36 protein-coding genes are annotated in these 46,247 nt (G+C 73.4%); 19 read left to right on the top strand and 17 right to left on the bottom strand.

Annotation, left to right across the window (positions count from 1 at the left end; translation table 11 throughout):
• Nucleotides 1–71: 71 nt before the first annotated feature.
• A complete protein-coding gene (locus ACWDCZ_RS23565) occupies nt 72–2,522 on the bottom strand; it encodes a DNA gyrase/topoisomerase IV subunit A (protein WP_074005662.1) in 2,451 nt (816 codons plus the stop codon).
• 297 nt (nt 2,523–2,819) lie between these two features.
• On the opposite strand from ACWDCZ_RS23565, the gene ACWDCZ_RS23560 reads away from it, so the two are divergent.
• The 3 genes from ACWDCZ_RS23560 to ACWDCZ_RS23550 all read left to right on the top strand — a co-directional run bounded on the left by ACWDCZ_RS23560 (nt 2,820) and on the right by ACWDCZ_RS23550 (nt 7,064).
• Nucleotides 2,820–4,169, top strand: a complete 1,350-nt coding sequence (locus tag ACWDCZ_RS23560; protein WP_074005661.1) for a M16 family metallopeptidase — start codon at nt 2,820–2,822, stop codon at nt 4,167–4,169.
• A gap of 20 nt (nt 4,170–4,189) precedes the next feature.
• Nucleotides 4,190–5,554, top strand: coding sequence for a M16 family metallopeptidase (locus ACWDCZ_RS23555; RefSeq protein ID WP_074005706.1), 1,365 nt, complete (start codon nt 4,190–4,192; stop codon nt 5,552–5,554).
• A 316-nt stretch (nt 5,555–5,870) separates the two neighbouring features.
• Entirely contained in the window at nt 5,871–7,064 is a 1,194-nt protein-coding gene (locus ACWDCZ_RS23550) for an RtcB family protein (protein WP_117489766.1), read from the top strand.
• Nucleotides 7,065–7,152: 88 nt separating this feature from the next.
• Here the strand turns inward: ACWDCZ_RS23550 and ACWDCZ_RS23545 are convergent, their stop codons facing one another.
• Nucleotides 7,153–7,434 (bottom strand): HPr family phosphocarrier protein, encoded by a 282-nt coding sequence (locus tag ACWDCZ_RS23545; protein WP_049653316.1) that lies wholly within the window; start codon nt 7,432–7,434, stop codon nt 7,153–7,155.
• Nucleotides 7,435–7,661: 227 nt separating this feature from the next.
• Between ACWDCZ_RS23545 and ACWDCZ_RS23540 the strand changes: the two genes are divergently transcribed.
• From ACWDCZ_RS23540 to ACWDCZ_RS23525, 4 genes are all read left to right on the top strand, one after another.
• A complete protein-coding gene (locus ACWDCZ_RS23540) occupies nt 7,662–10,478 on the top strand; it encodes a bifunctional acetate--CoA ligase family protein/GNAT family N-acetyltransferase (RefSeq protein ID WP_234348448.1) in 2,817 nt (938 codons plus the stop codon).
• Nucleotides 10,479–10,569: 91 nt separating this feature from the next.
• Nucleotides 10,570–11,169 (top strand): DUF5998 family protein, encoded by a 600-nt coding sequence (locus ACWDCZ_RS23535; RefSeq protein ID WP_049653318.1) that lies wholly within the window; start codon nt 10,570–10,572, stop codon nt 11,167–11,169.
• Nucleotides 11,170–11,213: 44 nt separating this feature from the next.
• Nucleotides 11,214–12,401, top strand: a complete 1,188-nt coding sequence (locus tag ACWDCZ_RS23530; protein ID WP_449816890.1) for an alkaline phosphatase family protein — start codon at nt 11,214–11,216, stop codon at nt 12,399–12,401.
• A 61-nt stretch (nt 12,402–12,462) separates the two neighbouring features.
• The gene (locus ACWDCZ_RS23525; RefSeq protein WP_074005657.1) at nt 12,463–13,119 is read left to right on the top strand and encodes a thymidine kinase; all 657 of its coding nucleotides are present in this window, start codon (nt 12,463–12,465) and stop codon (nt 13,117–13,119) included.
• Between the two features lie 11 nt (nt 13,120–13,130).
• Here ACWDCZ_RS23525 and ACWDCZ_RS23520 read toward each other — a convergent pair whose 3' ends face one another.
• The gene (locus tag ACWDCZ_RS23520) at nt 13,131–13,874 is read right to left on the bottom strand and encodes a VOC family protein (RefSeq protein WP_310593192.1); all 744 of its coding nucleotides are present in this window, start codon (nt 13,872–13,874) and stop codon (nt 13,131–13,133) included.
• Nucleotides 13,875–14,125: 251 nt separating this feature from the next.
• Between ACWDCZ_RS23520 and ACWDCZ_RS23515 the strand changes: the two genes are divergently transcribed.
• Nucleotides 14,126–15,004 (top strand): sulfurtransferase, encoded by an 879-nt coding sequence (locus ACWDCZ_RS23515; RefSeq protein WP_449816889.1) that lies wholly within the window; start codon nt 14,126–14,128, stop codon nt 15,002–15,004.
• A 55-nt stretch (nt 15,005–15,059) separates the two neighbouring features.
• On the opposite strand, the gene sepH is transcribed toward ACWDCZ_RS23515, so the two are convergent.
• Entirely contained in the window at nt 15,060–16,142 is a 1,083-nt protein-coding gene (sepH, locus tag ACWDCZ_RS23510; protein WP_074005654.1) for a septation protein SepH, read from the bottom strand.
• A gap of 517 nt (nt 16,143–16,659) precedes the next feature.
• Here sepH and ACWDCZ_RS23505 point away from each other — a divergent pair.
• The gene (locus tag ACWDCZ_RS23505) at nt 16,660–17,541 is read left to right on the top strand and encodes a hypothetical protein (protein ID WP_449816888.1); all 882 of its coding nucleotides are present in this window, start codon (nt 16,660–16,662) and stop codon (nt 17,539–17,541) included.
• Here ACWDCZ_RS23505 and ACWDCZ_RS23500 read toward each other — a convergent pair.
• Nucleotides 17,538–18,860, bottom strand: coding sequence for a D-arabinono-1,4-lactone oxidase (locus tag ACWDCZ_RS23500; protein WP_449816887.1), 1,323 nt, complete (start codon nt 18,858–18,860; stop codon nt 17,538–17,540). The two genes, ACWDCZ_RS23505 and ACWDCZ_RS23500, sit on opposite strands and share 4 nt — an antisense overlap.
• 103 nt (nt 18,861–18,963) lie before the next feature.
• Nucleotides 18,964–20,232 carry an MFS transporter gene (locus ACWDCZ_RS23495; RefSeq protein ID WP_449816886.1) on the bottom strand — a complete coding sequence of 423 codons (1,269 nt, stop codon included), beginning with the start codon at nt 20,230–20,232 and terminating at the stop codon, nt 18,964–18,966.
• Between the two features lie 131 nt (nt 20,233–20,363).
• Between ACWDCZ_RS23495 and ACWDCZ_RS23490 the strand changes: the two genes are divergently transcribed.
• Both ACWDCZ_RS23490 and ACWDCZ_RS23485 read left to right on the top strand, forming a co-directional pair.
• Nucleotides 20,364–21,521 carry a ferrochelatase gene (locus ACWDCZ_RS23490; protein ID WP_449816885.1) on the top strand — a complete coding sequence of 386 codons (1,158 nt, stop codon included), beginning with the start codon at nt 20,364–20,366 and terminating at the stop codon, nt 21,519–21,521.
• A gap of 87 nt (nt 21,522–21,608) precedes the next feature.
• Nucleotides 21,609–22,427, top strand: a complete 819-nt coding sequence (locus tag ACWDCZ_RS23485; protein ID WP_449816884.1) for an inositol monophosphatase family protein — start codon at nt 21,609–21,611, stop codon at nt 22,425–22,427.
• Between the two features lie 189 nt (nt 22,428–22,616).
• Here the strand turns inward: ACWDCZ_RS23485 and ACWDCZ_RS23480 are convergent, their stop codons facing one another.
• Nucleotides 22,617–22,802 (bottom strand): hypothetical protein, encoded by a 186-nt coding sequence (locus tag ACWDCZ_RS23480; RefSeq protein ID WP_030057688.1) that lies wholly within the window; start codon nt 22,800–22,802, stop codon nt 22,617–22,619.
• 444 nt (nt 22,803–23,246) lie between these two features.
• On the opposite strand from ACWDCZ_RS23480, the gene ACWDCZ_RS23475 reads away from it, so the two are divergent.
• Nucleotides 23,247–23,900, top strand: a complete 654-nt coding sequence (locus tag ACWDCZ_RS23475) for a response regulator transcription factor (RefSeq protein ID WP_049657097.1) — start codon at nt 23,247–23,249, stop codon at nt 23,898–23,900.
• Between the two features lie 73 nt (nt 23,901–23,973).
• Nucleotides 23,974–25,272, top strand: a complete 1,299-nt coding sequence (locus ACWDCZ_RS23470; RefSeq protein WP_053112333.1) for a sensor histidine kinase — start codon at nt 23,974–23,976, stop codon at nt 25,270–25,272.
• 188 nt (nt 25,273–25,460) lie between these two features.
• Here the strand turns inward: ACWDCZ_RS23470 and ACWDCZ_RS23465 are convergent, their stop codons facing one another.
• Nucleotides 25,461–26,447, bottom strand: coding sequence for a glycoside hydrolase family 16 protein (locus tag ACWDCZ_RS23465; RefSeq protein ID WP_449816883.1), 987 nt, complete (start codon nt 26,445–26,447; stop codon nt 25,461–25,463).
• 440 nt (nt 26,448–26,887) lie between these two features.
• Here ACWDCZ_RS23465 and ACWDCZ_RS23460 point away from each other — a divergent pair, with 440 nt between their 5' ends.
• Nucleotides 26,888–28,066 carry a glycosyltransferase family 2 protein gene (locus tag ACWDCZ_RS23460; protein ID WP_449816882.1) on the top strand — a complete coding sequence of 393 codons (1,179 nt, stop codon included), beginning with the start codon at nt 26,888–26,890 and terminating at the stop codon, nt 28,064–28,066.
• Between the two features lie 14 nt (nt 28,067–28,080).
• Nucleotides 28,081–28,281 carry a hypothetical protein gene (locus ACWDCZ_RS23455; RefSeq protein ID WP_074002423.1) on the top strand — a complete coding sequence of 67 codons (201 nt, stop codon included), beginning with the start codon at nt 28,081–28,083 and terminating at the stop codon, nt 28,279–28,281.
• 86 nt (nt 28,282–28,367) lie between these two features.
• On the opposite strand, the gene ACWDCZ_RS23450 is transcribed toward ACWDCZ_RS23455, so the two are convergent.
• From ACWDCZ_RS23450 to abc-f, 3 genes are all read right to left on the bottom strand, one after another.
• Entirely contained in the window at nt 28,368–28,931 is a 564-nt protein-coding gene (locus ACWDCZ_RS23450; RefSeq protein ID WP_049649287.1) for a CGNR zinc finger domain-containing protein, read from the bottom strand.
• Entirely contained in the window at nt 28,928–30,634 is a 1,707-nt protein-coding gene (locus ACWDCZ_RS23445) for an ABC-F family ATP-binding cassette domain-containing protein (RefSeq protein ID WP_449816892.1), read from the bottom strand. The genes ACWDCZ_RS23450 and ACWDCZ_RS23445 overlap by 4 nt, the downstream gene beginning before the upstream one ends.
• A gap of 85 nt (nt 30,635–30,719) precedes the next feature.
• Complete coding sequence (gene abc-f / locus ACWDCZ_RS23440) at nt 30,720–32,354, bottom strand: ribosomal protection-like ABC-F family protein (protein ID WP_449816891.1); 1,635 nt, start codon at nt 32,352–32,354, stop codon at nt 30,720–30,722.
• Nucleotides 32,355–33,010: 656 nt separating this feature from the next.
• Here abc-f and ACWDCZ_RS23435 point away from each other — a divergent pair.
• Entirely contained in the window at nt 33,011–34,627 is a 1,617-nt protein-coding gene (locus ACWDCZ_RS23435; RefSeq protein ID WP_449816881.1) for a tannase/feruloyl esterase family alpha/beta hydrolase, read from the top strand.
• Nucleotides 34,628–34,818: 191 nt separating this feature from the next.
• Here ACWDCZ_RS23435 and ACWDCZ_RS23430 read toward each other — a convergent pair whose 3' ends face one another.
• Nucleotides 34,819–35,247 carry an SRPBCC family protein gene (locus ACWDCZ_RS23430; RefSeq protein ID WP_049649284.1) on the bottom strand — a complete coding sequence of 143 codons (429 nt, stop codon included), beginning with the start codon at nt 35,245–35,247 and terminating at the stop codon, nt 34,819–34,821.
• 142 nt (nt 35,248–35,389) lie between these two features.
• Nucleotides 35,390–35,746, bottom strand: a complete 357-nt coding sequence (locus ACWDCZ_RS23425; protein ID WP_375875536.1) for a hypothetical protein — start codon at nt 35,744–35,746, stop codon at nt 35,390–35,392.
• Between the two features lie 251 nt (nt 35,747–35,997).
• On the opposite strand from ACWDCZ_RS23425, the gene ACWDCZ_RS23420 reads away from it, so the two are divergent.
• The 3 genes from ACWDCZ_RS23420 (at nt 35,998) to ACWDCZ_RS23410 (ending at nt 40,028) form a co-directional block, all read left to right on the top strand.
• Complete coding sequence (locus tag ACWDCZ_RS23420) at nt 35,998–36,192, top strand: hypothetical protein (RefSeq protein WP_449816880.1); 195 nt, start codon at nt 35,998–36,000, stop codon at nt 36,190–36,192.
• Nucleotides 36,193–36,341: 149 nt separating this feature from the next.
• On the top strand, nt 36,342–38,978 hold the full coding sequence (locus ACWDCZ_RS23415; RefSeq protein WP_449816879.1) for a tetratricopeptide repeat protein: 2,637 nt from the start codon (nt 36,342–36,344) through the stop codon (nt 38,976–38,978).
• A 51-nt stretch (nt 38,979–39,029) separates the two neighbouring features.
• Complete coding sequence (locus ACWDCZ_RS23410; protein WP_449816878.1) at nt 39,030–40,028, top strand: Gfo/Idh/MocA family protein; 999 nt, start codon at nt 39,030–39,032, stop codon at nt 40,026–40,028.
• Nucleotides 40,029–40,045: 17 nt separating this feature from the next.
• On the opposite strand, the gene ACWDCZ_RS23405 is transcribed toward ACWDCZ_RS23410, so the two are convergent.
• From ACWDCZ_RS23405 to ACWDCZ_RS23390, 4 genes are all read right to left on the bottom strand, one after another.
• On the bottom strand, nt 40,046–40,987 hold the full coding sequence (locus ACWDCZ_RS23405) for an ATP-binding cassette domain-containing protein (protein ID WP_074002429.1): 942 nt from the start codon (nt 40,985–40,987) through the stop codon (nt 40,046–40,048).
• A 71-nt stretch (nt 40,988–41,058) separates the two neighbouring features.
• Entirely contained in the window at nt 41,059–42,312 is a 1,254-nt protein-coding gene (locus ACWDCZ_RS23400) for a cytochrome P450 (RefSeq protein WP_049649278.1), read from the bottom strand.
• A gap of 56 nt (nt 42,313–42,368) precedes the next feature.
• Nucleotides 42,369–43,187, bottom strand: a complete 819-nt coding sequence (locus ACWDCZ_RS23395; RefSeq protein WP_049649277.1) for an ABC transporter permease — start codon at nt 43,185–43,187, stop codon at nt 42,369–42,371.
• Nucleotides 43,181–46,247: non-ribosomal peptide synthetase (locus ACWDCZ_RS23390; protein WP_449816877.1), on the bottom strand; the 3,067-nt coding region annotated here is incomplete at its 5' end. The genes ACWDCZ_RS23395 and ACWDCZ_RS23390, both read right to left, overlap by 7 nt.

Here is a 46,247-nt window from a genome sequence, read left to right as displayed (position 1 = left end):
GGCCGGGCGGCAACTCATCTCGGGTGGGGCCCCGCCGTTTTTCGTGTGCCCCTCCGCTCGGGCGGGAGCCGCTACGCCGGGCCGGCGACCACCGCGATCGGGGTGGTGACCGGGGTGCCGGAGCCGTCGCGGCGCGGGTCGCGCTCGGGCAGGTCGACCGGGGCGCCCTTGGCGGTGGCGGCGCGGGCCGGGGCGGCGCCGGCCCAGGCGAAGGCCAGGGCGTCCTCACCGCGCAGGAAGCGCTGGCAGCGCACGCCGCCGGTGGCGCGGCCCTTGCGCGGGTACTGCTCGAACGGGGTGACCTTCCAGCTGGTCTGCTCGCCGTCGGAGAGCGTGCCCGTGGCCGTGGCCACCGAGACCACCACCGCGTCCGCCGCCGGGTCCACCGCCGTGAAGGACAGCACCCGCGTGCCGTCCGACAGCTTGATGCCCGCCATGCCGCCCGCCGGGCGGCCCTGCGGACGCACCTGGCCGGCCGGGTAGCGCAGCAGTTGGGCGTCGGAGGCGATGAAGACCAGGTCCTCCTCGCCGGTGCGCAGTTCGACCGCGCCCACCAGCTCGTCACCCTCCTTGAGGGCGATCACCTCGAACTCGTCCTTGTTCGCCGGCCACTCCGGCACCACCCGCTTCACCACGCCCTGCAGCGTGCCCAGCGCCAGCCCCGGCGAGGACTCGTCCAGGGTGGTCAGCGCCAGCGCCCGCTCCCCGTCCTCCAGCCGCAGGAACTCGCCCACCGCGGCCCCGCCCGCCAGCGTCGGCGACGGTGTCGGCGGCAGCGCCGGAAGGTCGATCACCGGCAGCCGCAGCACCCGGCCCGCGGACGTGACCACGCCGACGTCCGCCCGGGCCGTCGCGTGCACCGCCGAGACGATCACGTCGTGCTTCGCCCGCTTCTCCGACTCCTCGAACGGCTCGCCGTCCGCCGTCCGCGCCAGCAGGCCCGTCGACGACAGCAGCACCCGGCACGGGTCGTCCGCGACCTCCAGCGGCACGGCCAGCGCGGCCGAGGGCACCGCCCCCGCCTCCAGCAGCACCGTGCGCCGCTCGGTGCCGAACTGCTTGGACACCGCGCCCAGTTCGGACGACACCACGCTGCGCAGCTTGGTGTCCGACTCCAGGATCTCGGTCAGGTCCGCGATCTCGGAGGTCAGCTTCTCCTTCTCCTGCTCCAGCTCGACCCGGTCGAAGCGGGTCAGCCGCCGCAGCGGGGTGTCCAGGATGTACGCGGTCTGCGTCTCCGACAGCGAGAAGTGCTCCATCAGGCGTTCCTTCGCCTGCTGGGCGTTGTCACTCGACCGGATGATCGCGATGACCTCGTCGATGTCGAGCAGCGCCACCAGCAGGCCCTCGACCAGGTGCAGCCGCTCCTCGCGCTTGCGGCGGCGGAAGTCGCTGCGCCGGCGCACCACGGTGAAGCGGTGGTCGACGTAGACCTCCAGCAGCTCCTTGAGCCCCAGCGTCAGCGGCTGCCCGTCCACCAGCGCCACGTTGTTGATGCCGAAGGTCTCCTCCAGCGGCGTCAGCTTGTACAGCTGCTCCAGCAGCGCCTCCGGCACGAAGCCGTTCTTCACCTCGATGACCAGCCGCAGCCCGTGCTCGCGGTCGGTCAGGTCCTTGACGTCCGCGATGCCCTGGAGCTTCTTCGCGTTGACCAGGTCCTTGATCTTCGAGATGACCTTCTCCGGGCCGACGTTGTACGGCAGCTCGGTGACCACGATGCCCTTGCGGCGGGCCGTCACCGCCTCCACCGTCGTCGTCGCCCGGATCTTGAACGTGCCGCGGCCCGACTCGTACGCGTCCCGGATGCCCGACAGGCCCACGATCCGCCCGCCGGTCGGCAGGTCCGGACCGGGCACGAACCGCATCAGCGTGTCCAGGTCCGCGTTCGGGTGCTTGATCAGGTGCCGGGCCGCGGCCACCACCTCGGACAGGTTGTGCGGCGGCATGTTCGTCGCCATGCCGACCGCGATGCCCGTCGCGCCGTTCACCAGCAGGTTGGGGAACGCGGCCGGCAGCGCCAGCGGCTCCTGCTCGCTGCCGTCGTAGTTGGGGCCGAAGTCGACGGTGTCCTCGTGGATCGACTCCACCATCGCCATCGAGGCGGCCGTCAGCCGCGACTCGGTGTAGCGCATCGCGGCCGGCGGGTCGTCGTTGCCCAGCGAACCGAAGTTGCCGTGCCCGTCGATCAGCGGCAGCCGCATCGAGAACGGCTGCGCCATGCGCACCACCGAGTCGTAGATCGACTGGTCGCCGTGCGGGTGCAGCCGGCCCATCACCTCGCCCACCACGCGGGCGCACTTCACGTGCGCGCGCTCCGGGCGCAGGCCCATCTCGTTGGCCTGGTACAGGATCCGGCGGTGCACCGGCTTCAGGCCGTCCCGCGCGTCGGGCAGTGCACGCGAGTAGATCACCGAGTAGGCGTACTCCAGGAAGGAGCCCTGCATCTCGTCCACGACGTCGACGTCGAGGATCCGCTCCTCGAAGTCTCCGGGCGGCGGGGTCTGCGAACTGCGGCGGGCCATCGCGGCGGGGCTCCCTTACGTGTCGCTGGCTGTGTCTCGGTCGGTCGCCGAACGCCGGGGGGCGGTCGTCGCTCGTCTCCGCACCGTCCCGCCGCCGGACCCGTCAACCGGGTGCCGTCGACAGGGCGCGGCGCCCCCATTGTGGACCCTCGGGCCGACACTCCCGGTCAGCGGCCCTCTTCCGCCCCTGGCGAACGGCCCCGTCCGCGCGGACACGAACACGGCTCCCGCACGTTGCACCACAATGGGGGACGCCACACGAACCCCCGACATCGACGACGGGAAGGACCCGAGCGCATGGCCAACCCGGCCCCCGCCTCCAGCCGAGGCATCGCCATCACCGAGCACCGCCTGGCCAACGGCCTGCGCGTAGTCCTCTCCGAGGACCACCTGACCCCGGTCGCCGCCGTCTGCCTCTGGTACGACGTGGGCTCCCGGCACGAGGTCAAGGGCCGCACCGGCCTCGCCCACCTCTTCGAGCACCTGATGTTCCAGGGCTCGGCCAACGTCACCAACAACGGGCACTTCGAGCTTGTCCAGGGCGCCGGCGGCTCGCTCAACGGCACCACCAGCTTCGAGCGCACCAACTACTTCGAGACCATGCCCGCCCACCAGCTGGAGCTCGCGCTCTGGCTGGAGGCCGACCGGATGGGCTCGCTGCTCGCCGCGCTCGACGAGACGTCCATGGAGAACCAGCGCGACGTCGTCAAGAACGAGCGCCGCCAGCGCTACGACAACGTCCCGTACGGCACCGCCTTCGAGAAGCTCACCGCGCTCTCCTTCCCCGACGGCCACCCGTACCACCACACCCCGATCGGCTCCATGGCCGACCTCGACGCGGCCACCCTGGAGGACGCCCGCACGTTCTTCCGGACGTACTACGCGCCCAACAACGCGGTCCTCTCGATCGTCGGCGACATCGACCCCGAGCAGACCGTCGCCTGGGTCGAGAAGTACTTCGGCTCCATCCCCGCGCACGACGGCAAGCAGCCCCCGCGCTCGGGCGAGCTCCCCGAGACGATCGGCCGCGAGATCCGCGAGGACGTCCACGAGGACGTCCCCTCCCGCGCCCTGATGGCCGCCTACCGCCTCCCGCACGACGGCACCCGCGAGGCCGACGCCGCCGACCTCGCCCTCACCATCCTCGGCAGCGGCGAGTCCAGCCGCCTCTACAACCGGCTGGTCCGCCGCGACCGCACCGCCGTCGCCGCCGGCTTCGGCCTGCTGCGGCTGGCCGGCGCCCCCAGCCTCGGCTGGCTCGACGTCAAGACCTCCGGCGACGCCACCATCGAGCAGATCGGCACCGCCGTCGACGAGGAGCTCGCCCGCTTCGCCGCCGAGGGCCCCACCGCCGAGGAGCTCGAACGCGCCCAGGCCCAGATCGAGCGCGAGTGGCTCGACCGGCTCACCACCGTCGCCGGCCGGGCCGACGAACTGTGCCGCTACGCCGTCCTGTTCGGCGACCCGGAGCTGCTCAACGACGCCCTCCCCAAGGTCCTCGACGTCACCGCCGAGGAGGTCCAGGCCATCGCCAAGGCCCGGCTCCACCCCGACAACCGGGCCGTCCTCGCCTACGAGCCGACCGCCGCCGCCGAGACCGACGCCGACTCCGACGCCGCTTCCGAAGAGGAGGGTGCCGCCGTATGAGCACCGACTACGTCCCCGCCATGACCTTCCACCCGCAGCCCCGGCCGGGCACGCCCAGCCCCTGGGACTTCCCCGCCCCCGAGCGGGCCGCCCTCGGCAACGGCATCACCGTCCTGCACTGCCACCGGCCCGGCCAGCAGCTGGTCGCCGTCGAGGTCCTGCTCGACGTCCCGCTCGCCGCCGAGCCCGAGGGCCTCGACGGCGTCGCCGGCATCCTCGCCCGCGCCTTCAGCGAGGGCACCGACACCCTCAGCGCCGAGGAGTACGCCGCCGAGCTGGAGCGCGCCGGCGCCACCCTCGACACGCACGCCGACCACCCGTGCATCCGGATCTCCCTGGAGGTCCCCGCCTCCCGGCTCCAGCGCGGCCTGTCCCTGCTCGCCGACGCCCTGCGCGCCCCGGCCCTGCCCGAGGCGGAGATCGAGCGGCTGGTCGCCAACCGCCTGGACGAGATCGTCCACGAGCAGGCCAACCCCGCCCGGCGCGCCGCCAAGGCCCTGTACGCCGAGCTCTTCGACGCCGCCGACCGGCTCTCCCGGCCCCGCGCCGGCACCGCCGACACCGTCAAGTCGATCGACCGCGCCGCCGTCAAGGCCTTCTACGACGGCCACGTGCGCCCCGCGACCAGCACCGTCGTGGTGGTCGGCGACCTCACCGGCGTCGACCTGCCCGCGCTGCTGGAGAGCACCCTCGGCACCTGGACCGGAACGGCCGCCGAGCCGTCCGTCCACGCCCCGGTCACCGGCGACGACCACGGCCGCGTCGTCATCGTGGACCGCCCCGGCTCCGTCCAGACCCAGCTGCTCATCGGCCGGATCGGACCCGACCGCCACGACCCGGTCTGGGCCGCCCAGACCCTCGGCACCTACTGCCTCGGCGGCACCCTCACCTCCCGCCTGGACCGCGTCCTGCGCGAGGAGAAGGGCTACACCTACGGCGTGCGCGCCTTCGCCCAGCCGCTGCGCTCGGCCGCGGACGGCAGCGGGCGCGCCATGCTCGCCATCAGCGGCTCGGTGGACACCGCCTCCACCGCCCCCGCGCTGGCCGACACCTGGGTCATCCTGCGCACCCTCGCCGCCGAGGGCCTCACCGACGCCGAGCGCGACGAGGCCGTGCAGTTCCTGGTCGGCGTCGCCCCGCTGAAGTACGAGACCGCGGGCTCGGTCGCCGGCACCCTGGCCGACCAGGTCGAGCAGTACCTGCCGGACGACTACCAGGCCGAGGTCTACCGGCAGCTCGCCGAACTGCCCACCGCCGCCGCCACCGAGGCGGTCGTCGCGGCCTTCCCGCCGGACCGCCTGGTCACCGTCCTGGTCGGCGACGCCGCCGTGATCGCCGACGACGTGCGGGCGCTCGGCATCGGCGAGGTCACCGTCGTCAGCTGACGCCTGATCCGCTGCCGTCCGGCCCGGTGGAGCACCCGCTCCGCCGGGCCGGACGCGTTTTAAATCCGTTGCGGGCCGCGCCCGTTCCGTGGATAGATGTTCCCCGACGCACAGCACGTGCGAACTGCGACGAAGGAAGGGAGGCGGTCACCATGCGGGTCGAGCAAGCCATACGACGCTCCCCGAGGCCGTATTCCCCCTGCACCGTCGCCCCGGGCGCCTGAGCCCCACCCCCTGAACTTCCCCGAGCCGTGCCGGGATTCCTCGCGCGGCACCACCTTCCCCGAACCACCCGACCCCTGGAGGTCGTTCACCCATGTCGTACACCGAGGTACCCGGCGTCCGCGTCCCGATCCGGATGTGGACCGACCCGGCCACCGTCGAGGGCCAGGCCCTCCAGCAGCTGCGCAACATCAGCTCCCTGCCCTGGCTGCACGGCCTCGCCGTGATGCCCGACGTCCACCTGGGCAAGGGCGCGACGGTCGGCTCCGTCATCGCCATGAAGGACGCGGTCTGCCCGGCGGCCGTCGGCGTCGACATCGGCTGCGGGATGAGCGCGGTGAAGACCTCGCTCACCGCCGAGGACCTCCCGGACGACCTCTCCGGCCTGCGCCGCGAGATCGAGCGGGCCATCCCGGTCGGCCGCGGCCTGCACACCGACCCGGTGGACCCGTCCAAGCTGCACGGCTTCCGCACGGCGGGCTGGGACGACTTCTGGCAGCGCTTCGACGGCATCGCGGAGGACGTCAAGTGGCGGCGCGGGCGGGCGATGCAGCAGATGGCGACGCTCGGCGGAGGAAATCACTTCATAGAACTGTGCGTTGACACGACTGACGCGGTCTGGCTGATGCTGCACTCCGGATCGCGCAACATCGGCAAGGAGCTGGCCGAGCACCACATGGGCGTCGCCCGCTCGCTGCCGCACAACCAGGGCCTGATCGACCAGGACCTCGCGGTCTTCCTCGCGAAGACCCCGGAGATGGGTGCCTACCGGCAGGACCTGTTCTGGGCCCAGGAGTACGCGAAGCTCAACCGCGCGCTGATGATGGCGCTCTTCCAGGACGTCGTCCGGCGGGAGTTCACCAAGGCCGGGGTGACCTTCGACGAGGTCATCAGCTGCCACCACAACTACGTGTCGGAGGAGCGGTACGACGGCGTCGACCTGCTGGTGACCCGCAAGGGCGCGATCCGGGCCGGCTCCGGCGATCTCGGGATCATCCCCGGCTCGATGGGGACGGGTTCCTACATCGTCCGCGGCCTGGGCAACGCGTCGTCGTTCAACTCGGCCTCGCACGGCGCCGGCCGCAAGATGAGCCGCAACGCCGCGAAGAAGCGGTTCACCACCCAGGACCTGGTCGAGCAGACCAAGGGCGTGGAGTGCCGCAAGGACGGCGGCGTGGTGGACGAGATCCCGGGCGCCTACAAGAACATCGAGAAGGTCATCGAGCAGCAGAAGGACCTCGTCGAGGTGGTCGCGCACCTCAAGCAGGTCGTCTGCGTCAAGGGCTGACCAGGCCGGCCGGAGCACGGCGGCCGGAAAGCCGATCGGGGTGCCGCCGGAATCCGGCGGCACCCCGATCGGGTGCGTGCTGCGGGGCTCAGGCCGCGGCGGGGAGCTCGTCGAGGCCCTCGGAGACGAGCTTGGCGAGGCGGTCGAGCGCGTCGTCGGCGTTCTCGGCGTCGGAGGCGAGGATGACCTCGTCGCCGCCCTGGGCGCCCAGGCCGAGGAGGCCGAGCATGGAGGCGGCGTTGACCGGGTTGCCGCCCGGCTTGGCGATGGTGATCGGCACGCCGGTGGCCGTGACGGCCCGGACGAAGACGGAGGCGGGACGGGCGTGCAGGCCCTCGGCCCAACCGATGGTGACGCGGCGCTCAGCCATGAGACGTGCCTTTCCGGTGAAGCTGGTCACGGCCGTGCTCGGTGAGCGGGGGGAAACGGCCATGTTGTCTAGACCAGTGTTGCACGCAGGCGGCCCCTGGGAACCGCAGCGTTCAGGACTTGTGATTGTTTCTTTTCGGGGCATAAACCCCGGTCGACGGCCCTGTCCACCCTGCCGTGAGCACGCGCCCGGCGCCATTCGGCTCGCCGCCGGATAACCTGACGAATGTGGAAGACCCCGCGGTGGCGAACCCCGCGCAACCCGACTATCCGCAGCACTGGGAAGCGGACATCCTGCTGCGTGACGGAGGTACGGCCCGGATCCGGCCGATCACCCCCGACGACGCCGGACGGCTCGTGGAGTTCTACGGGCAGGTGTCGGACCAGTCCAAGTACTTCCGGTTCTTCGCCCCCTATCCGCGGCTCTCCGACAAGGACGTCCGCCGCTTCACCCACCACGACTTCGTGAACCGGGTGGGCCTCGCGGTGGTGGTCCGCGACCGCTTCATCGCCACCGTCCGGTACGACCGGATCGACGCCGAGGGCCGCCCCTCCGAGACCGGCACCGACGCCGAGGTGGCCTTCCTGGTGCAGGACGCCCACCAGGGCCGCGGCGTGGCCTCCGCCCTGCTGGAGCACATCGCGGCGGTCGCGCAGGAGCGCGGCATCCGCCGCTTCCAGGCCGAAGTGCTGCCGGAGAACCGGAAGATGGTGAAGGTCTTCACCGACGCCGGCTACACCCAGCACCGCAGCTTCGCCGACGGCGTGGTGCACCTGGAGTTCGACCTGGAGCAGACCGACCGCTCGCTCGCCGTGATGCGCGCCCGCGAGCACCGCGCCGAGGCGCGCTCGGTGCAGCGCCTGCTCACCCCGCGCTCGGTGGCGGTGATCGGGGTCTCCCGCACCCCGCAGACCGTCGGCCGGGCCATCCTGCGCGACCTGCTGGGGGACGAGGCCCCGGCCGACCGCCCGGTGTACGCGGTGAACCGCAACGCCGCGCCCGGCACCGAGCTGGACGGCGTCCCGGTCCACCGTTCGATTCTGGACATTCCCGGGCCGGTGGACCTCGCGGTGATCGCCGTCCCCGAGGGCGCCGTCCCGGCCGCCGTCGCCGAGTGCGGCGCCCACGGGGTGCAGGGCCTGGTGGTGGTCACCGCCGGCTACGCGGAGACCGGTCCGGAGGGCCGGGACCGGCAGCGCGCGCTGGTCCGCCAGGCCCGCGCGGCCGGCATGCGGGTGATCGGCCCGAACGCCTTCGGCCTGATCAACACCGACCCCGAGCGCCCGCTGAACGCCTCGCTCGCCCCGCGCCTGCCCGGCCGCGGCGGCTTCGGGATCTTCTGCCAGTCCGGCGCGATCGGCGTGGCCCTGCTGGAGGCCTCCCACAAGCGCGGCCTCGGCGTCTCCTCCTTCGCCTCGGTCGGCAACCGTTCCGACGTCTCCGGCAACGACTTCCTCCAGTACTGGGCCGAGGACGAGGCCACCCAGGTGGTGCTGCTGTACCTGGAGTCCTTCGGCAACCCGCGCAAGTTCACCCGGATCGCCCGTCGGCTGGCCGCCGTCAAGCCGGTCGTGGTGGTCAAGGGCGCCCGGCACACCGGCAGCCTGCCGCCCGGCCACGCCGTCCCCGCCACCGCCACCGGCCTGCGCGACGCCACCGTGGACGCGCTGTTCGAGCAGGCGGGCGTCATCCGGGTGTCGACCATCACCGAGCTGTACGACACCGGCGAGCTGCTGGCCCAGCAGCCGTTGCCGCCGGGGAACCGGGTCGCGGTGGTCGGCAACTCCGACTCGCTCGGCCTGCTCACCTACGACGCCCTGCTGAGCGCCGGCCTGCGCCCGTGCACGCCCGTCGACCTCACCACCGCCGCGACCGGCGAGAACTTCCGGATCGCCCTGGACGTCGCGCTCGCCGATCCGGCCGTGGACGCGGTGATCGCCGTCGCCATCCCGCCGATCGGCACCTCCGCCCACGCCTTCATGGGCGGCCGGCTGACCGGCGAGGACGACCCCGCGATGGGCTCGGACGACCCGGAGATCGCCGCCGCGCTGCTCGAAGCCGGTGGCCGCGCCCGGGAGCTGGGCAAGCCGCTGCTGCTCACCCACCTGGCGCTGACCGACCTGCCGGTCCGGCTGCGCCCCGGCGGCATCCCCGCGTACGCGGCGCCCGAGCGGGCCGTGCACGCCCTCGCCCACGCCGTGCACTACGCGCAGTGGCGCCGCCGCACGGCCGCGGCGGAGGAGACGGCGCGCGTCCCCGAGCTGGACCGGATCGACGAGCCCGGCGCCCGCCGGCTGGTGGAGGCGGCGCTGAGCACCCGGGCCGCCGTCGCCGCACGCACCCAGCCCGGCGGCGCCCGGATCACCCTGTCCGAGGCCGAGGCGCAGGAGCTGCTGGCCCGCTACGGGATCGACGTCTCGCCGGTGCGGCCGGCCCCGGACGAGGAGGCCGCCGTCGCGGCCGCCGCGGCGCTCGGCTACCCGGTGGCCCTCAAGGCGACCGCCCCGCACCTGCGCCACCGCCCCGACCTGGGCAGCGTCCGGCTGGACCTGACCGACGAGGCGGGCCTGCGCCGCGCCCACCGCGAGCTGGACGCGCTGCTCGGCGGCGCCGCGCAGGCCGAGCTGGTGGTCCAGCGGATGGCGCCGCGCGGCGTGGACACCGTGATCGCCGCCACGGTGGACCCGGCGGTCGGCGCGATCCTCTCCTTCGGCCTGGCCGGCGCCCCGGCCGAACTGCTGGGCGACACCGCGCACCGACTGGTTCCGGCCACCGACCAGGACGTCGCCGGGCTGATCCGGGAGGTGCGGGCGGCGCCGCTGCTGTTCGGCTGGCGCGGCGCCGAGTCGGTGGACACCGACGCGCTGGAGGAACTGCTGCTGCGGGTGTCGCAGCTGGTGGACGACGTGCCGGAGATCGCCTCGGTGGATCTCGAACCGGTGGTCGTGGCCCCGCACGGACTGGCGATCCTGGGGGCGCGGGTGCGGGTGGCGCCGCTGCCGGTCCGCAGCGATCTGGGCCCGCGCGCGATGAGCACGCTGTAACCTTCCTTGGTTGCGCCCTGCCCGGGCGCTGTTGTCCGAAGCTCGGCGCCGTGCCGCCCGCTTCGTCGGCGGACCATGCCAGGATGGAGATATGGCGAAGACCGGTACCACCACCACTCAGGACCTGCGCTCGGCTATCGAGCGCAGCGGCTACTACCCGGCCCTGGTGTCCGAGGCGGTCGAGTCCGCGGTGGGCCCGGAGCCGATCAGCTCCTACCTGGTGCACCAGGAGACGACCTTCGACGCCAACGAGGTGCGCCGGCACGTCACGGTGCTGGTCCTCACCCCGACCCGGTTCGTGGTGAGCCACACGGACGAGCAGTCCGGGGCCGAGGGCAGCCCGGCGGTGCCGTTCGCGACGACCTCGACGGAGAGCGTCCGGCTGGACCGGATCGGTTCGGTGGTGGTGAGCCGGATGGTGGCGAACCCGGAGACGTACACCCCGGGCACCCTGCCGCGCGAGGTGGTGCTGACGATCGGCTGGGGCGCGGTGCAGCGCCTGGACCTGGAGCCGGCCGGCTGTTCGGACCCGAACTGCGAGGCCGACCACGGCTACACCGGCTCGGCCACGGCCGACGACCTCTCCCTGCGGGTGAGCGAGGCCGGCGACGGCCCGGAGACGGTGTCCCAGGCGCTGGTGTTCGCCCGGGCGCTGTCCGACGCGACGATCAGCACCGGCCCGCGGGTCTGAGTTCCGCCGCTTCCGACCGACCGCACCGCTACGAATCCGGTTCCATGTCCTTCGTTCCTGCCGACGGCTACGACGCCTTCGAGATCCTTGACCCGGCCACGGCCCCCGCGCCCCCGTACGGCAGTGGTTCGCTGTGCGACCTGCTGCCCTCGGTGGCGGCGGGGCTGGGCGTCCCCGGGTTCACCGCGACGCTCCCGATCGCCCCGGCGGACCGGGTGGTGGTGTTCCTGGTGGACGGCCTGGGCTGGGAGCTGCTGCTGCGCCACCCCGAGTACGCGCCGTTCCTGTCCTCGCTGGCCGGGAGCTCGATGGGGGGCAGCGGCCGTCCGCTGACCGCGGGCTTCCCGTCCACCACGGCGACCTCGCTGGCCTCGGTCGGCACCGGTACGCCGCCGGGCCTGCACGGCCTGGCCGGGTACACGGTGGCGGTGCCGGGCGCCGGCTACCTGATGAACCAGCTGCGCTGGCAGCCGCCGACCGAGCCGCACGCCTGGCAGCCGTACCCGACGGTCTTCGAGCGCACCCACCAGGCCGGGGTGGCGACCGCGCAGGTCTCCTCCCCGCTGTTCGCCCAGACCCCGCTGACCAGGGTGGCGCTGTCCGGCGGCACCTTCCTCGGCCGCACCACGGGCGAGGAGCGGATGGACCTGGCGGCCTCCTGGCTGGCCGAGCACGACCGGGCGCTGGTGTACACCTATGTCAGCGAGCTGGACGGCGCGGGCCACCGCTTCGGCGTGGACTCGGACGAGTGGCGGATGACGCTGGACGCGGTGGACCGGCTGGCCCGCCGGCTGGCCGCGCAGCTGCCGCCGCGTTCGGCGATGTACGTGACGGCCGACCACGGCATGATCGACATCGCCCCGGAGGACCGGATCGACTTCGACGAGGACTGGGAGCTGGGCGCCGGCGTCGCCCTGCTCGGCGGCGAGGGCCGGGCCCGGCACGTGTACGCGGTGCCGGGGGCCGCGGCCGACGTGCACGCGGTCTGGAGCGAGGTGCTGGGCGACCGGATGTGGGTGGCCACCCGGGACCAGGCGATCGCGGCGGGCTGGTTCGGCCCGGCCGTGGACGAGCGGGTGTACGCGCGGATCGGCGACGTGGTCGCCGCGGCGCGCGACGACATCGCGATCACCGCCTCCCGCAACGAGCCCGGCGAGTCCGCGATGATCGGTCTGCACGGTTCGATGACCCCGATCGAGCAGTTCGTGCCGCTGCTCGAAGTCCGCGGCTGAGCCGCTCGATCGACTCTACTGCGCCCGAATTCCCTTGATGTGAAAGGCCCTTGCTCCACCCATGGCTGAACTGGTGTTCTTCTCGGGCACGATGGACTGCGGCAAGTCGACGCTGGCGCTGCAGATGGACCACAACCACACCGCGCGCGGCCGGCAGGGCGTGATCCTCACCCGCAACGACCGGGCGGGCGCGGCGACGATCTCCAGCCGGCTGGGCCTGCGCGCCGACGCGGTCGAGGTGACGGACGACTTCGACTTCCACGCACACGTGGTGCACCGGCTGTCGGCCGGCGGCCGGGTGGACTACCTGATCTGCGACGAGGCCCAGTTCTTCGCCGCCGAGCAGGTCGACCAGCTGGCCCGGGTGGTGGACGAACTCGACATCGACGTCTACACCTTCGGGATCACCACCGACTTCCGCACCCGGCTGTTCCCGGGCTCGCAGCGGCTGATCGAGCTGGCCGACCGGGTGGAGGTGCTCCAGGTCGAGGCGCTCTGCTGGTGCGGTGCGCGGGCCACCCACAACGCCCGGACGGTCGGCGGGGTGATGGTCGTCGAGGGCGCCCAGGTGGTGATCGGCGACATCTCGGTGGACCGGGACGAGGTCGGCTACGAGGTGCTGTGCCGCCGCCACCACCGCCGCCGGCTGACCGCCGCGACGGCGCACGCCTCGGTGCTCTCCCCGGACGTGCTGCCCTTCGAGGAGCAGCAGGCCTGAGAGCCGGGGCCCTAGGGAAGCACCTCCAGGACGGAGAAGTGCCCGCCCTGCGGGTCGGCCAGCCGGGCGGCGCGGCCGCGGGCGGTGTCGTGCGGTTCGACCAGGACCCGGCCGCCGAGTCCGAGGGTGTGCCGGGCGGTCAGTTCGGCGTCGCGGACCACGAAGTGGGTGCGCCAGCGCGGCGGGTGGCCGCGCAGCTCGGCGCGGTGCCGGATGCCGGCGACCGGCCGGCCGTCCACCAGCAGCGCGGTCTCCTCCGGGCCGGAGCGGACCGGGCGGTCGAGGACGGTGGAGTAGAAGCCGGCGGCGCCCTCCGCGTCGGGGGTGAGCAGTTCGGCCCAGGCCGGGGCGCCCGGTTCGCGGCCGGCCTCCCGGCCGAGGTGCTCCTCGCCCTGCCAGAGGCCGAAGACCGCGCCGGAGACGTCGGCGGCGATGGCCATCCGCCCGGCGCGCTCGGCCTGGAGCGGCCCGACGGCGACGGTTCCGCCGCATTCGCGGACCAGTTGGGCGGTGCGGTCGGCGTCGTCCACGGCGAAGTAGGTGGTCCACTGCACCGGGAAGCCGGTGGCGGTGGAGACGCCGAGGCCGGCCACCGGTGCCCCGTCGAGCTCGGCCCGGACGTAGTCGCCGAGCTGGCCGGGCCCGGGCGTGTACGTCCAGCCGAGCAGGGCGCCGTAGAAGGCGCGGGCGCCGGGCAGGTCGTCGGTCAGCAGGCTGACCCAGCAGGGCGTGCCCTGGGCCAGTCGGAGTTCCACCGCGGGCAATGCGGGCCTCCTCGTGGGTGGTTGGCGCACGGAAATCCTCGCGCGCGAGGGTGATGCTTCCACCCTGGCGGGCGCCCAACCCTCGGGCCGCGCGGAAAGTCCGGCAAAGACCCCACAAAGAGCGACGGGTCGGGCGTGTCCCGCGGTTTCCCGCCGGATTCGCGTCGGATTCCGCCGGGTCCGGGGGCGGCGGGAATTCCGATCACCCGCCGTCGGGGCGGCGCTGCGCGACAATGGCCGCCATGACCACCACCTACAACGACGGTTCCCCGCTGATCTCCGCGGCCGGGCTGCGGGAGGCGCTGGCCTCCGCGCTGCCGCCGGTGCTGCTGGACGTGCGCTACCAGCTGGTCGGTGCCGCGCCGGGCGCCCCGACCGCGGCCGAGGAGTACCGGGCCGGCCACCTGCCCGGCGCCCACTTCGTGGAGCTGGACCGGGACCTGGCGGCCCCGCCCGGCGCCCCCGGCCGGGGCGGGCGCCACCCGCTGCCGGACCCGGAGGAGTTCGGCGCGGCGATGCGCCGCTTCGGGGTGAGCGCGGGGCGCCCGGTCGTGGTGTACGACGGCGCGGCCTCGATGGCGGCGGCCCGGGCCTGGTGGCTGCTGCGCTGGGCCGGGCACCGGGACGTCCGGGTGCTGGACGGCGGCTTCGCGGCCTGGCAGGCGGCCGGGCTGCCGGTGACGGCCGAGCTGCCGGAGCCCGGCGAGGGCGACTTCAAGCCGGTGCCGGGGCAGCTGCCGACGGTGGACGGGGACGGCGCCGCGGCCTGGGCCCGCCGCGGCCTGCTGCTGGACGCCCGGTCCGGGGAGCGCTACCGGGGCGAGACCGAGCCGGTGGACCCGCGGGCCGGGCACATCCCGGGCGCGGTCTCGGCGCCGACGGCCGACAACGTGGGCCCGGACGGCCGGTTCCGGCCGGCCGCCGAGCTGGCCGCCCGGTTCCGTGGGCTGGGCGCGGGGGAGCGGGAGACGGCGGTGTACTGCGGTTCGGGCGTGACGGCGGCGCACCAGGTCCTGGCGCTGGAGGTGGCGGGCCTGCCGGCCGCGCTGTACCCGGGCTCGTGGAGCGAGTGGTCGAGCGACGGGGCGCGCCCGGTGGCGGTCACCGACCAGCCGGGCTGATTCCCCGGGCATGCCGAAGGGGCGGGAGGCCCGGCCTCCCGCCCCTTCGACGTCGCTACTCCTGCTTCTTGCGCCGGCTGCCGAAGACGATCTCGTCCCAGCTGGGCACGGTGGCCCGGCGCCCGGGCCGGACGCCGTCCGCCTCGGCCTGCCGGTCGGTGGTGCCGACCAGGCGCTCGCGGTGCGGGGCGACGGCGCGCGGCATCAGGATGTCGGCGTAGGCCGAGCCCGCGCCGACCGCCGGGGCGGCGGCCGCAGCGGCCGACTCCTCGGTCTCCTCGGCGACCTCGGCGGGCACCGGCTCGATCGGGGCGGGGGCGCCGACGGCGAGGTCGCCGCGGAAGGCGGGGACCACGTCGAGCAGGCTGGTCAGCGAGTCCCGGGCGTCGGCGGTGGCCTCCCGCGACTCGCGGACCTCGCGGGACGACATGATGCGGTCGGCCGAGGGCCGGTCGATCATCGGGCGGGGCGGCCGGTCCTGGGGGAGCCGGGCGATCCGCGGGATGAACGGGAAGACCGACTCCTCCTCGCGCTCGACGTTCTCGCCGATCAGCGCGCGGGCCTCGTCGTCGTTGGGCTGGACCAGGCGCCGGGGCGGGTCGTACGTCCAGGAGGCACTGCGGCCCTCGCCGTCGGCCCGGTAGGAGAGGATGACCTCCCAGGTGCCGTCGTCGCGCCGCCAGGAGTCCCAGCGCTCGGTCTCCTTCTCGGCGCCGCGCAGCGCGAGCCGCTCGGCGACGGCCTCGCCGAGCTGCGGGCCGGGGGACTCGCCGTTGCGGCGGATGGCGGTCTTGCGGGCGCGCTCGGCCATGAAGGCGCGCTCGGCGAGCACCGGGCCCTCGAAGCGGCGGACGCGGTCGACGGAGATCCCGGCGGCCTGGGCGACCTCCTCCGCGGAGGCACCGGCTCGTATCCGCGCCTGGATGTCCCGGGGGCGGAGGTGGCTCTCGACCTCGATCTCGATCTGGCCGAGGCGCGGCCGGTCGCCACGGATGGCGGCGCGCAGCCGTTCGTCGATGGGAAGGGTGTACTCCGTGCTGTCGGCAGCCTTGAGCACCAGCCGTGTGCCGTCGTTGCTGACGGCCACAACCCGCAGTTCGGGCACGGTTACCTCCCGGGTGGTGCCTGCCGACGTCACCTGCGTCGCTGCTCCCGTACTGAGTGTGGCCTGCCCACTCGCGACTGGCCACAACCTTGCTGAGTTCCCCGGCGTGTCGGGCTTACGCCCGCGCACGCCGCTGTGGCACGGTTGCCTTTTTGCCACGCCATCGGTTGACGTCGCGCCTGGGTGTCCCGGCCGTCCTCGCACGCGCAGTGAACGCGACGATCCGGGACGGGCGTCGCCGTGCGTGCCCGGTCCGTGTCTCCTTGTCAAGCTGCCGGTGGGGGCGCAGTCGACAAGTCGACCCAAGGCTCGGGCTTTACGAACAGTACTCCATTCGTGGCATCCACAGGGGCGGCTCGCCGCTCAAGTCTCCCGCGATTCACGGGAATCTCAAGAGCGTGCTCCCCCGATGGCGGACCACCGCCGGACGGACGGTGATCATCTTCACACAATCCGGGCGCCGAGAACCGCATTTTCGTCCCTTGTGTCCTTCTTTGGGCAAGATGGAGAGCCTTGTACGAAGAACAGCCGTAGGGACCGAGGGATGTTGATGCCGGAGCGGAGCCCCGCCGAGGAGGGCGGCAAGGCCAAGGAGGAGCGCAGGCGCATCGATCTGAGTGTGGCTCAGGTCGCGGCGAGTGCGCTGGCCACGGTGGTGGGTGCGCTGCTGGCCTCCGAACTGGGGGTGTACGGCACGATCCTGGGCGCCGCCGTGGTGAGCATCGGGGCCACCACCGGCGGCGCGGTGTTCCAGCACATCTTCAAGCGGACCGGCGAGCAGCTGCGCGAGGCGGTGGACCGGGGGCCGAACCAGGCCGCCAACACCCTGCGCCAGGTGCCGGTCGAGTCCGAGCTGCCGGAGACGCGGGTGCAGCCGCCGGTGATCACCTCGGAGTGGAACGAGCCGCAGGTGGTCCGGGCGCGTCGCCGGTGGGGCTGGAAGACGTACGCGGCGGTGTCCGGGCTGGTCTTCGTGCTGGCGATGACGCCGATCGTGGTGTTCGAACTGGCCACCGGGCAGCCGGTGTCGGCGACGGTCAAGGGCGAGTCCGGCAACGGCACGTCCTTCGGCGGCTCGGTGGCGCCCAAGTCCTCCCGGCAACAGGACGCCCCGCCGGAGCGGCCGTCCCCGGGCGGGAACGGGAAGCAGGGGCAGGACAACGCGCCCTCCGGCGGCGCCTCCGCCCCGTCGACCACCCGGCCGAGCCGGGAGCCGGTCGACACGCCGAGCACCGGCGCGGGAACGGGCTCACCCTCGGCGGGCCCGAGCGCGACCCCGTCGGCCGGCGCCTCCCCGTCGGCGGGCGGCGGGAAGCCCACCGGCGGAGCGACCCCGCAGCCGACGGCGCCGAACAGCGCCCCGGCGAACGAACCGGCGAAGGCGCCGGTGGCCCCGCCGCCGGCCGACGGCAACAACGCGGCGACGCCCTAGTCGCCCAGCACCCGGCGCAGGTAGTCGTTGCCGAACAGCCGCCGCGGGTCGACCTCGTCGCGCAGTGCGGTGAAGTCGCCGAAGTGCGGGTAGACGTCGGCCAGGTAGGCGGCGTCGCGGGTGTGCAGCTTGCCCCAGTGGGGCCGTCCCTGATGGGCGGTCATCAGCTGTTCCACGCCGGTGAAGTAGCCCTGGTCGGCGGTGCCCCGGTAGAGGTGGACGGCGATGTAGGCGCTGTCCCGGCCGGAGGCGGTGGAGAGCCAGAGGTCGTCGGCGGGGGCGAAGCGCACCTCGACGGGGAAGCCGACCTTCCAGTCGGAGCGCTCGACCAGGGACTTCAGCTCGCGCAGCACCTCGCCGACGGCCGCGCGCGGCACCGCGTACTCCATCTCCACGAAGCGGACCTTGCGCGGGCTGGTGAACACCTTGTACGCGGTGTCGGTGAAGCTGCGCTCGGACCAGGCCCGGCTGGCCAGCGAGGCGATCGAGGGGATCGAGCCGGGGAAGCGCCGGCCGACCCGGCAGGCCCCCTCCCAGACGGTGTTGGAGAGGAAGTCGTCCTCCAGCCACTCCTTGAACCGGGGCAGCGGGGCGGCCGGGCCCTGGCTGCGGTTGTTGCGCTTGGTGGAGCAGCGGTCGGTGTGCGGGAACCAGTAGAACTCGAAGTGCTCGTTGACGGCGGTGAGGTCGTCCAGGCGCTCCAGCACCTCGTCGAAGCCCATCGGCTGCTCGTGCGCGGTGAGCAGGAAGGCCGGTTCGACGCCGAAGGTGAGCGCGGTGATCACGCCGAGGGCGCCGAGGCCGAGCCGGGCGCCCTGGAAGAGCCGGGGGTTCTCGGTGGGGGAGCAGTGCCGGACGGTGCCGTCGGCGAGGACGATCTCCAGCGCGCGGATCTGGGCGGCCAGCGAGCCGGAGTCGCGGCCGGTGCCGTGGGTGCCGGTGCTGGTGGCGCCGGCCACGGTCTGGACCTCGATGTCGCCCATGTTGGTCAGCGAGAGGCCCTCGGTGGCGAGGACGCGGTTGAGCCGGTGCAGCGGGAGGCCGGACTCGACGGTGATGGTGCCGGCCTCGCGGTCGATCTCGCGGACGGCGGTGAGCGCGTGCGGGCGGATCTGGACGCCGTCGTCGGCGGAGGCGATCGAGGTGAAGGAGTGGCCGGATCCGACGGCCTTGACGGTGCGGCCCTGTTCGGCGGCCCGCCGGATCTCCCTGGCCAGTTCCTCCACGGTGCCGGGGGTGGCGGCCCGGGCGGGCCGGGCGCTCTGGTTGCCGGCCCAGTTGGTCCACCGGGTGGGGGTCGCGGTACTGGCCTGGGGCATTGCGCTGCCTCCTGCTCCGTGGCCGAACGGGTTCGGCGCGGTCCGGGGCGGCGCAGCCGCCCTACCCATGGGTAGCCCCGTGGGTAGGGCGAGGCTAGTCAGTTCACCGTTCGGCGTCTACGGTCCGTCCGGCCCCTTCGGCGGCCGTCCCGGCGCCGGCTTCGGCGGTCAGGCCGGCGCGCAGCCGGCCGAGGCCGGCGAGGGCGGCGACCACTCCGAGCAGGCCGGCGGCCAGCGGCACCCAGTAGCCCGCGGCGGCGCCGGAGGCGTCGATCACCCAGCCGCCGGCCGAGGAGCCGGCCGCGACGCCGAGGGCCAGGCCGGTGGTGGTCCAGGTCATGCCCTCGGTCAGCTGGGCGGCCGGGACGAGCCGCTCGACCAGGGCCATCGCGGTGATCAGGGTGGGGGAGATGGCGATGCCAGCGACCAGCAGCGCGGCTCCGACCACGACCAGCCCGCCGATGCCGTGCACCGCGTGGGCGACCAGCAGCAGCGGCACCATGCTGACGGCCATGAACAGGACGCCGACGACGAAGCGGACCGCCATCGAGCCGGTGAGCTTGAGGGTGCCGAAGACGACCCCGGCCAGGCAGGACCCGAGCGCCCACAGGGCGAGGATCACGCTGGAGATCGACTTGTGGCCCTGGGCCTCGGCGTAGGCGACGGTGACCACCTCGACCGAGCCGAAGATCGCGCCGGTGGCGACGAAGGTCAGGATCAGCGTCTGGAGGCCGCGGTTGAGGATGACCGAGCCGCCCTCCTGCCGGGCGGCCGGATGGACCGGCGGCTCGGTGGAGCGCTGCCCGGCGAACAGCAGGACGCCGACGGCGAGGAAGATCCCGGCGAGCAGTACGCCGGCCTCGGGGAAGACGGAGGTGGCCAGGCCGATGGAGAGGATCGGGCCGACGATGAAGCAGACCTCGTCGACCACGGCCTCGAAGGAGTAGGCGGTGTGCAGCTTGCCGGTGTCCTCGCGGTAGAGGTGGGCCCAGCGGGCGCGGACCATCGCGCCGGTGCTCGGCATCACGCCCATGCCGGCGGCGAAGACGAACAGCGTCCAGTCCGGGGCCTCCAGCCGGGCGCAGAGCAGCAGGCCGGTGACGGCGACGATGGTGAGCGCCATGGCGGGGACGATGATCCTGCGCTGGCCGTGCCGGTCCACCAGCCGGGAGACCTGCGGGCCGAGGATCGCGGCGGAGACCGCGAGGCAGGCCGAGACCAGGCCGGCGACCCCGTAGGAGCCCCGGAGCTGGGACAGCATGGTCACGATGCCGATCCCGGTCATGGAGATCGGCAGTCGGGAGACGAAGCCGGTGGTGGAGAAGGCCAGAGTGCCGGGGGAGGCGAATATCTGGCGGTAGCTGGACAGCACGGGAGCTCCGGGCGGGGGAGTAAGGAACAAGGCTGGCAAACACAGCTTACGTACGTTGGCAAACGGTATTTTCCGGGCGCTCGCGCGGCCCCGGCGACGGTGCCCGGTCCCTCAGTGGCAGGATCGGTTCCATGTCCGACGCGCGCAAACCCTCCCCGTCCGGCGCCGCCCCGGCAGCGCCGCAGCCGTATGACGCCCTGCTGCTGCTGTCCTTCGGCGGGCCCGAGGGCCCCGAGGACGTCGTCCCGTTCCTGGAGAACGTCACCCGCGGCCGCGGCATCCCCAAGGAGCGGCTGAAGGAGGTGGGCAAGCACTACTTCATGTTCGGCGGGGTCAGCCCGATCAACGGGCAGAACCGCGAGCTGCTCGCCGCGCTGCGCGAGGACTTCGCCGAGCACGGGCTGGACCTCCCGGTCTACTGGGGCAACCGGAACTGGGCGCCCTACCTGGTCGACACCCTGCGGGAGCTGGCCGCCGACGGGCACCGCCGGATCGCCGTGCTCGCCACCAGCGCGTACGCCGGCTACTCGGGCTGCCGCCAGTACCGGGAGAACCTGGCCGACGCGCTGGCCGCGCTCGCCGAGGAGGGCGGGCCCGCCCTGCGGGTCGACAAGCTGCGGCACTTCTACAACCACCCGGGCTTCGTCGAGCCGATGGTCGACGCCGCCCTGGCCGCCCTGGAGGAGCTGCCCGAGGCCGTCCGCGCCGGCGCCCGGCTGGCGTTCACCACCCACTCCATCCCGCACTCCATGGCCGAGTCCTCCGGCGCCCCGGACGACCCGGCCCGCGGCGAGCCCGGCGGCGCCTACGTCGCCCAGCACCTGGACGTGGCCCGGCTGATCGCCGCCGCGCTGGCCGAGCGCACCGGTGTGGCCGACCGGCTGTGGGAGCTGGTCTACCAGAGCCGCAGCGGGGCCCCGCACATCCCGTGGCTGGAACCCGACATCTGCGACCACCTGGAGGCCCAGCACGCCGACGGCGCGCCCGCCGTGGTGATGGTCCCGATCGGCTTCGTCTCCGACCACATGGAGGTCAAGTACGACCTCGACACCGAGGCCGTCGCCAAGGCCGCGGAGATCGGCCTGCCGGTCTCCCGCGCCGCCACCGTCGGCGCCGACCCCCGGTTCACCGCCGCCGTGCGCGAGCTCGTCCTGGAGCGCGCCGCCACCGAGCGCGGCGAGCCGGTGACCCGCTGCGCCCTGGGCACCCTCGGCCCCAGCCACGACGTGTGCGCGGTGGCCTGCTGCCCCAACCCGCGGGCCCCGCGTCCGGCCGTCGCCGAGCGCTGACCGCCCGTCCCGCCCGCTCCACCCGTCCCGCCAGTCCTGCCCGTCCCGCTCGTCCCGCTCGTCCCGTCGCCCCGGAGGAGAACCCCCGTGCCCACCCCCGCCCTGCCCGACGACGGCCTCCTCGACGACCTGCTGGAGGTCGCCCTGGACGCGGCCCGGCAGGCCGGCGCCCTGCTGCGCGACGGCCGCCCGGCCGACCTCGGCGTGGCCGGCACCAAGAGCAGTCCGGTCGACGTGGTCACCGAGATGGACCTCGCCTCCGAGAAGCTCGTCCTGGAGCTGATCACCGACCGCCGCCCCGAGGACGGCTACCTGGGCGAGGAGGGCGCCGAGCGGCCGGGCACCAGCGGGGTCCGCTGGGTCGTGGACCCGCTCGACGGAACGGTCAACTACCTTTACGGGCTGCCCTCCTGGGCGGTCAGCGTGGCCGCCGAGGTGGACGGCCGGGCGGTCGTCGGCGTGGTGTACGCGCCGGCCCGCGGCGAGCTGTTCCACGCCGTCCTGGGCCGCGGCGCCCGCCTCGACGGCCGCCCGCTCTCGGCCCGCCCGGCCCCGCCCTGGGGCCAGGCGCTGATCGCCACCGGCTTCAACTACGTCCAGCCGGTGCGGGTCCGGCAGGCCGAGGTGCTGCTGGCGCTGATGCCGGAGGTGCGGGACATCCGCCGGGGCGGGGCGGCCGCGGTGGACCTGTGCGACGTCGCCGCCGGGCGGCTGGACGGCTACTACGAGCGCGGCCTGGCCCCCTGGGACCGGGCGGCCGGCTGCCTGATCGCCGCCGAGGCCGGCGCCCTGGTCGGCGGCCGGCCCGGGCACGGGCCGGACGGCGAGCTGACCGTGGCCGCCGCTCCGGGCGTGTACCAGCCGCTCCAGGAGCGGCTGGCCGCGCTGCGCGCCTGGGCGGACTGACCGGTTCCGCCGTCCCGCCGCCGGAACCCCGGCGGCGGGACGGCCCGGACGTGCGACGGGCCCGGGTGCGAAGGCCCCGGACATGCGAAGAGCCCTGACATACGGGGGATGCCAGGGCCTGGGTTTCGCACGGCCCCCGTAGGGCCGCTGGTGCCGGAGGTCCGGCGACGGGTCGGTGTGCCGGACGGGTCAGGCAGCGGTGCGGTGGCGCTCCAGCACCGTGTCCACGCCGTGCTCGGCGGCGAGTCGGCGGAGGTCGTCCAGCTCGGACTGCTCCACCTCGGCGAGGAACTCGTCCCCGGCCTCGATCGCGCGGTGCAGGTCCTGCTCGGCGTTGGCTATGCGCTGCAGGATTCCGGCCTTGAAGGCGTCCATACGGGCCCCCTTACTGTGTCGGACGTGCACGGTCGTGCGCTCTCCGCCCCGGGGAAGGTCCAGCCGGTGAAAGCACCCAGGCCGGAAGGTGGTGGCAGTCCGGACGGGTGCGGAGACGGCCCTTCGGCCGCTCCCGGTGATGTCCCAGCCCCAGGGCCGGCGCGGATGAACGCACGGCGGGTGGGTGCGATCGGCCGTCAGCCAGATCGCGGGTGTGCAGCTGTCCTCCCCGCCCCCAGGGCGGGGAAACCTTTCGGCGCGAGAAAGTTGCCCGTGTCACAGTCCAAGCGGAGTGGTGCGGATGCGAACAGTGACCGCCGCGGACCCGGGTTCCGTGCCCGAGGGGCAGCTTATCGCTGCTTTACCGCCCGACCAGGCAGGATGGAGGCACCGTCGGAGCCGTGCGTCCGCTTCCGGGGCCGGCCTGGAGAAGGGACAACGACCGTGCGGGTTCTCGTCGTCGAGGACGAGCAGCTGCTTGCAGAGGCCGTCGCGACCGGTCTGCGCCGCGAGGCGATGGCCGTCGACGTTGTGTACGACGGGGAGGCCGCGCTCCAGCGCATCGCGGTCAACGACTACGACGTCGTCGTCCTGGACCGCGATCTTCCGCTGGTCCACGGGGACGACGTCTGCCGCAAGGTGGTCGAGCAGGGCCTGGCCACCCGGGTGATCATGCTGACCGCCTCCGGCGACATCAGCGACCGGGTCGAGGGCCTGGAGATCGGCGCGGACGACTACCTTCCGAAGCCGTTCGCCTTCAGCGAACTCGTCGCCCGGGTAAGGGCGCTGGGCCGCCGCGCGACCATCCCGCTGCCCCCGGTACTGGAGCGGGCCGGCATCTCGGTCGACCCCGGCCGGCGCGAGGTGATCCGCGACGGGCGCACCGTCCAGCTCGCCCCCAAGGAGTTCGCCGTCCTGGAGGTGCTGATGCGGGCCGGCGGTGCCGTCGTCTCCGCCGAGCAGCTCCTGGAGAAGGCCTGGGACGAGCACACCGACCCGTTCACCAACGTCGTGCGCGTCACCGTGATGACGCTGCGCCGCAAGCTCGGGGACCCGCCGGTGATCGTCACCGTGCCGGGCTCCGGTTACCGGATCTGACGACCGGAGTCCGCCCACCCCGAGACTCCCCGCCGTAAGCGCCCGCCCCGGCGGACGCCCCGAGAGGACCATCATGACCACCCCGCCCCCGGCCGGCGGGGCCTCCGGCGCGCCCGCCGGCGGCCCGCGTGCCGTCCCGCCGAAGCCCCTGACCCCGCCGCGCGTCCACCGCCCCGGGTCCTACGTCCCCGGCGACGGCATGCTCGCCTGGTTCCCCTTCCGCCCCACCATCCGGATGCGCCTCACCCTGCTCTACGGCGGGATGTTCCTGATGGCCGGCGTGGTGCTGCTGCTGCTGATGTACGTGTTCTTCCAGGACGCCGTCTCGTACCTGGCACCGCGCAACCTGGTCTTCGACGGCAGCATCCAGGTCACCGGCCCGGACGGCGTCCACTCCACGATGAACAGCACGAGCTACAACCAGTTGCAGGCCGCCGACTTCCTGGCGCGCTCCGACTCCGCGCTCAACACCCTGCTGCGCAAGTCGCTGACCATGCTGCTCTGCCTCGCCGTGATCGCCTTCGCGGCGGGCTACGCGATGGCCGGCCGGGTCCTGCGCCCGCTCGGCCGGATCACCCGCACCGCCCGCGACGTGGCCTCCTCCGACCTGCACCGCCGGATCGAGCTGGACGGCCCGGACGACGAGCTCAAGGAGCTCGCCGACACCTTCGACGGCATGCTGGACCGGCTGGACCGCTCCTTCGACTCCCAGCGCCGCTTCGTCGCCAACGCCTCGCACGAGCTGCGCACCCCGCTGGCGATCAACCGCACCCTGCTGGAGGTCCAGCTCTCCGACCCGGCGACCTCCTCCGACCTCCAGCAGCTGGGGAGGACCCTGCTGGCCACCAACGAGCGCAGCGAGCAGCTCGTCGAGGGCCTGCTGCTGCTCGCCCGCAGCGAGAACGAGCTGACCGACCGGCGCCCGGTGGAGCTGTCCGAGGTGGCCACCCGGGCGCTGGAGCAGACCCGGGGCGAGGCCGACAAGCGCGAGGTCGAGCTGCGTTCGAAGCTCGATCCGGCGATGGCCGCCGGCAACGGCGTGCTGCTGGAGCGGCTCGCGCTCAACCTGCTGCAGAACGCCGTCCGGTACAACACCCCGGGCGGCTGGGTCGAGCTGGCCACCACCGCGGTGCCCGGCGGCGGCGAGCTGGTGGTCTCCAACACCGGCCCGGTGGTGCCCGGGTACGAGCTGGAGCACATCTTCGAGCCGTTCCGCCGGGTCAAGGGCGCCGACCGCACCCGCAGCGACAAGGGGGTCGGGCTCGGCCTGTCCATCGTCCGCTCGGTGGTGCGCGCCCACGGCGGCACCATCGAGGCCACGCCGCGCGCCGGCGGCGGCCTCACCATGAGGGTCCGCATCCCCTCGCCGTAAGGGTCGAACGCCCCTTCCGCGGGCGACCGTTTCCAGCCGCCCCCGCCAGGCCCGTCAAGACGACATAAGGCCTGGCGGGGGCGGCTTGTCTTTTCCGGCCCGAGTCGTCCCCTGCTGTCCTTCGTCAGGTCGGCCGCGTGGCGTGCCCGGCCTTTGTCTCTTCTTGGCCGGGGATTTCGGACAGGGGATCAGTTCTTGGGGAGGGTGTTCACGAACGTGGTGTTGGCGGCGTAGAAGCCGCCGACGGCCTTCTCGACCTCGGCGAGGGGGACCTTCTTGTCGGCCTGGTAGTAGAGCCAGTTGATGTTCATGTCCCAGGTCCGGGTGCCGGACGGCGTCGTGGGGAGGTCGATCAACCAGGAGCTGAACCGGATGCTCAGGGGCTCGCGCGGGTAGGACTTGCTGCCGCTGCTGTAGAGGGTCTTGCCGTCGACGGAGTAGGTGACCTTCCCGGCGTCGGCGGTGAGCATCAGGGTGTGCCAGCCGGCGACGCTCTTGTTCGTGGCGAGGGTGTCCCGGTCGTTCTGGGCGGCGCTGCGCCAGCTCGTGGTGTCGAGCCGGGGGCCGGGGGCGCCCCAGCCGCCGTTGGGCATGTACTCGAAGTCCAACTCGCTGTACTTCTTCGAGTTGTGGTCGGGCGAGATCGCGTAGACGGTCTGGATGATGTGGTCGCCGTCGCGGCCGTCGGTGGGCTTGTCGCTGAAGAAGACCCGGGCGGCGATGGTGCCGTTGAGGGACTCGCCCGCGGTGCGTCCGACCTCGACCTGCTTGGTGCCCTTGGGGGTGCCGTCGGTGGTGACGCGCAGCCGCATGGCCTGGCCGCTCTGGGCGTCGGCCACGGTGGGGAAGGAGAGGCCTTCCTTGGACCAGGTGTCGCGGATGCCGGGGCCGCCGCCGTCGGTGCGGACGGTCCAGCCGTGTGAGGCCAGGGCCGGGTCCTCGGCACCGGTGTAGTGGAAGGCGTCGAACAGGACGCCGGGTGGGCCGGGCGGGGCGGTGGGCGTGGGGACGGGAGTCGCGGCAGGGGCCTGCTGCTTCTCCGCTCCGTGGGCGGCCGCCGGTCCGGACGGCTTGCCGTCGGACGCGCAGGCGCCCACGCCGACGGCGAGCATGACCAGAGGGAGGGCGGTCCCGAGTGCGGCCCGCGTGCGGGTGTGCGGGGTGGGACGGGTCACGACTGCTCCTCCGAGGGGGATGCACAGGGGGATGCGGAAGGCGTCAGTACGTACACGCTTCGCATCGGATCGATCAATTCGGGCTCATCTTATCCATGCCTTTGACTCCTCTTTTAAGGTGCTTGAACGAGGTTAGATCGGCATTAACGCCTCCCAGTGGCAGGTGGGGGAAGGAATGGATATGTGGTGTCGGCCACGTTCGCGGACGTTAACACCGGGGGTGATCTGTCCGATTTGACGTCCTTTAGCTGGGCGTCTGAGCAGCCGGTATCACGGTGGGGGAGCATATGGTCGCGCTGCGTTTCCCTCGCTGGAGCGTGTCGCGCCAGGCCGTTGAACCATCTACATTTTGGGGCGATATCCTCTCCCGGACCATCACAGGATGCACACAGAGTGAACGGCGTTGACTACCGCGCCGTCAAAACGGGGGAGTTCGTACCGTGTCAGGTACCGCCGCGCCCAGCGCGCCCATCGAGGAGGCGCGGTCCTCGCGCAGCCGGCACCGTCGGGGTCGGGTGGCCCCCGCGGCCGGCACCGCCCTCTACGACACGGTGATCCTCGTTCCCGCCCGGAACGAGGAGGTCGGCGTCCTGACGTCGCTGGACTCCCTGGCCAAGCAGAGCCGGCGCCCCGACCTCATCATCGTGGTCGTCAACAACTCCACCGACCGCACACGGGAGTTCGCCCAGCGGTTCGCGGACGACGCGGGCACCCCGCCGACCGTGGTGCTCAATCTGGACAACAACCCGCACAAGAAGGCGGGCGCCCTCAACCACGGACTGGAGTGGCTGCGGGAGGCGGTCGGCGGACGCCTGACCGGCGCGGTGCGCCACGTCCTGGTGATGGACGCCGACACCGAACTGCACCACCGGTTCATCGAGCGGGCCCGCAACGTCATCTCCTCCGACCCCGAGCTCGGCGGCGTCAGCGCCTCCTGCCTCGGCCGCACCGGCCTGTGGCGCAACCCCTGGCAGCGCTACCTGCTCGGCATGCAGATCATCGAGTACGGCCGGGCGGCCAGTGCCCGCTACCGCGCCGACGTGCACACCATGTCCGGGGCCGGCAGCTTCTACCGGGCCGAGGCGTTGCAGACCCTCATCGACTGGCGCGGCGAGGTCTTCTGGGAGGACCACCGCAACCTCGTCGAGGACTACGAGACCACGCTGGCGCTCAAGGAGTCCGGCTGGAAGGTCACCGCCAACGAGCTGTGCATCGCCTACACCGACCTGATGCCCACCCTGCGCGAGCTCATCCAGCAGCGCGAACGCTGGTCCCGAGGCACGGTCGACACCCTGCGCGCCCGCGGCTGGACGAAGTTCACCTGGCACTCGATCAGCACCCTGATCATGGGGCTCATCGCCTCCGCCTACATCCTCGGCTGGGGCACCAAGCAGGTGGCCGCGATGGCGCGGTTCGGCGTCAGCCACGCGCCGCTGTTCTGGGCGATGATCGGCTTCTGGGTCCTCTACCCGGCGCTCCGGGTCCGCAAGCTCGGCCCCAAGGCCATGATCGTCGAAGCCCTGCTGATCCCGGAACTCGTCTTCACGGTGGTCCGCACCTACTGGCTCGTCTCCTCCGTCATCAAGTCGTACATGACACGCGTCTCCGCGTGGAAGTAGCCCGAAAGAACACCATGAACGTCTTCAAAGGCCTGGGCGTCTGCATCCTCCTGGCGGCCGTCACCGTCGCCATGACCCAGGTGCCCAACGCCGACCTCGTCCTGCTGGTCGTCAGCGTCACCATCATCAGCATCTCCATCGTCACCTTCGGGGCGTCCGTCCGCCGCAGCCGCCGGGACCGCCGCCTCGCTGGCGGCGGCCGCCGCCGGGCCTGAGGGGACCTGACCGGTCGGACAGCCCCGCCGAGCGCGTTCGACGCCGAACGGCCACGGCCCGCGCTGCGGGGCCGTGGCCGGAGGGGCTATCGGGCGGTCGTGGCGGACGGGGTCTTCTTCCGGGCGCGGTAGGCGGCGGCCTTGATCTTGTTGCCGCAGGAGTCCATGCCGCACCACTGGCGGCGCATGCCCCGGGAGCGGTCGATGTAGACCCGGGTGCACTCCGGGTTGCCGCATTCCTTCAGCAGGGGAACGTCCGGGCCGCTGAGGAGTTCGACCGCCTGGCGCGCGACGGTTGCCAGCGCCTGCTCGGGGGTCGCCTCGTTGTGCCGTCCGGTCAGGGTGAGCTGCGGTGTCACGGGCGGTTTGCGCGCGGCGCCGTTGAGTACGGCGAGTGCCTCGCGGTCGAAGGCCTCGCCGAGCCGGCGGTTGGTGATCAGCCGGTAGACGGCCTCGCGGACGGTGGTCGCCTCGCGGACGTCCTGCTCGTCACCGGGCGTGATCGTGTCCACCAGGCCGCAGTCCAGGTACCAGGCGTTCAGGCGCTCCGGCGTCACGAACATCTCGAACCGGACCGTGCGCCGTGCACGGAGCGTAGCGGCGAAGTCCAGGGCGGGGTGCCCGCAGACGAAGACATGGTCAAGGTTCACATCACCATGCTGGCAGGTGACTGTGCCGGGGGGCAATGACGGGTGGCGCCCGCCGGGTCGAGCCGCAGCTCGCGGCCCTGCCAGCGTCGGCGCAGCCAGCGGTCGTGGCTCGCGAGGACGATCGCGCCGGGACCGGCGCCGAAGGCCTCCTCCAGTTCGTCGCAGAGGCGCGGGGAGAGGTGGTTGGTGGGTTCGTCGAGCAGCAGCAGCCGGGGCGGTTCGGCCACCAGGAGCGCCAGTGCGAGCCGTCGGCGCTGTCCGACGGACAGCCGGCCGACGGGCTTGTCCAGGTCCGCCGCGTGCAGCAGGTCGAGTGATCCCAGCGGCACCCGCTCGGCGCGCGCCGCGCCCAGCGCCTGCTCGTAGGTGTCGCGGACGGTGCGGTCGGGCCGGTCGAACTCGGTGTCCTGGGTGAGCAGTCCGACCGTCAGTCCGGGGTGCCGGTGCACCGTGCCCTCGGCCGTGAGGTGGCCGGCGAGTACGGCGAGCAGTGTCGACTTGCCCGTCCCGTTGCCGCCCGTGACCAGCAGCCGGTCGTCCGGGGCGACGTCCAGGCTTTCGAGCGCGAGTCGGCCGGGCACCCGGAGGCCCCGGAGCGACACCAGGGGCCGGAGGCCCTCGCCGGTGTCGGACGGCGTGTGGGCGTCCGCCGCCAGGGATTCGACGGCGAACCGCAGCGGGCGCGGCGGTTCGGGGACCTGCGCGCGCTCCAGCTCCTCCAGTCGGCGGGCGGCGTTGCGCACCCGTCGGGAGACCTGGTTCTGCACCCGGCCCGCCCGGTGGCCGTAGCCCATCTTCTCGTTGTCGCGCGGCCCCCGGTCCGGTGCGACCAGGTGCGCGGTCACGCCGGCCGCATGGCGCAGCTGCGCCAACTCCTGCTGCTCCTCGGCGAATCGCCGCTCCCAACGGTCCCGCTCGGCGCGCCGCTCGCCCAGGTAGGCGCTGTAGTTGCCGCCGTAGCGGACCGGTCCGTCCACCGCCGGGTCGAGGTCGATCAGGTGGGTGCAGACGGCGTCGAGGAACGCCCGGTCGTGGGCGGCGACGACCACGGTGCCGGGCAGTGCGCGGACCTGCTCCTCCAGGAAGGCGGCGGCGCCGTCGTCGAGGTGGTTGGTCGGCTCGTCCAGCAGCAGCGCGGACGGCCGTCGGACCAGCAGCGCCGCGAGGGCCAGCCGGCCGCGCTGCCCGCCGGACAGCGAGCCGAGCGTGCGGTCGTGCCCGAGCGGGCCGAGGGCCGGTGCGCCGAGGCCCAGCCCGTCGAGGACCAGGGCGGCACGGCGGTCGGCGTCCCAGGACTCCCGGTACCGGGCCTGTTCCAGCCGCCTGCCGTAGGCGTCCAGGAGTTCCGGGTGCCCGGGGTCGGACTCCGGGAGCCGGGCGATCTCCGCGCCGAGCCGGTCCAGTTCCACCAGGTCCTCGCGGGCCTCGCGCAGCGCGTCGTCCAGGACGGCGGCGACGGTCGCGGCGGGGTCGAAGGGCATCTCCTGGTGCAGGAAGCCGAGGTCATCGGGGCGGGAGACGCTTCCCGCGTCGGGTTCGTCCACGCCGGCGAGCACCCGCAGCAGGGTGGACTTGCCGGCGCCGTTCTCCCCGATCAGGCCGATCCGGTGGCCGGGGGCGGCGGTCAGGCCGACGCCGTCGAGGACGCGACGACCGCCGAGGACGCGGACGAGGTCATGGGCGAGCAGGGCGTTCTGGGACAGGGGGAACACGGGAAACCTTCCGACGTGAGGGGGTGGGCCCGCCCGGGCACCGAGCCTCGGGCGGGCCGCGTCACACGGCGGCGGATCACACCGCGGGCGCCCCCGTCTCCCGCAGCGTGCCGTCGGCCAGCCGGAGCCAGCGGTTCACCCCGATCTCGGCGAGGAAGCGCTCGTCGTGACTGACCACCAGGAAGGCGCCCTGGTACGAGTTCAGCGCGCTCTCCAACTGCCCGGCGCTGACCAGGTCGAGGTTGTTGGTCGGCTCGTCGAGCAGCAGCAACTGCGGGGCCGGCTCCGCGCACAGCACGCAGGCCAGGGTGGCGCGCAGCCGCTCGCCGCCGGAGAGCACCCCGACCGGCAGATGGGCGCGGGCGCCGCGGAACAGGAAGCGGGCGAGCAGGTTCATCCGCTCCGTCTCGGGCCGCTCGGGGGCGAACGCGGCGAAGTTCTCCGCCACGGTGCGGTCGAGGTCCAGCAGGTCCAGGCGCTGCGAGAGGTAGGCGATCCGCCCGTCGTTGCGCTTGATCTCCCCGCTGTCCGGGGTGAGTTCGCCGGTGACCAGGCGCAGCAGGGTGCTCTTGCCCGCGCCGTTGGGCCCGGTCAGCGCGATGCGCTCGGGGCCGCGGATGCTCAGGTCGACGCCGCCGTCGGCGAACACCGGGCGGCCGGCGTGGTGGACCTGCAGGCCCTCGCCGAGGAAGAGGTTGCGCCCGGCGGGCACCTGGGTGTCGGGCAGCTCCAGCGAGAGCCGCTGCTCCTCGCGCAGGGCGCGCCCGGCCTCGTCCAGCCGGGCCTTGGCCTCGCCGACCCGGGCCGCGTGCATCTGGCCGGCCCGGCCCGCGGACTCCTGGGCGCCGCGCTTCATGTTCCCGGCGAAGATGCGGGGCAGGCCGGCGCTCTTGAGGTTGCGGGCGGCGTTGCTCTGACGGCGCTCGGCGCGTTCGCGGGCCTGCTGCATCTCCCGCTTCTCCCGCTTCAGCTCCTGCTCGGCGTTGCGGACGTTCTTCTCGGCGACCTCCTGCTCGGCCCGGACGGCCTCCTCGTATGCGGTGAAGTCGCCCCCGTAGAAGCGCAGTTCGCCGTTGCCGAGCTCGGCGATGTGCTGCATCCGGTCGAGCAGCGCGCGGTCGTGGCTGACCAGCAGCAGGCAGCCGTTGAATTCCCCCAGCACGTCGTAGAGCTTGTGCCGGGCCTCCGCGTCGAGGTTGTTGGTCGGCTCGTCGAGCAGCAGTACGTCGGGGCGCTTGAGCAGCTGGGCGGCGAGGCCGAGGGAGACGATCTGGCCGCCGCTGAGCGTGCTCAGGCCGCGGTCCAGGGTGAGGTCGGTCAGGCCGAGGCGGTCGAGCTGGGCACGGGTGCGCTCCTCGATGTCCCAGTCGTCGCCGATGGTGGTGAAGTGCCGCTCGTCGACGTCCCCGGACTCCACGGCGTCGATGGCCCGGATGACCGCGGCGACGTCGAGCACCTCGGCGACGGTGAGGTCGGAGGTCAGGGGCAGGCTCTGGCGGAGGTAGCCGAGCCGCCCGGTGACCGACACCGAGCCGGTGGCGGGCTTGAGATCGCCGGCGATCAGCTTGAGCAGGGTGCTCTTGCCGGCGCCGTTGGGGGCGACCAGGCCCGTCCGGCCCGCGGGCACGGTGAAGGACAGGTCCTGGAAGACCGGGGTGTCGTCGGGCCAGGCGAAGGAGAGGTTCGAGCAGACGACGGCGGCGTTGGACACGTTGGACATGGGGATGACCTCGAAGGGATGAGGGCAGGAAGGTAGACCTCTGCCCTGGGCAGACGTGCGGAGAAGGGGTACGACGAAACGGACCACCTCGGCGGTGCTCCTGAAGCACCGGCCGGTGGCCGTCAGATCCGGATCTCACCCGGAGATGTCGTCGTCACCCGCCACGTCTGCCACTCCTCGATCACACGACTACAGGTCGCTGCGACTGTAGCAGGCACCGCCGACAGCCGGCAGCGGATATGTGCGCGCCCAGCGGGCGGCGGCCGGCAACTGCCCTCTGCCACGGCTCCTTTCGCTCCGGCTCCCGCGTCGGCCGGTGCCGCCGGGGCCCCTTCGCCGTCTCGTTGACAGGCCGGGCGCGACCGTGCCAGCATCGTCACCGGCTGAACCGGTGACGGACATGAGAGCGGCTCGACCCGGCGCACGCGGGAGAGCCGCCCCTGCGCGCCGACTTCTTGAGTCAAATCTCGGCTGATCACCGCCATCTGCGGCGACTGCCCGAGGGGCGTCGGCCCGCAGCCGTCACCGGTCGGATCGTCACCACCTCGACCGGAAACACCTTGTCCTTCGACCAGCCCTGCCCGGCCGCCCCGCACACGCTCCTTCGCGGCCGGGCGCACGCCCACCTTTCCCCTGGACGGATACCCATGAAGAGATTCCTGATCGTGCTCGCGACCGGCGCGGCGCTGGCCGCGGTGCACCTGCCGGCGGCAGTGGCGGAGACCCCGTACGGCTCCCTGCCCGCGCCGTCAGGCTGTTCGGCGCCGGCCGTGCGGGCCCCCGCCGGTACGGCGGTGGAGTCCGTGACGGCGGCCCGCCGGGAGGGCGGGACCATCGACGGAACCGGGGTGGTGGGCGGCACGGTCACCGGTGTCCCGGCCTTCTGCGAGGTGACCGTCACCCTGACCCACCCGGGCGACAACGACCATGCCAGGGTGCGGACCTGGCTGCCCGTCAGCGGCTGGAACGGCCGCTTCCAGGCGCTCGGCGGAAGCGCCTTCGCCGCTGGGGACAACGGCGTCGGGATGGGCACCGCGGTCAAGAACGGCTACGCCGCGACCACCACCGACGGCGGGCTCGCCGATGCCGTGGACGCCGACTGGGCGCTGAACGCGAAGGGCGAGGTCGACACCGCGCTGCTGAACAACCTCGCGTCCCGCTCCCAGCACGAGGCGGCGATCGTCGGCAAGCAGGTGGTCGCCACGCACTTCGGCAGTCCGGCCTCCTACTCCTACTTCAACGGGTGCTCCACCGGCGGGCGCCAGGGTTACCTGGAGGCCCAGCGCTACCCCGACGACTTCGACGGCATCCTCGCCAACGCGCCCGCCGTCAGCTGGGACGAGTTCGAAGTCGCCACCCTGTGGCCGCAGGTGGTCATGAACAACGAGAAGACCTACCCGTCCGCCTGCGCGTTCAAGGCCTTCACGGACGCCGCCGTCGCTGCCTGCGACCCGCTCGACGGAGCCGAGGACAAGCTGGTCAACGACGCGTCGCGGTGCGACTTCGACCCGCGCCGGCTGATCGGCACCACGGTGGTCTGCGACGGGAAGGAGCTGACCATCACGGCCGCCGACGCCGCCGTCGTCCGCAAGATCTGGGACGGTCCGCGCACCGCCACGGGCCGCAGGCTCTGGTTCGGCGTCCCGGTCGGTGCCGACCTGGCGGGGCTGGCCGGCACCACCGCGCCCGACGCGGACGGCCAGGTGCGGGGCGCGCCGTTCCCGGTGCCCCGGCTCTGGGTCACGAACTGGCTGAAGAAGCAGCCCTCGTTCGACGTCTCGACGATCACCTACGACCAGTTCACCCGGCTGTTCGAGCAGTCGCGGACCGAGTACGGCCGGATCATCGGCACCGACGACCCCGACCTGTCCGCCTTCCGCGACGCCGGCGGCAAACTCCTGACCTGGCACGGCCAGGCCGACCAGTTCATCCCCGCCCAGGGCACCGTCGACTACCGCCGGCAGGTCGAGCGGACGATGGGCGGCGGCAAGCGGGTCGACGACTTCTACCGGCTCTTCCTCGCCCCGGGCACGGCCCACTGCGGCCTCAACAAGGGCGGCGGCACGACCGACGACCTCGCCGCCCTGACGGCCTGGGTCGAGCAGGGCAAGGCGCCGCGGACGCTGCCCGCCACGCTGCTCGACGCCACCGGGCGGAGCGTCGACCGCGACCTGTGCCGCTACCCCGAGGTGTCCCGCTACCGGGGCCACGGCGACCCGGCCGCCGCCTCCAGCTTCCGTTGCGTCCTCCCCTCCCGGCACTGATCCCTGCCCGGCGCCGATCCTCTCCCAGTGCCGGTTCCCTCCGGTGCCGCCCCGGCCCGGCCCGCGCCCGATGGCGCGGGCCGGGCCTTCGCCCGTCGTGCGGGGGCGGGCGGGGGACGGCGAAGGGGCCGACAGCGGGTGCTGCGGCCCCTTCGGGGATCTTCGTGCGGTGGATCAGTCCGTGCGGTGGATCACCGGACCCGCAGCGGCCCCGCGAAGGACTTGCGCAGGGCCGGCGGAGCGGCGACAGGGAGCAGTGCGGCGAGCATCCTGCCCTTGAGGGTGCTCGGCTGCCGCGTCAGCTGGACGTCGACCCGGGTTCCGTCGCCCTCGGGGGTCATCCGGAAGACCCAGCCGCCGCCCGGGCCGAAGAGCTTGGAGTCGAGGGTGGTGACGGTGACGGTGCGGCCGCCCGGCTCCCACTCGTAGCGGGCGCGCTCCCAGGCGGCGGCGGTCCCCTCGGTGACCTCGGCCCAGGTGTCGCCGAGCGCGTGGACCTCGAAGTGTTCGGCGTCGATCGTCGGCCAGGCCTCGGCGCGGGAGGGGCCGAAGTCGGTCAGCACCGCCAGGACGTCCTCCGTGCCGAGCGTGGAGACGAGATGGAAGCGTACGACTGCCATGGTGGGTGTCCTCATCGGTAAGTAACTGCTCCAGCCGGTGACGACAGGTTTCCACGTGCCTGCGTCACCTGTCAAAGGGGTGACGACATGAGGACATGCGTGGGCGCGGCGCCCGCAGGGGAGGGCGCCGCGCCGGGAGGTGTTACGCCTGGAGGACCCGGTAGCTCAGGGCGGTCCGCGGGAGGTTGGCCTGGGCCAGCGTTCCGCTGAGCCACCCGGGGCCGTTGCAGTCGGCCTCGGCGTACAGCGCCAGCGTGGCGCCCCCGTTGGCGATCTGCACCGAGCGGGCGCCGGGCCACAGGGTGTGGCAGGTGCCGAGGTCGGTGAGGTCGACGGTGGTGGCGAACCCCTGCCCGTAGGTGGAGGAGTAGAGGCGCGCGCCCGGCTGCAGGGGCGGCCAGCCCGCGGCGCCGGCCGTCCCGGCGCCGAGGCCGACCAGGGTCGCGGCCAGGGCGGCGGTGACGGCTGCGCCGCGGAGTTTCGTCTCGGGTGTGAACATGCGATCCGCCTTCTCGGGTGGGAGGGAACTGCCGGATCGGCCGGTGGTTCGTCGGGCGACTCCGGCTCGAGGGAAGATCATTGCATCTTCAACAAAGCGCCGCGAGGGCAGAATCGGCCAGGCGCGCGCAGGCGGGAGTGATGGGCATGTTCTCATCACCGCCTTGACAGGTGACGACGTGGAATGCACCCTGAAAGCCGCCTCCGGCGCCGCGAAGGCGCCGCCCGCGATCGCCGATGAGGAGAGTGGCCATGGCCGAGCGGCCCGCAGTCGATCCCGCCGCCGAAGCGCGGCACGCACGCTACGGAACCCTTCCCGAGCGCATCCGCTTCGAGGACATGACCGAGGAGGCGGCAACCGTCCCGGGCGGCGCCGCGAACACGGCCCACGACCCCGAGCGCTCCTGGACCTTCTACAACTGCCTGGCCGTCGACCTGGCCCCGTAGCTCCACAGCCCCGTAGCCCCGACTTCCCGTAGCCCGACGCGCCGGTGGCGCCTTGTGGGACCTCGCGGGGAACTGACAGTATCTCAGGTCGCGTACCCGGGCCGATGCGGACGTGTCTCCTCCCGGGGCGCCGCGGAGGAGGAGGCGGGATGGCACGGGTGAACCTGCGGGCCGCGTTCATGAGCGGGCTGTCGTCGACCGTGACGGCGCAACAGGTCTTCACCAACCGGGTCGACGAGGTGGCCGCCTTCGAGCGGTCGGTGGAGCGCCTGGGGTGGACGCTGGAGGAGGCCGAGGTGTCGCCGGTCGTGGACCGGGCACAGGGGCGCCGGAACGTCCTGACGCTCTACGGGGTCGGCGGGATAGGCAAGTCGACGCTCTCCCACGAGCTGGAGCGCAGGCTGCTCGCGGCCGCGACCGCCGAGGGGCGCGACGACGTGGTGGCCGTCCGCGTCGACCTCGCCGAGGACGGCGCCTGCGACATCGAGGGCCTGCTGCTGCGCCTGCGGGCCGGGCTGGGCCAGTTGGGCAGCCGGTGGCAGGCCTTCGACCTGGCGCTCGCCTCCTACTGGGCCCGCGCGCATCCCGGCGAGGCCCTCCAGGACTTCCTCGACGCCTCACCGGCCCTGCGCCGGGCCTCCCGGGGCATCGGCCTCGGCGACCAGATCGCCCAGACCGTGCAGGACCTCGACCCGGCCGGCCTCGGCGGTCTGACCGGACTGGCGCACCGGGCGGCCCTCGCCACCTACCGCGCCGTGCGGGACCGGGTCCGCGAGGGACGGCTGCTGGCCGACTGCGAGCTGTTCGCCGAACTGGTCGAGGCCGACGCCGACTACGAGACGCTCTCCTACTTCCCGTACCTGCTGGCCTGGGACCTGGACCGGCTGCCGCCCCGGGGCCGGCCGGACCGGCGGCCCACCGTGTGCGTGTTCCTCGACACCTTCGAGGTGGTCAACGGCCGTGCCGACCGCACGGTGGAGCGGCTGATCCAGCGGTGCGCGTACCTGATGCCGAACGTGCTGTTCGTGATCACCGGCCGCAACCGGGTCGACTGGGCCGACGCGGGTGCGGGCGGCGAGCTGGACTTCACCGGCCCGCAGTGCTGGCCCAACCTGCACTACAGCAACGACACCGAGGAGCCCCGCCAACACCTCGTGGGCTACCTGTCGGACTCCGACGCCGACAGCTACCTCAGCGAGGCGCTCACCCGGGACGGCGAGCCCGTCATGCCCGCCGAGGTCCGCCGGCGCATCATCGCGGGCGGCCAGGGGCTGCCGCTGTACCTGGACCTCTCGGTGTCGCACTTCGCCGCGCTCCTCGCCCGCGGCGGCCGGCCGTCGCCGGCGGACTTCGGCGGCACCTTCACCGCGGTGGCCACCCGGTCGATCCGCGACCTGCCCCGGGAGGAGCGCGACCTCGTCCGGACCGCGGCGCTCATCGACCGGGTCGGGGCGGAACTGCTGCGCGCCGGGCAGCCCCACGTCTCGAACGGCAGCGTGGCACGGTTCCTGCGCAGGCCGTTCCTGACCCACGACGACGCCTACGCCCTGCCGTACGCCCTGCACGCGGCGCTGCGCCACGCCATCGGCGAGGCCGACCGGACGCTCCCGGACGGCTGGACCGACCGGGACCGCAGCGAGGTCGCCGCCCGGCTGCTCACCTGGCTGGGCCGGCGCGTCGGGCCGTCCACCGGGCGGGTCGCCGTCGCCCAGACGCTCGAGACCGGCCTCAAGCTCTCGGCGGCGTACGGGGTCTTCGAGGACTGGATGGCCCGCGCCACCCAGCGCCTCGTCGAGGCGGGGCAGTGGGCGGAGCTGGGCGCCGGGCTCGCCACCGACCCGGCCGGGACGCCGGAGTACCGGGCCGTGCTCGCCGCCGTACGGGGCGTCCAACTGCGCCGCACGGGCCGTGCGGCGGAGGCGGTCGAGCTGCTCGGCGGAGCCGGGGAGGGCGTGCGGCCCGGCAGCCCGACGGCGCAGCTGGTGCGCATCCACCTCGCCCACGCCCTGCGCAACCACGGCGACTACACCGAGGCCGCGGAGATCTACCGCGGCCTGCTGGACGGCGAGTTCGACGCAGTGGCCCGCTACTGGCTCTGCGACTTCGACTACCTCAACGGGCGTTTCGGCACGGCGCTGGACTCGCTCCGGGAGCAGCGCAGCCGGGGCCCGGAGGACGAGGGCGAACGGCTGCGGCTGATCGGGCACATCTGGCGGGTGAACGCCCGCTTCGACGAGGCGACCGCCGTCTACGTCGAGGCGATCGACCTGGCCCGGCGGGAGGGCCTCGCCGCCGCGGAGGCGAAGGCGCTGGCCAACCTGGCGCAGACCGCCTGCTGGGCCGGTGACACGGCGGCGGTCGCGGACGCGGCGGCCCGGGCGAGGGACCTGCTCGATCTCGTCCCCAACCCGGTCGAACTGGTCAAGATCCGCTCGGCCGAGGCGGTCGCGCACGCGGTGGCCGGGGAGGCCGGGGCCGCCGTGGAGGCGGTCAGGAGCACGCGGCAGCTCGCCGACGGCATCGGCTACCGCGGCGGCCACAACCTGGCCGACGTGGCCCAGATCCTGATCGGGGTGCTCGGCGACGACCGGGACGGTGCCCTCCGGACCCGGGCCGAACTCGACGCGCGGACCCGCAGGTCGGGCGGCAACACCTACTGGGTCCCGATCGTGACCAGCTGGCTCGAGGGCGTCCCGAAGGCCGCGGAGCACGACCCGCGGGTCGAGTGGGTGGACGGGCCGGCCGAGTCGTTGGGCCGCTGGGCGGAGGTCGCCGCGCGAGGATGAGGCGTGGGGCCCCGGTGGGCGGGGCCGGTACGGACGAGGGGAAGAGCGAAGATGACCCAGCAGGAGCACGCCGACCCGGCGTACGTCGACTCGCAGCACGTCGACCCGGTGCGCGTCGGGCTGGTGGGGCTCGGTGTCATCGCCGGGACCCACCTCGCCGTCCTCGCCGAACGGCCGGACGTGGAGCTGGAGTTCACGGTCGACCCGAAGGTGGTGGAGCCGGTCGTGTTCCGGGGCGGGAAGCCGCCGCACTACGGCGACCTGGGCAGCGCGCTCGCCGGGCACCGGCCGGACCTGCTGGTCCTCGCCACCCCGACGTCGACGCACGCCGAGCTGGTGACCGAAGCCCTGCTGGGCAGTACGGCCAGGATCCTGGTGGAGAAGCCGCTCGTCCACGACCGCGCCTCCCTCGCCGCTCTGCGCGAGCTGGACGGGACGGCCGACGTACGGGGCCGGGTCTTCACCGCACACCACTTCGCCTTCTCCCCGGAGGTCGACTGGGCGGCGGAGCTGATCGCCGCGCACCCGGACTGGGGGCCGGTCACGACCATCACCTCGGCGTTCTACGACCCGTACGTCCTGCGCGGACCGGAGGCCTTCGCCTCGTACGTCTCCAGCTGGACGGACTCGGGGGTGAACCAGCTCAGCATGCTCACCCGCTTCGTCGACCTCGTCGGCCTCACGTCGCTGCGGCAGACCGACGGCGGCGCGAGCGCCTGGTGCGTCGTGGAGTTCCGCTCCCGGGGCGAGGCGGGTACGGCCCGGCTGCGCAGCAGCTGGCTGACCGGCTCCAGCAGCAAGGAGAGCGGCCTGGTGCTCGGCCGCTCCGGGGTGGAGGTGTGGATCGACCACACCGCCATGACCGGATTCGCCGCCCGGGGCGGCGAGTTGCTGGCGGCCTTCGGCAACGACGGCAGGACCGGGCGGAAGGTCGCCCACTACCGCCCGCTCTACGCCGGACTGCTCGCCGGGCGGCCCGGCCCGGTGCTCGGCTTCGAGGCGGCGGCGGTGATCAGCGAGATCCACCGGGGGGTGCCCGAGGCGGAGTAGTGCCCGAGTCGGGGTGGTCAGGGGGTGGGGTGGCCGGTGAGGTGGGCGAAGACGTCGTCGAGGGTGGGGCGGCGCATGGTGAAGTCGGCGACGGGGATGTCGGCGCGGCGCAGGACGGCGGCGACGGTGGCGATGTCGTTGAGGCCATCGTCGAGGGGGATGGAGAGCCGGCCCTTCTGGGTGTCGACGGTGGGTTCGGCGGTGAGGGCGGGGCGGAGGGCGGCGAGGGCCGGGGCGACGTCGGCGGGGGAGGCGACGGTCAGCTCCAGCCATTCGCTGCCGACCTTGCGCTTCAGTTCGTCGGGGGTGCCGTCGGCGATGACGCGGCCGGAGTCGACGACCACGATCTGGTCGGCCAGGTAGTCGGCCTCCTCCAGGTACTGGGTGGTGAGGAGCACCGTGGTGCCGCCGTCGACGAGTTCGCGGACCTGGCCCCAGAGTTCCATCCGGCTCACCGGGTCGAGGCCGGTGGTGGGTTCGTCGAGGAAGAGCACCGGGGGTGCGGTGATCAGGCAGCTGGCGAGGTCGAGGCGGCGGCGCATGCCGCCGGAGTAGGCGCGGGCGGGGCGGTGGGCGGCGTCCGCGAGGCGGAAGCGTTCCAGGAGTTCGTCGGCCCGGCGGCGGGCCTCGCGGCGGCCGAGGTGGAGCAGGGTGCCGAGCAGGACGAGGTTCTCGCGGCCGGTCAGGACCTCGTCCACGGCGGTGTACTGGCCGGCCAGTCCGATCCGGCGCCGGACCTCGTGCGGTTGGCGGACGACGTCGTAGCCGGCCACCTCGGCGTGGCCGCCGTCCGGGGTGGTGAGGGTGGTGAGGATCTGCACGGTGGTCGTCTTGCCGGCGCCGTTCGGTCCGAGCAGGCCGAGGACGGTGCCGGTCCGGACGCCGAGGTGGATGTCGGCGATCGCCACGACGTCCCGGTGGCGCTTGTGCAGGCCCTCGGCGCGGATGGCCATGTCCATGTGGGGCTCCCGGTCGGTGGCGAGGAGGGGCGAGGCAAGAGGGGCAAGGGAGGAGGGGCAAGGGGGGAGGGTCAGGCGGTGAGGCGGACGGGGAGGCTGCTGTAGCCGTGGACGAAGTTGGAGTAGAGCCGGACCGGTTCGCCGAGCAGCTCGATCCCGCCGACGGTGCCGCGCAGGGCGGCGAGCATCGCCTCGACGTGGGTCCGGCCGAGGAAGGCGCCCAGGCAGAAGTGCGGGCCGTAGCCGAAGGCGACGTGCTTGTTCGGGGTGCGGGCCAGGTCGAAGCGGTTCGGCTGGTCGAAGACCTCCTCGTCGAAGTTGGCCGAGCTGTTCCAGAGCGTCACGACGTCGCCGGCCCGGATCGTCCGGTCGCCGAGTTCGACGTCGGTCAGGGCGCGCCGGCCGAAGTGCATGGCCGGGGTGGTCCAGCGCATGACCTCCTCCACGGCCGGCTCCAGCCCGACCGAGCCGTCCTTCAGCGCCCGCCACTGCTCGGGGTGCCGGGAGAGGGCGATGAGCGCGCCGATGGAGGACATCCGGCTGGACTCGTCGCCGCCGAGGATCAGGCTGTAGCAGTTGAAGACGACCTCCTCCTGGCTGAGCGGCTCGCCGTCGACGGTGCCGGTCGCCAGGGCGCTGATCACGTCGTCGCCGGGGTGCTTGCGCCGCTTGGCGGCGAGGTCGGAGAAGTAGAGCAGGATCTCGTTGCGGGCCAGCCACTCCTCGGTCGCGGTGTGCTCGGCGCTGGTGCGGGAGAGGGTCTGGGTGTTCCAGTGGACGAGGCGCTCGCGGTCCTCGACCGGGACGCCCATGAGGTCGCCGATGGTGTTGATCGGGATGTGGTCGGCGAGGTCGGTGACGAAGTCGAAGGAGCCGCGGGCCAGGCCCTCCTGGAGCAGCGCGGCGGTCCGCTCGTGCACGCCGGCCACCACCGGGGCCAGCACCCGGGGCGAGAAGGACCGGAGCATCAGGTTGCGGATCTCCCGGTGCCGCGGCCCGTCGGTGACGGCGAGCATCCGGCGGGAGGCGGAGTCCTCGCCCTGCAGCAGGGTGGCGAGCACGTTGCCGCGCTCGGAGGTGAACCGCTTGTTGTCGCGGTAGACGGCGAGCACGTCGGCGTGGCGGGAGACCGCCCAGAACGGCGGGCCCTGGTCGGTCGCCGGGTGCAGGTGGACGGGCTGTTCGGCGCGGAACCGGGCCCACATCGCGCGGACGTCGAGGTCGAGGTAGGTGTGCGGGTCGGTGAGGTCGATCGTGGCGAGGTCGACGGTGGCCAGGTCGACGGGCGGGGAGGCTCCGTCGACCGTCGGGGGCTGGAGGGGCATGGTCGGCCGTTTCTGTGACGGGGGCGGGTCAGGAGGACGGCGCCGGGACGGCGGGGTCAGGAGACCGCGGACCGGTAGCGGCGCAGGCTCAGCAGCACGGTGACGACGAAGACGGTCCCGAGCGAGGCGGCGATGGTGAGCGAGAGGCTCGGGGTGGCGGCGCTGCCGGCCGCGTCCGGGTTGCCCCACAGCCGCCGCAGGGCCGTCACCACGGCGCTGACCGGGTTCCACTCGGCGACCAGCCGCAGCCACCCTGGCAGCCGGTCGACGGACTGGAAGGCGTTGGAGAGGAAGGTCAGCAGGACGGTGACCAGCCCGGCGACGACGTTGATGGTCTCCATGGTGCGGGAGAACATCCCGAGCATCAGGCCGACCCAGAGCATCGCGTACATGAAGGCGGTGAGCAGGGCGAGTCCGGCGAGGAAGGGCAGCACGCCGCTGTGCGGGCGCCAGCCGAACGCCAGGCCGGCCGCCGTGACCACGGCCAGGCCGATCAGCCCGACGACCAGGTCGCCGAGGGTGTGGCCGACCAGCACGGCCGGTCTGGAGATCGGCATGCTGCGGAACCGGTCGACCAGGCCGCCGCGCAGGTCCGCCGCGACGGCGACCGCGGTCGGGCCGATCCCGGCCAGGCCGACCTGGGCGGCCGCGCCCGCGAAGATGTACTCCTGGTAGCTGCCGCGGCCGGAGAAGGACAGCGAGCCCTGGAACAGGTAGCCGAGCACGATCATCGAGATGAGCGGGTTCATCACGATGCCGATCAGCCGGCCGGGTGCCCGGCGCAGCCGCCGCAGGCGCCGTCCGGCGACGGTGACGGATTCGAGGAGCAGGGCGAGCGGCGCCGAGCGGGGGCGGGGGGTGACGGCGGTCAGCATTCCGGGCTCCCGTCCAGGCGGCGCAGCTCGGCGTCGACGAGCCGTCCGATGACGGCCTGCGGACCGGCGTGCATCAGGTACTCGTGGCCGGCGGCGATCCGGTGGACGACCACCCGTCCGTTCACGTGCTGCTCCCATCGGCCGGTCTGGTCGGCGAGTTGGTCCGCGGTCCACTCCTCGGCGGCCGCGAACAGGTGGAGGTCCCCGGTGAACCGGCCGGGGGTGAAGCGCTCCATCAGCGCGCCGTGGTGGCGCGACAGCCGCAGCAGCCGCAGCAGCGACTCCTCGTCGAGGTCGGCCAGCGGGCCGGCCTCGCGCCGCAGCAGGTCGAGCAGGGCGGCGCGGGTGCGGCCGGGGCCGGCCAGCTCGTCGCGCCGGTGGCCGAGCGCCTCCAGGGCGCGCAGCAGGAGTTCGCGGTCGTCCTGGCCGCTCTCGTCGCGGCCGGTGCGGCCGGGGTAGCCGTCCAGGTCGGCCAGGAAGTCGACCTGTTCGCCGGCCTCCTGGAGCCGGACGGCGATCTCGTGGGCGAGCACGCCGCCGTACGACCAGCCGAGCAGCCGGTACGGGCCGTGCGGCCGCAGCCGCCGGATGGTCCGGACGTAGTCCGCGGCCACCGACCGGATGGACTCGGGCAGCGGGGCGGCGGCGTCCAGTGCGGGCGACTGGAGGCCGTACAGCGGGTAGCGCGGATCGAGGTACCGGGCCAGGCCCAGGTAGGGCAGGCTGAAGCCGAGTCCGCTGTGCACCAGGAACAGCGGGGGCGCGTCGCCGTCCGGCCGGATCGGCAGGACGGGTGCGAACGCGTCCGCGGACTGTTCGGCGGAGGCGGTCGGGCGGGCCCGCTTGGCCAGTTCCGCGACGGTGCGGTGCAGGACGACGTCCGCCACCGCGAGCCGGAGGCCGGCCGACTGGGCCCGGCCGACCAGCCGGACCGCCAGGAGCGAGTGGCCGCCGAGGTCGAAGAAGCTGTCGTCGATGCCGACCTCGGGGAGGCCGAGGACCTCGGCGAAGAGCGCGCCGAGGGCCTCCTCGACGGGGTTGCGGGGGCGGCGCGCGGCGGCGGGGGTGAAGTCGGGGGCGGGGAGGCGGTTGCGGTCGATCTTGCCGTTGGGGTTGAGCGGGAGTTCGTCGAGCACGACGACCGCGCCGGGGACCATGTACCCGGGCAGGTGGTCGGCGGTGTGGTCGCGCAGGGCGGCGGGGTCGGGTGCGGTGCCGGGGGTGGGGGTGACGTAGGCGACGAGGGTGGGGCCGGCGGGGCCGTCGGTGCGGGCGATGGCGACGGCGGTGCGGACGGTGGGGTGGGTGGTGAGGACGGCTTCGATCTCGCCGGGTTCGACGCGGAAGCCGCGGATCTTGACCTGGGTGTCGGCGCGGCCGAGGTAGAGGAGTCGGCCGTCGGGGGTCCAGCGGACGAGGTCGCCGGTGCGGTACATGCGCTCGCCGGGTGCGAACGGGCAGGCGAGGAAGCGGGTGGCGGTGAGGCCGGGGCGTCCGGCGTAGCCGCGGGCGAGTCCGGCACCGGCCAGGTACAGCTCGCCGGCCACACCCGGGGGCACCGGCCGCAGTCCGTCGTCCAGCACGTACGCCCGGGTGTTGCGGATCGGGCGGCCCAGCGTCACGACCCCGTCGCCCGCCAGCCCGGCCGCCGTGGACCAGATGGTGGTCTCGGTCGGCCCGTACAGGTTGGTGACGGTGTCGGCCCGGGCGGCCAGGGCGTCGGCCAGGGTGGGCGGGACCGCCTCACCGCCGATCAGGACGCGCAGGCCGCGCACCGACTCGGGGCGGTGGAGCACGAGTTCCTGCCAGAGCGCCGGGGTCGCCTGCATGATCGTGATGCCGTCGCGTTCGAGGGAGGCGGCCAGCGCGGCCGGGTCCAGGGCGACGCCCTCCGCGCCGACGACCAGGCCCGCGCCGGACAGCAGCGGCAGGTAGACCTCCAGGCCGGAGATGTCGAAGGACCAGGTGGTGACGGCCAGCAGCCGGTCGTGGGCCTCCAGCGGGAAGCGCTCCCGGGTGGACACCAGCAGGTTCAGCAGTGACCGGTGCTCGACCATGACGCCCTTGGGCCGCCCGGTGGAGCCGGAGGTGAAGAGCAGGTAGGCCAGCCGGGAGCCGTGCAGCGGGGCGGCCCGCTGGGCGTCGGTCAGCGGTCGGCCGTCGAGGGCGGCCAGCGCGGCGTCGACCTCGGGGTCGTCCAGCACGACCGTGGGCACGCCGGTGCGCGGAAGCCGTGCGGCGATGGCGAGTTCGGTCAGCAGGAGGACGGGCGCGGCGTCGTCGAGCATCAGCCGGACGCGGTCGGCCGGGAGCGCCGGGTCGACCGGCAGGTAGGCGGCGCCGCTCTTCAGGACGGCCAGCTGCGCCACCACCATCTCCGCCGTCCGGGGCAGCGACAGGGCCACCGGCCGGTCCGGGACGACCCCGCGGTCGACCAGGTGGCGGGCGAGCCGGTTGGCCCGGGCGTCGAGCTCGGCGTAGGTGAGGGCGGTGGTGTCGGTGAGGACGGCGACGGCCTCGGGGGTGCGGGCGGCCTGGGCCTCGAAGAGGGCGACGACGGTGGTGGCGGTGCCGGCGGGAGAAGCGTCGTCGGCCGCGGTGTCGTTCCACTCGGTGAGGACCTGCCGGTGCTCCTCCGGAGTGAGGACGTCCAGCCGGGACAGCGGCGTCCGCGGGTCGCGGGCGACCTGGTCGAGCAGCCGGACCAGGCGGGCGGCCAGGGCCTCGGCGGTGGCCGGCTCAAACACGTCGGCGTTGTACTCCAGGGTGCCGACGAGACCGGCCGCGGAGCCGCCCGTGGAGTCGTCTGCGGAGTCGCCCGGGGAGCCGCTCGCGGAGTCGTCCTGGCGGCGGCGCTCGGTGACGGCCAGGGACAGGTCGAACTTGGCGCCGTCCGCCCCGACCGGCTGCTCCGTCGCCGTCAACCCCGGGAGGTCCAGGGACGGTTGGGTGTTGTTCTGGAGGGCCAGCATGACCTGGAAGAGCGGGTTGCGGCCCATGGAGCGTGCGGGGTCGAGGACTTCGACGAGTCGTTCGAAGGGGATGTCCTGGTGTTCGTAG

The sequence above is a fragment of the Kitasatospora sp. NPDC001225 genome, from assembly GCF_053597855.1.
The sequence above is the reverse complement of the archived record's forward strand: the minus strand, read 5'-3'. Positions and strand labels throughout refer to the sequence as shown.

What these genes read in the sequence shown, in the direction of transcription:
- ACWDCZ_RS23425 (WP_375875536.1), bottom strand. Translation starts at nt 35,746, where the DNA reads ATGTTCACACCCGAGACGAAACTCCGCGGCGCAGCCGTCACCGCCGCC.
- ACWDCZ_RS23415 (WP_449816879.1), top strand. Translation starts at nt 36,342, where the DNA reads ATGGCACGGGTGAACCTGCGGGCCGCGTTCATGAGCGGGCTGTCGTCG.
- ACWDCZ_RS23470 (WP_053112333.1), top strand. Translation starts at nt 23,974, where the DNA reads ATGACCACCCCGCCCCCGGCCGGCGGGGCCTCCGGCGCGCCCGCCGGC.
- ACWDCZ_RS23395 (WP_049649277.1), bottom strand. Translation starts at nt 43,187, where the DNA reads ATGCTGACCGCCGTCACCCCCCGCCCCCGCTCGGCGCCGCTCGCCCTG.
- ACWDCZ_RS23400 (WP_049649278.1), bottom strand. Translation starts at nt 42,312, where the DNA reads ATGCCCCTCCAGCCCCCGACGGTCGACGGAGCCTCCCCGCCCGTCGAC.
- ACWDCZ_RS23515 (WP_449816889.1), top strand. Translation starts at nt 14,126, where the DNA reads ATGACCACCACCTACAACGACGGTTCCCCGCTGATCTCCGCGGCCGGG.
- ACWDCZ_RS23550 (WP_117489766.1), top strand. Translation starts at nt 5,871, where the DNA reads ATGTCGTACACCGAGGTACCCGGCGTCCGCGTCCCGATCCGGATGTGG.
- ACWDCZ_RS23545 (WP_049653316.1), bottom strand. Translation starts at nt 7,434, where the DNA reads ATGGCTGAGCGCCGCGTCACCATCGGTTGGGCCGAGGGCCTGCACGCC.
- ACWDCZ_RS23490 (WP_449816885.1), top strand. Translation starts at nt 20,364, where the DNA reads ATGTCCGACGCGCGCAAACCCTCCCCGTCCGGCGCCGCCCCGGCAGCG.
- ACWDCZ_RS23410 (WP_449816878.1), top strand. Translation starts at nt 39,030, where the DNA reads ATGACCCAGCAGGAGCACGCCGACCCGGCGTACGTCGACTCGCAGCAC.
- ACWDCZ_RS23535 (WP_049653318.1), top strand. Translation starts at nt 10,570, where the DNA reads ATGGCGAAGACCGGTACCACCACCACTCAGGACCTGCGCTCGGCTATC.
- ACWDCZ_RS23480 (WP_030057688.1), bottom strand. Translation starts at nt 22,802, where the DNA reads ATGGACGCCTTCAAGGCCGGAATCCTGCAGCGCATAGCCAACGCCGAG.
- ACWDCZ_RS23530 (WP_449816890.1), top strand. Translation starts at nt 11,214, where the DNA reads ATGTCCTTCGTTCCTGCCGACGGCTACGACGCCTTCGAGATCCTTGAC.
- ACWDCZ_RS23430 (WP_049649284.1), bottom strand. Translation starts at nt 35,247, where the DNA reads ATGGCAGTCGTACGCTTCCATCTCGTCTCCACGCTCGGCACGGAGGAC.
- ACWDCZ_RS23525 (WP_074005657.1), top strand. Translation starts at nt 12,463, where the DNA reads ATGGCTGAACTGGTGTTCTTCTCGGGCACGATGGACTGCGGCAAGTCG.
- ACWDCZ_RS23405 (WP_074002429.1), bottom strand. Translation starts at nt 40,987, where the DNA reads ATGGACATGGCCATCCGCGCCGAGGGCCTGCACAAGCGCCACCGGGAC.
- ACWDCZ_RS23565 (WP_074005662.1), bottom strand. Translation starts at nt 2,522, where the DNA reads ATGGCCCGCCGCAGTTCGCAGACCCCGCCGCCCGGAGACTTCGAGGAG.
- ACWDCZ_RS23505 (WP_449816888.1), top strand. Translation starts at nt 16,660, where the DNA reads ATGCCGGAGCGGAGCCCCGCCGAGGAGGGCGGCAAGGCCAAGGAGGAG.
- ACWDCZ_RS23560 (WP_074005661.1), top strand. Translation starts at nt 2,820, where the DNA reads ATGGCCAACCCGGCCCCCGCCTCCAGCCGAGGCATCGCCATCACCGAG.
- ACWDCZ_RS23500 (WP_449816887.1), bottom strand. Translation starts at nt 18,860, where the DNA reads ATGCCCCAGGCCAGTACCGCGACCCCCACCCGGTGGACCAACTGGGCC.
- ACWDCZ_RS23435 (WP_449816881.1), top strand. Translation starts at nt 33,011, where the DNA reads ATGAAGAGATTCCTGATCGTGCTCGCGACCGGCGCGGCGCTGGCCGCG.
- ACWDCZ_RS23555 (WP_074005706.1), top strand. Translation starts at nt 4,190, where the DNA reads ATGACCTTCCACCCGCAGCCCCGGCCGGGCACGCCCAGCCCCTGGGAC.
- ACWDCZ_RS23455 (WP_074002423.1), top strand. Translation starts at nt 28,081, where the DNA reads ATGAACGTCTTCAAAGGCCTGGGCGTCTGCATCCTCCTGGCGGCCGTC.
- ACWDCZ_RS23420 (WP_449816880.1), top strand. Translation starts at nt 35,998, where the DNA reads ATGGCCGAGCGGCCCGCAGTCGATCCCGCCGCCGAAGCGCGGCACGCA.